Genomic DNA, 41,020 nt, shown 5'->3' on the forward strand with positions numbered 1-41,020 from the left:
AGCAGGAGGGCGCCGGCGCATGAGCCCTCTTCCCCGCGAGGTGGAGCGGCTCCTCGCGGCGATCGTGGCGCTGGAGGCGGGGCGTTCCTTCGACGGCAACGCCCCTGCCGCCACCCTCGGGCTGACCAGTCAGCTCATCGGGATCGAGGGCGAACCCGGGGACGGGCCGTGGCAGGTGCGGCTCGTCGCGCGGGGCGCCCCGCGGATCGAGTTGAGCGATGGTCCGCTGCTCGGACGCTATTGGGTCGGCGCGGAGCGCTCGGGCGAGATCGTCGTGCGGGTGCGGGACGGGTTGTTGGACTCGATGGAATACACATGGTCCGGCACCGAACCGGATCGCTGGCCCGAGCCGGGTGAGATCACCGTCAGCTGAGGGCACGGAGGCCGAGGCAGCGCCGCAGAACGGGGATCCACTCGCCGCTCTGAATCATGGCCCACGTGAAACGCAGGACGCGCCACCCGTGCTCGACGAGCCCATTCTGGCGGGCTCGATCGTGCTCGAACGCCGCACGGCTGTTGTGGAACTCAAAACCATCGATCTCGACGATCAGGTGGTGTTCCTCGAACAGCAAGTCGACTGGATAGACGGTGTCGCCAACAGGCACTGATGCGTTGGCGCGCCAGCCCATGATGCCGTGGTCGTGCAGTTGCCGGTGCGCCTGACGTTCCGCCTCCGACCAAGGCAGAGCGGTCGAGCTTTCCAGCAACCGGGCCCGAAGCTGATTGCCCGACCGCTGAGGGTGCGCCCGCAGAGCCGCCCACATGCGGTCGAGCGCCGCTTGGCCGACCGGATTGTTCTCCCGGAGGATCCGATCGATCAGGTCACCACCGTTTCGTGGGATCAGGTCGACTGCAGTGAGTTCACGGTTGGTGCATCTGAAAGCACCGACCTGCGTCACCCAGTCAGGGTCTGGCCGCCATCTGCTGACAGAGAATCCGTCGCGCCGAACCCGCAACTCCGTGCTGGCCTCGACCGAACAGGGCAGTTTGTCCGGAGTCCACAGCAGCGCGGCGGCGGTAGCGCCCGTGAAGATCGCATTGGGGTCGCACTTGTGCAGGGCAAGCATGCGGGTCCGGGGCTGGTCGGCGGCTGCCGGGTCGGCGAAGATGCCCGGCAGCACGCTCACCAGGATCCCTCGTTTCGCGGCCCGATAGAGCGCCGCTCTCACCAACCGATCCACCTCGCGCACCGCGATGATCCCGTCCGTTTCCAGGCGCTGCTGGATGTCTTCCTCATGCCTCATGTCGGGACCGTGCGAGGTCATGGCGGGATCGTGCCGCCCGGGCACCCGGACTGTGCGCAACTTTTCCTCCTCGACCTGACTTGTGGACAGTCGCGACAAGGGGAACGCCGAGCTCGACCGGAGGTCGGTGGCGTTTTGTCACGCGGCAGGTGACTCTCCGATCCGAGGGGACCCACCGCCGCCTCCGGTTTCGGGGTGATCTGACATATGTCATGTCCGGGCGGTGATGAGCGCATGCCAAAGCGTGCGGCCCGACACTGCCGACTCCCGTCATCAGCCGGGAGTCTGGAAACATGACAACGACGACAGCCCCCGACCTGCCGAGGATCGAACGGTCGACCGAGGATGCCCTGGTCCTGTCCGGTGTCCGCCGCAGCTATCCGATCACCACGAAACTCAACTGGCTGACCGGGCGACGGGAAGCCACGGCCAGCTTCGAGGCCGTCCGCGGCATTGACCTCCGGGTCGCCCGAGGCGAGTTGTTCGCGCTGCTGGGCACGAACGGCGCCGGCAAGACGTCCACGGTCGAGCTCATCGAGGGACTGGCCAGGCCATCCGGGGGCACGATCGAGGTGCTGGGGCACGACCCCTTTGCCGAGCGGAAGCAGGTGCGCCACCACACGGGCGTGGTCCTGCAGCAATCCGGGTTCCCGCCAACGCTGACCGTTCGCGAAATGGCCCAGATCTGGCAGGGCACCCTGACCCGCTCCCTGGCCGTCGATGAGACTCTTGCCGCGGTCGATCTGGCGGACAAGCTGGAGGTCGAGACCGCGAAGCTCTCCGGCGGTGAACGGCGACGGCTCGACATCGCCCTTGCCGTGCTTGGCAACCCGGAGCTCCTGGTCCTCGACGAGCCGACCACCGGGCTCGACCCGGAGAGCCGTCGGCACATCTGGTCCCTCATCCAAGGACTTGTGCAGCGCGGCTCCACGGTCCTGCTCACGACGCATTATCTGGAGGAGGCCGAGAACCTCGCCGATCGGATCGCGATCATGCACGACGGGCTGATCGCGCGCGAAGGCACGCTGGCCGACATCGTGGCCGAGGCGCCGGCGCGAATCAGCTTCCTCCGCCCTGAGTGCCTCGCCCTTGCCGATCTCTATCTGCCCGACACGACGATCACGCTGACTGATCGGATGGTGATCGAGACCCGCACCCTGCAGGACACGCTCGCTCGCGTCCTGGCCTGGGCCGGCACCACTCCCCTGCCCCAACTGGAGGCCCGATCGGCTTCTCTCGAGCAGGTCTTCCTGTCCATCGCCGACACCGAGGAACTCTGATGACCACGCGCACTCTTCCCGCCCTCCCGGCCACCATCGTCGCCGACCGCGGCTCGCGCGGCAGTCGGCTGCGCCGCTTCGGCACCCTTGTCCGGGCCGAGACGACGATTCTGCTCCGCAACAAGACGGCCGCGTTCACGGCGATCGTCCTGCCTCTGGTTATCGGCTTGGCGTTCGGCGGGGTCGGGATATTCGATCCGGCCAGCCTGGGCATCGCCCTGACCAGCGGACTTGTGTCGATGAGCCTGCTGTACGTCATCTATTTCACGATGGTCACCTCGCTCGTCGGTCGGCGCGAGCAGTTGGTCCTGAAACGCCTGAGCGCCGGGGAAGCCACCCCGCTCGAGATCGTCCTCGCCCCGGCCGTCCCCCTGTGGATCCTGCTCGTCCTCCAGTCGACGCTCGCGGTCGCCGGTGCGACCCTGGTGTTCAGCACCCCGGTCGCCCACCCGTGGGCCCTCGCGCTCGCCGTCATCGGCGGCGCAGGAACGTGGACGGGGCTCGCGATCTGGAGCGCGACCTGGACCAAGACCGTCGAGTCGGCCCAGCTCACGACCCTGCCGCTGATGCTGGTGGCAATCGTTCTGTCCGGGCTCATGTTTCCGTTGGAGTTCACGCCGCGGGCCGTGCAGCACATCGCCCACGTGTTGCCGATGACTCCGGTCGTCGATCTGATCCAGCTCGCCTATTCCGGTGTGGGCATCGACGGCACGACGGTCGGCGGCGTCTCGGACGCTCTTCTCGCCGCGGCCGGGATGGTCGTTCCGCTCGCGGTGTGGACCGCGTTCGGCATCTGGACTGGTCTCCGCGACTTCCGGTGGGATCCGCGTTCCTGACCAGACAGGGGCACACGAGCGGCCCGGCACGCCATGATCGGCACGCCGGGCCGCTCGCCTTGGTTGGGTCCGCTCCCCCGGATAAGCGCACTCAGGCCCTAACGCCCGAACGGTCAGCGTCCGTAGGCCGCGAAGCACGCGGCGGGGGTCGCCGCGGCGTATTGCGCGTTGCCCGCATAGCCAAGACGCAGTGCCGCCAGGCGCTCAGCGGCGGTGCCGTGACCGCCACCCTCATGCGGGTCCGCCACCGCCACCAGCGCGGCGGACGCCTCCTGGAGGTCGGTATCGGTGAGCAGACCCCTTTCGTCAGCTGCCCGCATCCAGACGCCGGCCATGCAGTCGGCGATGAGTTCATTGTTCTTGCCGGTCGGCCGGACGCCGGTGGCGGCACCGAGTTCATCGACGATGTGGTGCGCGAACTCGTGCGCAACGACAATGCCGGCCGCGAAGTCACCAGGGATCTGGGAACGTTTGTTGGCGACGTTGCCGACCCACATCTGCTGCATCGTGGTCACGGGCAGGATGATCATGCCGTAATGGGTCACGCCATCGATCACGACCGGGTCGGCCGAGCAATAGAAGGCGTTGGGTTCATTGTGGGTCACCAAGAGCGGCTGACCGCCTTCGTCGGTGCACCGGGACTGGAAGGGCTGGCCGGGCTCGACGATCACATAGCCGACAATCGGGGTGGAGTAGCCGTTCTGGCGGAACCATTCACTCCAGTCCTGGTCGAGTTCGTCGATGGTGAACTCGAGATACTCCTGGACCGAATAGCTGTAACCCGTCGAGGACGTCTCACCCCCGATGCTCCTGACCTGAGCGGCCGGAGGCGCGGCCGGGACGGCTTGGGCAGAAACGCCGAGACCGGCGAAGGCGGCGATGGAGGCGGTGGCCAGGGCGAGGGCAGACTTCAAACGCATGACGAAACTCCTGTGCTTCGAAAGGGTGGGGATCCAGACGGGCACCCAGTGGGCCAGCGGCTGGAGAAACGTTGTCCGTTACAACCCCTCAGAGCAGGGGCAGGAAGCGAATGTTCCCGACACATTCGTCAACTTTGATTGACGCAACACCCTGTGTCAACTAAAGTTGACGGCATGTCGAACGCCCACACCATCATCGACAGCGCCGGCGGCGCGGACATCGCCGAAGGCCTCCGGGCCACGCTCGCGCTGCGCCGCCTGGCGGACTCTCTGGAGGGCATGCAGGTCAGCCGCGCGCGTGCCGCGGGTTGGTCATGGGCCCAGATCGCACAGTCCCTGGACATCAGCAAGCAGGCGGCTCACAAGAAATACGCCCACCTCGACGCAAGGAAATGACATGTTGGAACGGTTCACCGAGGGCGCCACGTCGACAATTTCATTGGCCTCGGAGTCAGCCCGACAACTCGGCGCACTCGAGCTTTCCAGCCGCCATTTGCTGCTGGGTGTCCTGCGGCTTCAGAGAGATGCGGCCAACGTCCTCACAGAGCACGGACTCACGGAGCAGGCGCTCACGGCACTGGTCCGGGATTACACCTCCGACGAGACCCTGCCCGGCATGACGGCAGCCGACGCCGACGCCCTGCGTCGATTCGGCATCGACCTGAGCGAGGTCGCCGCAGCAGTGCGGCAGAACTTCGAGGGCACACCACCCTCCCGTCGACCACGGCGACGCCGGCTCCTGGACCGCTTCCGGGGAGACGCGATCTCCTTCAGCGACGAGGCCAAGCGAGCACTGGAGAATTCACTCGTCGTGACCGTGCGCGTCAACCACCGGGAGATCACTGACCTGCACATCCTGGCCGGGCTGCTGGAACCGGGTCAGCGCGAGTGCCCAGATCTCCTTCGCTCGTCCGGACTTGATCCCGCCACGATCCTGAACGCCGTCGAGATTCGCCTCCGCGGCGCTGCGTGAGCCGGCCGATTCAGCAAGGTCGACATCAGCCCTTGCGGCAGAACTCCACCAGCCGCCCGGCGTCCCAGGTGTTGATGATGCGGTCCAGCGGAATCTGGTGCTCCTCGGCGCGTTCGCACCCGTATGCGATCCAGTCCAGCTGACCGGGTGCGTGCGCATCGGTGTTGATCGAGAAATAGCAGCCCATGTCCACCGCGAGCTCCAGCAGGTCATCGGGGGGATCGCGTCGTTCCGGACGCGAGTTGATCTCCACCGCGACGTCGAACTGCTGACAGGCCGCGAAGACCACCTCGGGGTCGAAATCCGACTGGGGGCGCGTGCCCCGACCGCCGGTGATGAGCTGGTTCGTGCAATGGCCGAGGACGTTGGTGGCCGGGTTGGCAATGGCGGCGACCATGCGGTGCGTCATCGTCTCGGAGTCCATGCGCAGGTGCGAGTGCACCGACGAGACCACGATGTCGAGGCTGAGCAGGAGGTCCTGCTCCTGATCCAGGGAACCGTCCTCGAGGATGTCGACCTCGATCCCGGTCAGCACCCGGAAGCCCGGCATCGCATAGTTGAGATCGCCCACGAACTGCACCTGGTCCATCAACCGCTCGGCCGACAGCCCGCGCGCGATCTTCAGCCGCGGCGAGTGGTCGGTGATGGCCTGATAGTCGTATCCCATCGCCTGCGCCGACAGCATCATCTCCTCCAGCGGCGAACCGCCGTCGGACCACGTGGAGTGGCAGTGGAGGTCGCCCTTGAGCGCGGCCCTGACTTCCTTGCCGCCCTTCGCGAGCGGTTGCTGCTCTGTGCGGAGCTGGGCGAGATAGTCGGGCACCTGCCCGTTCAACGCCTGGGTGATCACGGTCGTGGTCTTGGGACCCAGACCGGGCAGCGTGCGCCAGTCCTGTTGTTTCTGATGCTCATCGCGGATCGCACAGGTCATGCCGGACAGTTGGTCCGCTGCCCGCCGATAGGCCCGAACCCGGTGCGTATCAGCCCGACCCCGCTCCAGCAGATAGGCGATCTCCCGCAATGCGTCTATCGGATCCACGATGCCCCTTCCCAGCTGCCGGGTCGAGACTGCCGTCCGGCGGAGTCCACCCTAACCCGCGTTCCAGCATTAGGCTGCGGCCCATGACCGCCGAGATCCGGGCCTCGCGCCCGCCGCAATTGTCGTCCCGGCAGCGGACGGCGATGGCGAAGCGGCTGCAGGGCCTGGCGGGCGCAATGGTGCAGGCGGCCACGACCGAGATGGAGTCCAAACACCCGTGGTTCACGGCCCTCGATGCGGACAATCGCTCCTGGGTCGCCGTGGTCGCGCGGGCGGGCATCGACGGCTTCGTCACGTGGTTCGCCGACCCTGAGGCCTCGGCGCAGGGCCTGGATATCTTCGGGTCCGCGCCCCGCGCGCTGGCCCGTCACGTGACCCTTCACCAGACGGTCGAGCTCGTGCGCACGACGATCGAAGTGGTCGAGTTGAAGCTCCAGGAACTCCTGCCGCGCGGTGACCGCCAGATCGCCCAGACCGCGATCCTCAGCTATTCGCGAGAGGTGGCGTTCGCGGCGGCGGAGGTGTACGCGCGGGCGGCCGAAACGCGAGGCGCGTGGGATGCGCGGCTCGAGGCGATGGTCGTGGACGCAGTGGTCCGCGGCGAGGCCGATGAGACCGTCCTCTCCCGGGCCTCCGCCCTCGGGTGGGTCTCCACCCAGTCGGTGTGCGTCGCCGTGGGGCCCGCACCCACCACCGACAACCCACGCCTCGGGGAGGATCTCCGCTCGCGGTTCGGCCCCACCGTGGACGTCCTCACCGGCGTCCAGGGCGACCGGCTGGTTCTGGTTCTCGGCGGCGAAAGCGTTTCCGAGCCCGGCGGCGCGCTCGTCCTGGTCGATCGGGTGCTCGATGTGTTCGGGACCGGCCCGGTGGTCGTCGGCCCGACGGTCGACCATCTCGTGGATGCCGTGGGGAGCGTCCGCGCGGCACTCTCCGGGCTGCGTGCCGCCGTCGCGTGGCCCGAAGCGCCCCGGCCGGTGGCCGCCGACGACCTGCTGCCGGAGCGGGCGCTCAACGGCGATGGCCATGCCCGCCGAGCCCTGGCACGGGACATCTTCCAGCCACTCAAGAACGCCGGCGGCGGCCTCCTCGACACCTTGGTGTGCTTCCTGGACCAGGGCTCCGCGATCGAAGGGGCGGCCCGCCTGTTGTTCGTCCACCCCAACACGGTCCGCTATCGTCTGAAACGGATCCACGAGGTCACGGGGTTCAACCCCTCATCGGCGCGAGACGCATACGTGCTGCGGTTAGCCCTCACCCTCGGTCGGCTCATCGGATCGTGACTCGCGGCGGGACCGCCGGAAACCCGTTCACCAGAGCGCCACCCGCGTGATCCCCAACCGACATGAGGACGTTCCCCAACGGTCACTTGGACACTTCGGACCAAGCTTCGTTTCGCCTGTCGGTCCGTTTGTAGGAACCCCACAACTTCGGCACGACACACTTTGGCCGGGTCAGTGGGGGCGCCGGCGGCCAGAAAGCGACAGAGTTGGTTTCGTGCTCGCAATCGTTGCGCCGGGACAAGGCGCCCAGACCCCCGGATTCCTCAGCCCGTGGCTGACCGAGTCCTCGTTCTCGCGACGGCTCAACTGGCTGTCGGCGGCTGCCGGACTGGACCTCGTCCATTACGGCACCGAGGCGGATGCGGAGACCATCCGGGACACCGCCGTCGCCCAGCCGCTGCTCGTCGTCGCGGGCCTGCTCGCCGCCGTCGAGTTGTTCCCCTCCCCCGCGGACGCCTTCCCGGTGATCGGGGTCGCTGCCGGGCATTCCGTGGGTGAGATCACCGCCGCTGCCGGCGCGGGCGTGCTGACCGCCGAGCAGGCGATGGTCCTCGTTCGGGAGCGCGGCAAGGCGATGGCCGAGGCCAGCGCAGCCACCCCGACTTCCATGACCGCCATGGTCGGCGGCAACCCCGAAGAAGTGCTCGCCGCCATCGAGCGCCACGGCCTCACGGCCGCCAACAACAACGGCACCGGCCAGATCGTCGCCGCCGGCACCGTCGAGCAGCTCGCCTCGCTCGCCGAGGACGCGCCCCGTCGCTGCCGCCTCATGCCGTTGAGCGTCGCCGGCGCGTTCCATACCCATCACATGGCCCCTGCCGTCGACCACCTCGCGGCCCTGGCGGCTTCGGTCTCGACGAGCGACCCGCGCGTACGCCTGCTGTCCAACGCCGACGGCCAAGTCGTGCAGAGCGGTGAGGAGGTCCTGCGCCGAATCGTCAACCAGGTCGCCAATCCGGTCCGGTGGGACCTCTGCATGGAGACCATGGCCGACCTCGGCGTGACGGGACTCCTGGAACTGCCGCCCGCCGGCACCCTCACCGGCATCGCCAAGCGCAACCTCAAGGGCGTCGACCTGTTCTCGCTGAACACCCCCGACGACCTGCCGGCAGCCCTCGATTTCGTCCGCAAGCACGGCGAACCCTCGACCCCCGCGGAGCTCTCGGCGACGCCGGCCTTCCGACTGGTGGTCTCGCCCGGCAAGGGCAGCTTCACCCGCACCGAAGGCGTCGAGGTCGACACGGTCCTCCCGCCACTCAGCACGATCGGGACCGTTGCTACATTGCGCGACGAGACTCCGGTGTCTGCCCCGCACGGCGGCGTGGTCACCGAGTGGCTCGTCGAGGACGGGGATCCGGTCAGCCCCGGCCAGCCTCTGTTGCGGCTCCACCCGACCATCGAGAACGATTCCGCCACGGAGGTCACACGTTGAGTGCCACGATCCAGTCCCCGCCAGGGGCGCCGTTCAGCCGCATCATGGGCATCGGCTCCTATCGCCCGGTCCGCGTGGTCGACAACGCCGAGATGTGCACGATGATCGAGTCCTCCGACGAGTGGATCGTTCAGCGCACCGGCATCAGCGAACGGCGCTGGGCCGGCGAGGACGAGACGATCCACTACATGTCCGTCCAGGCCGCCCGGCAGGCGATGGAACGCGGCGGTGTGACCGGCGAGGACATCGACTGCGTCATCGTCGCGACCGTCACGCACATGACCCAGTTCCCCGCGATCGCACCGCAGATCGCGCTGGAACTCGGGGCGCAGGGAGCTCCTGCGTACGATATTTCGGCCGCCTGTGCCGGCTTCTGCGTCGGGCTCGCCCAAGCGGACGCGCTGGTGCGCTCCGGTGCCGCCACGAACGTGCTAGTGATCGGCGTCGAGCGCCTCACCGACATCACGAACCTGACCGATCGCTCGACCGCGTTCCTGTTCGCCGATGGCGCGGGCGCGGCCGTGGTCGGTCCGAGCGACGAGCCGAAGATCGGACCGGTCGTCTGGGGCGCCGATGGTGCAGCAGCCGACGTGCTCAAGATGACGCGGATGTGGGACGACGAGACCAATGAGGAGAAGCCGACCGTCTATATGGAGGGTCAGGCCGTCTTCAAGTGGGCGTCGCAGACCGTCGCCCGCAAGACGACGGAAATGCTCGACAAGGCCGGGCTCAAGGTCGAGGACCTCGATCTGTTCGTGCCGCACCAGGCCAACAACCGCATCATCGACGCGATGATGCGAACCCTGCGCATGCCCGAGAGCGTGACGGTCGCCCGCGACATCAAGCGCCAGGGCAATACGTCGGCGGCGTCCATTCCCCTCGCGATCGAGACCCTCTATGAGGAAGGTCTCGCCAAGAGTGGGCAGACCGCCCTCATCGTGGGCTTCGGCGGCGGCCTGATCTTCGCCGGTCAGGTCATCGTCCTCCCCTGAGTCACCACCACCTGAGGCAACCCGCCTCCCCACAAGTTCCCAAGCCATTCACAACGAAGGAGAAACCAATGGCTACCACTGAAGAAATCCGCGCCGAACTCGCCGAGATCGTCCACGAGGTCTGCAACGTGCCGGTCGAGGACGTCCAGCTGGACAAGTCCTTCATCGACGACCTCGACGCCGACTCGCTGGCCATGAGCGAGATCATCTACGCCGCCGAGGACAAGTTCGGCGTTTCCATCCCCGACGAGGAGGCCAAGAACCTCAAGACCGTCGGTGACGCTGTCGCCTACATCGAGCGTTCCCAGGCCTGATTCCGAGTACGCCGGCCGAGCGCCGGCACCGGACCCGCTCCCGGCGGGATCCCTGCCCGACAGGGGCATCGGGGATTCCCGCCGGGGTCCGGGGGCTTCGCTGAACCGCGTTCTCGGTCAGCCCGCACTCCCTCCACTCCGCACTTCACCCGCACCCAACACGAGAGCAGGACATGAGCCGCACCGTTGTCATCACCGGCCTGGGCGCCACCACACCCCTGGGCGGGGACGTCGCCAGCACCTGGGAGGGTCTGCTGGCCGGGCGCTCCGGCGTTCACTCGATCACCGAGGACTGGGCGGCTGAGCTGCCGACCAAGTTCGCGGCACGCGTCGTGGTCCAACCCGACACCGTCATTCCGCGGGTCGAGGCCCGCCGCATGGACCGTTCCAGCCAACTCGCCGTTGCCGCCGCTCTCGAGGCGTGGGCCGACGCCGGCTTCAAGTTCGGCGAGGAGAACGACCTCGACCGAGAAAAGCTGGCGGTGTCCATCGGCACCGGCATCGGCGGCTTGCACACCATCCTCGAAAACTGGGACACCCTGAAGGAGCGCGGAGTGCGCCGGGTGTCTCCGTACACCATCCCCATGCTCATGGCCAACGCTCCGGCGTCCCAGGTCGGTTTGCGCATCGGCGCCAAGGCCGGCGTCCACACACCGGTGTCCGCGTGTGCCTCGTCCAACGAGGCGATCGCGCAAGGCCTCGACATCGTGCGTCACGGCCGTGCCGACGTGTGTGTCGTCGGCGGCACCGAGGGTGTCGTCCATCCCCTCCCGATCGCGGCCTTCGGCCAGATGCAGGCCCTGTCGCGTCGCAACGACGAACCCGAGCGCGCCTCGCGCCCGTGGGATGTCGACCGTGACGGCTTCGTTCTCGGCGAGGGCGCGGTCGTCCTTGTCCTGGAAACCCTCGAACACGCTCAGGCTCGCGGCGCGAAGATCTATGGCACCCTCGCCGGTGCGGGCGTCTCCGCCGACTCGCATGACATCGTCCAGCCCGATCCGACCGGCTCGGGTCAGGCGTCCGCCATGCGAAAGGCGCTGGCCGACAGCAACCTCAGCCCCAGCGACATCGACCACGTCAACGCTCATGCGACCTCGACTCCGCAGGGCGACATCACCGAGGCCGGCTCCATCCGCGCCGCGCTCGGCGATGACAACCGTGCGATCGTCACCGGCACCAAGTCGATGACCGGCCATCTGCTCGGGGCCGCAGGCGCGTTGGAGTCCCTCGCCACCGTGCTGGCGCTCCGTCACCGCATCGTCCCGCCGACCATCAACCTCGAGAACCCCGAGCCGGACCTGGGCATCGACATCGCGGCCAACACGGCCCGCGAGCTCGGTGCGGGAGATCTGGCGGCACTCAACAACTCGTTCGGTTTCGGTGGCCCCAACGTGGCCATCGCCTTCACGAACGCGAACGTCACGGAGGCCTGATCCGATTGACCGCCACCCAGCCCGCCCCGGTGGTTCCCGCCCCCGCCGCCGAGGCGTCCGCGCCTCCCGCGCCGGCGAAGAAGATCAAGTTGCCTCGCGACCAGGATCCCCGCAACCCGAACCATCGGCTCGCGGCCCTGCTCGACGAGGGTTCGATGCAGTTGATCACTCCGGACGATGGCTCCGGGATGCTGGCTGCGATCGGGACGATCCAGGGCTGCCGAGTGGTGGCGTTCTGCTCGGACGCCACCATCATGGGTGGCGCCATGGGCGTCGACGGCTGCGCCGCGGTCGTCAAGGCCTATGAGCGGGCCATGACCGACCGGGTGCCGATCCTCGGCATCTGGCACTCCGGCGGCGCTCGCCTGGCCGAAGGTGTGCTGTCCCTGGACGCCGTCGGTCAGATTTTCCACGCCATGACGCGTGCCTCGGGCAAGATCCCGCAGATCTCGATCGTGCTGGGCGCGGCGGCCGGGGGCGCGGCCTACGGTCCAGCGCTCACCGACATCGTCATCCTCGCGCCGGAGGGCCGCATCTTCGTGACCGGGCCGGACGTCGTCCGCTCGGTCACCGGTGAGGACGTCGACATGCTCCGCCTCGGTGGGCCCGACACGCACTCGCGCCGCTCCGGCGTCGTGCACGTGGTCGCCGACGACGAGGCCCAGGCCCTGGCCCAGGGGCGGCAACTCGTCGGGCTCCTCGCCGACCAGGGCGTGGTGGCGGACACCGTCGAGGACGAGGACTTGGCGGCGTACCTCCCCGCCTCCCCCAAACGCGCCTACGACGTCCACCCGCTCATCGAGGGCCTACTCGACGACGACTCCGTCATCGAGCTCCACTCCCGCTGGGCCCCCAACGTCACGATCGCGCTCGGCAAGCTCGCGGGCCGCACGGTCGGCGTCATCGCCAACAACCCGCTGCGCCTGGGCGGCTGCCTCGACTCGCTGTCGGCGGAGAAGGCGGCCCGGTTCGTGCGGATGTGCGACGCGTTCGGCATCCCGTTGGTCGTGCTCGTGGACGTGCCCGGCTATCTGCCGGGGGTGGGCCAGGAGTGGGACGGGGTGGTACGCCGCGGCGCCAAGCTCCTCCACGCCTTCGGCGAGGCCGTCGTGCCACGGGTGACGCTGGTGACGCGGAAGGCGTACGGCGGGGCGTACATCGCGATGAACGGCAAGTCGCTCGGCGCGACGCAGGTGTTCGCCTGGCCCGGTGCCGAGGTCGCGGTGATGGGCCCGGTCGCGGCGATCCGCATCCTGCACCGCCGCAAGCTCGCGGCGACCCCGGAGGACCTGCGTCCCCAGGTCGAGGCCGAGCTGGCCGCCGAGCACGAGCGCATCGCCGGCGGCGTCGAGAAGGCCGTCGAGATCGGCGTGGTGGACCAGATCGTCTCCCCCGCCGAGACCCGGTCGACCCTCGCGAAGGCCATCGCCCGCAACGATCGCGGGGATCGCGGGAACCACACGAACATCCCGCTCTGACGATCAGTTCTCGGGAGTGATCAGCTCCGCAGTGGGGCAGCAGGCGGGACCGGCCGGAGTCGGAGGAGCCTCGCGAGCGCTGATCTCGTCCGGCTTGCCCATCGTGCTCTGAGCCGGTGTCGCGCGATCAGGTCACACGACGTGGTGCAACCAGCGCACGGGGGCACCCTCGCCGGCGTACCGGAACGTCTCCAACTCGTCGTCCCAGGGCGTGCCGAGCAGGTCGGCGAGCGCTTCGCTCAAAGGAGTACGCCCCAGCGCGTCGTTCGCGATCGCCGACTTGAGCCGCTCCTCGGGGACGAGGATGTCGCCGTGGATGCCGGTGGTGGCATGGAAGATCCCCAGCCGCGGGGTATACGACCACCGGGTGCCCTCGGTCGCCGCCGTGGGCTCCTCGGTCACCTCGAAGCGGATGCGCTGCCAGCCCTTGAGAGCGGACGCCAGCTTGGCGCCCGTGCCCGGCGCACCGGTCCACGAGAGCTCGGTGCGATAGCTGTTGCGCTCAACCGCCTGCGCGGTCCACGTCATCTTGGTGGGCGCGCCAAGAACGCCGCCCACGGCCCACTCGATGTGAGGGCACAGCGCAGACGGCGCGGAGTGGACGTACAAAACGCCACGGGTCGTGCTCATCGGTCCTCCCAGGCTCGAGGGTTGCCTTCCCCGACATCCTCGACATGAGCGGACTCGACTCCTGTCCATTGTGCATCACCAGTCACAGCAATGCCAGTCGGCCGCGACCCCGTACCGCCAGCTGCCTTATTGACACCGCCAAGGAGTGAAATATTCTCATAAGGGGAACAGATGGCCTGTTTCGCCCCACGGAGTGCGGGATCGCACCCCGGGACAAGGACCACCAATGATCGGCATCATTCCGTTCCGGTTGAGCACTGACGCCCAGGCGCCGGTGTGGACGTCCACCGACTGGGCAGCATTCATGAACCCGAGTCAGGAATTCAGCCTTGCGCATTTCTGGCATCGAAGCACGTTCGGGCTCGCCGACCTCACCTACAAGCTCTTCGAGCCTGTCACCATTGTCGACCCCCGACCCGGCATGACGGAGGAGGAACTCAAGGCCGATCACGAGGGTCGGAGCAGACGCACCAAGGCAATCGTCCAGGCGGTCGACGATGCCTATCACCCGACCTGGGACGACTATGCGGTGCTGATGCTCTGGTGCGCCAGCCCGTTCGACCTGTGGGGATCCAGCGCCCAGGATCACGGGCACGGCACCTGCGGCGTGTTCACCTGCAGTGCGTTCAACTGGTTCGACGACCTGTGCCATGAACTCGGACATGCCCTCGGGTTCGGCCACCCCTTCGGCCGCGGCGGGGAATACGACTCGCCCTTCGACATCATGGGAGGCCATGACTCGGCGTGGTGGCGTGGGGTCGTCGCCGGCGTGCCGGCCGGTCACACGGCTCCGGCCGGCGGGACAGACCCGCTGCGCCATGTCGGACCGCTGCTGAGCGCCGCGCAACTCAGCATGAGCGGCTATGCGGCCCAACTTCCCGGTGTCCTCGTGGAACGAGCTCCCCTGTCCGACACCGAGACGACCACGGTCACGCTGCACGCGCTCGATCGCGCGATCGACAGTTGGCCGCAGCAAGCATTGCCCGCGGCGCTGTCGTTGACAACTCCGGATTGGCGTTATGTTCTCGAGCTGCGACGTGCGACCGGCTATGACGGTGGCGTGCGCTCCGCCGTTGTCGTCCACGCGTTCGACCCGCGGATCTGGCGGTTCGACTTTGTTGGCGCGCTGACCCTGGACGACGACCGGGGCGACCGTGATCTGCATGTCTTCTCGAGCGGCAAGGGGGGCGACTTCACCGTGCGCCTGCTCGAGGTCGGCGCCGGAGATGCCTGGGCCAGAATCCGCGTCGGTGGTCCGGACTACTGGCGGAACTTCGGGGTGGACCTCGCGATCTCGACCGTTCCGCGGGCCACGGACCATTCCGCGTGGCAGACGACCCTGGTGCGGCCCTGCCTGTTCGCTTCTCTCGATGACCACTCGTTCCGCTATGTGTCGACGCGGGAGTCCTTCCTGATCGAAGCGACCTCCTTCGGCTATGAACGCCCGCACTACGAGTGGCGCCTGGCCGGGCACACCTTGGCAACCAGCCTTTCCGGGCGAGTGACGGTCTCCGCATCCGTGTCGGTCCCGAATCCGTCAGGCCCTTGGGGTTCGGTGCAGCGCGACCTGGTGTTCACCTTCTTGGCGGTCGGTCCCCGCCTGGAACTCCTGCTCCGCGAAGACGACCTGCTCAGCATCGGGCGCTTCTCGGTGCCGCTCGAAGTGACCGTGGCGGAGACCTCTCCGGAAGTGGTCAAGAACGTCTATCCGGATCGAACCGTCGCGACGAGCCTGGCGTGGGAGGTCACGACGATCGAGTGGGACGCCGCCTATGAGGCCGGGCTGCGGCGGTGCCGACAGGTCGTGGATGAGGTGGAGCGAAAGCGCATCCCCATTCCCCTGCCGAGTCTTGGGCCGAAGGGGCTGGCGGTGGACCGCACGCTGCCGAGCGTCATGGACGTGCTCGATGGGCTCCTTGAATCCAATCCTGCCGCCGCGAATGCCATCATCGAACAGGTTGGCAAGTCCGGCGGCCCCTCGCCGCTGGAGCTCGTTGCTGAGCTTCAGAAGCGCCGACAGGCCTGAGGACGACTCATTCCCTGACGGCGCGTGAATCCCAGTACGCATTCGGGTCGAGGCGGTCACCGAAGATCGCCTCGCCCACGCGGACACAGGTCGCGCCGTGCGCGATCGCGAGCTCGAAGTCGCCGCTCATGCCCATGGACAACTCCTGATAGGAGCCCGCCGCCCGGTCGTTGTCGAGCAGTCGGCGTTGCAGCTCTGTCATCCGCACGAAGCACGGCTCGACCTCGGCCGGGTCGCGGGAGAACACCGCGAGCGTCATCAGACCGGTCACTTTGAGAGAACTGAACGGCCCCAGCTGCTCGGCGAACCCCTCGACCTCTTCCGGCGGCAGCCCGAACTTCTGGGGCTCTGCCGAGGAGTTGACCTGAATGAGGACGTCGAGCGAGCGGCCCTCGTTCTGCAGGCGCTTGTCGAGTTCCTTCGCGACCCGCAAAGAATCGAGGGCGTGGAACTCATGGGCGAATCGGGCGAGATTCTTCGCCTTGTTGGTCTGCAGGTGACCGATGACGGCCCAGCGGATGTCGGTGTCCGCGAGGTCCTCGGCTTTTGCTTCCGCCTCCTGGACGCGGTTCTCCCCGAAGGTGCGCTCCCCCGCTGCATGCACGGCGAGAATCTGATCGACCCCGTGCGTCTTCGACACCGGCAACAACCGGACCTCCTCCGGTCGCCGGCCGGCGGCCACGCAGGCGGCAGCGATGCGTTCACGCACCGAGGTCAGATTGGCAAGGAGATCAACGGAGCCGCTCATGGGGCCACCCTACGGCCACCGTGCCCCCAGCGAGACGATGCCAACCGCGGCGAGAAGGCCGAAGACCAGCCCTACGCCGACATAGCGCGAGGTGGCCTCCTGGAAGACCTTCTCGGTGCCGGCGCTGCGCCGGATCTCCGCGTACACCTCCCGCAACCGCTCCGCCGACGGCGCATAGAACCCCTGGCCGCCGCCCTCCCGGGCGATCTCGGCGAGCTGTTCCCGATTGACCCGCACCCACTCTCGGCGACCGGTGCGGCGGTCGATGATGTAGCCGCGATCGGTGCCGAATGCGATCGTGTTCACGGGCACGCCGGCCTCGTTGGCGGTGGCCGCCGCCGTGTACGGACTCCGACCCCGCTGGGACTCACCGTCACTGAGCACGACGATCGTGGCGGGCGGTGTCGCCTCGGGGTCGAGCGGATCGGGCGGGACCATCAGCAGCGCGTCGAGGGCGGCATAGATGCCCTCGCCGATCGCGGTCGACTCGCGCAGGCGCAGGTTGTCGATGGCCGCGTTGACGACCCCGCGGTCGGTCGTGGGCGGGACCGCGATCGACGCCGTGCCGGCGAACTCGACGAGCGACACGTTGAACCCCGGCGGCAGCGAGTTCGCGAACTCCTTCGCGGACTCCTTGGCTGCCTCGAGCCGGGTCGGTGGCACGTCGGCGGCCTCCATGGACAGCGAGACGTCCATGACGATCACGACCGTGGCCCGCTCGCGCGGCACCTCGATCGTCTGGCGCGGGGTCGCCCAGGCGACGGTGAGCAGCACCATGCTGGCCAGCGCGAGCACGACCGCGGTGTGCCGGACCCAGGTGCGGTCGGTGTTGATGGGCAGGCGATGCGTACGCCCCCCACCCCGCCGCAGCGTCAACAGACCCAGATAGACCAGCCCGAACGCCGGGATCAGCAACAGCGCCCAGAGACGGCCGGGGTGCTCGAAGTCGGGCGCCTCGAGCGCCAGGGGCAGCAACGACAGCAGGCCTGTCATGCGGGCCACCTCGCCGCCAGCGAGATCGCGCACAGGGCGGCGAGCGCCCCGAAGCCCAGGCCCCAGCCGGCCCATGCCGCAGTCGTCTCGCGTTCGGCCTTCTCGACACCGACCGAGGAGCCGATGTTCGCGTACACCTTCTTCAACTGCTCCGGACTCGCCGCCCGGAAGTGCTCACCGCCGGTCTCGCGGGCCACGCGCTCGAGTTGCGCGTGATTGACCGGCACCGGTTCGCGTTTGCCGTCGAGGTCGACGAAGCCGTTCTCGGTGCCATAACCGATCGTGAACACCGGCACCTTCTCCTCCGCGGCCACCTGGGCCCCCTGCTCGGCGGGCCTGCCGACCGTGTTCTGGCCGTCGGTGAGCAGGACGATCGCGCCCGGCGCGGGCTCGTCACCCGAGCCGGGTGGTTTGGGCGCCTGGCTGAGGGCCTGGAGTGCGACCACGATGGCCTCGCCGATCGCGGTCGAGTCCTGCAGGTCCCTGGTCTCGATGCCGCGGATCACCGCAGCCCGGTCCGTCGTCGGCGGAATCACGAGGGCCGGGTTGCCGGACAGGGTGACGAATGCGACGTTGAACTTCGGCGGCAGGCTCTTCACGAACTCGCTCGCCTCACTCTTCGCCACGCTGAACCGGTCGGGCCGCACATCGGTGGCCTGCATCGACTGCGAGATGTCGAGGACGACGACGATCGTCGCGCGCTCCCGCGGCACGTCGACCTGGGCGAACGGCTTGGCCCAGGCACCCGTCAGGGCGATCAGCGACAACAGCGACAGTGCGACCGTGAGGTGCCGCCGCCACTGGGACTGTTTGCGGACGACGGCGCCGAGCATGCCCGTGTTGGTGAACCGCATGCCCCGCTTATTGCGTTTGCGGCTGGCCCAGATGTAAAGGCCCACGAGGAGCGGGATGGCGAGCAGCCACAACAGGCGGGCGGGTTCGCTGAAGTTCGGCAGCCAGTCGGGCCACGTCATCGGCTCACCCCCTGTGGCGGCGCGTGGAGCATGCTGGCAACCCGGCGATAGGCCAGCACGAAGCGGGCGATGTCGGCCACCCAGTCCCGGTCGGTCCGGAGCTGGATGTGCCCCACCCCGGCGCGGCGCAGGGCGATCCGGATCCGTTCTCGCTGGGCGGCGCTGGCTGCGTCCATCCGCCGGCGGGCGGCGGCGTCTCCAGTATTCACATAGCGTTCAAAGTCCGTCTCCGGGTCGCGGATCAGGATCTCGCCGACGTCGGGGAACTCGAGCTCGAATTGGTCGACCACCTCGACGGCCAGCACTTGGTTGCGCACGGCAAGATGCCGCAATGGCCGTTCCCACGGGGGCGGAACGTTCGGGTCGAGCTCGTGGTCGCCCGGGGTGAGGAAGTCCGACACCACGACCCGCATGCCGCGACGACGCTGTGTGCGGATCAGTTGCTCGATGCCCGCCGGCAGGTCGAGATCGCCGCGGGCGTGGTCGGGCACGATCGGCGCCTCCAGCATGCGGCGCAGCAGCGCATAGAGCGCCATCCGGCCCGAGCGAGCGGGCAGCCGCGTCATGCCGTCGGGCCGCATGATCATGCCGCCGAACCGGTCGCCCATCTTCTGCGACAGGAACCCGATCGTGGCGATGGCCGCGATGCCGAGGTCGCGCTTGGTGACGCCGGCGGTCCCCCAGTTCATCGACGGGGTGACGTCGAGGAGCGCCCACACCTCGAGCTCGCGATCGGCCATGGTGTCCCGGACATGCGGCACGGTCGTGCGTGCGGTGACCGCCCAATCCATCTTGCGCACGTCGTCCTGCCCGGGCACGTATTCCCGCGCATCGTTCGTATCCGTCCCCGGCCCGGGCAGGAGGCCCATGTGGTCGCCGTGCAGGAACCCCTCGAGCCTGCGTACCACCGCCAACTCCAGCCGTCGCAACGCCGCCTCGGGGGCAAGTTTGTTGAGGGGCAGGGTGGCGTGGGTGGGGACGCCGAGCACGGAGGCGTACGCCGCAGAGGTCGCGTCGGCGGACGCCTGACGCCGGGCCTCCCGGGCGCTGGGGGGAGGCGCCCAATCCGGACCGCTCATCCCGGCTGGTTGTTCCAGACGGGAGTGGGCGGCGGGACCATGGCGACGATGCGCTCGATGACCTGGGTGGGCTGGATGTTGTCGGCCACGGCGTCGAAGCCGAGCACGAGCCGGTGGGCCATGACGTCGCGGGCGACTGCCTGGACATCGGTGGGCAGCACATAGTCCCGGCCGTGGATCAGGGCCAGGGCCCGCGCGGCGGCCACCAGGCCCAGCGTCGCGCGGGGCGAACAACCGATTTGGATGACCGAGGCGAGGTCGGGCATGCCGAACTCGGCGGGCGTGCGGGTGGCGAGGACGAGCCGCACGATGTACTCGGCCACCAGGTTATGGACGTGCACGTCCTCGGCTCGGTCCTGGAGCTGGCGCACGAGGTCCGGGTTGAGCACCGGGCGTGCCTCCGGCGGGCGGACGCTCATCCGGCGCAGGATCTCGAACTCCTCGTCGCCGCGCGGATAGGGCACGTCCACCTTGAGCAGGAATCGGTCGCGCTGGGCCTCGGGCAGCGGATAGACGCCCTCTGACTCGACCGGGTTCTGGGTGGCGATCACAATGAAAGGTTTGGGGGCCGCATAGGTCCGGCCCGCGATCGAGACCTGCTTTTCCGCCATCAGCTCCAGCATCGCCGACTGCACCTTGGCGGGCGCGCGGTTGATCTCGTCGGCAAGGACGAAGTTGACGAACACCGGGCCGAGCTCGACCTCGAACCGTTCCTGGGACGCCAGATAGATCCGGGTGCCGACGATGTCGGAGGGCACGAGGTCAGGAGTGAACTGGATGCGCGCGAAATCGCCGCCGACGACGGTCGCGAACGACCGCACGGCCAGCGTCTTGGCGACGCCCGGCACGCCCTCGAGCAGAATGTGGCCCTTGGCCAGCAGTCCGACCATCAACTGCTCCACCATGTGGTCCTGGCCGACGATCACCCGCTGCACCTGATTGATCGCTTCCCCGATCAGTCGGGCAGCGTCCGAGATGCTGACCTGGGTGTGCGTGCTCGGACTGCTCAACTCACCGTCTCCTGGGTGCCTGGGGTCGCGGGACCGGGCCAGCCTACCTGCCGGCCGAAACAGCAGAACGGTCGTCCGGGCCTCATGCGGCACAATGGACCCGATGTCCGATTCCCCACGCCCGAGCCCCGCCCCCGGCCCGTCCTGGCCCGGGCTGGACGTGACCCCGACGCTCCCGGAGGACCCGGCCAAGATCGGTGACTTCTGGCTGGACGGGCGCGCTGTGACGCGTCCCTCCGGAGTCGCCTGGCTGGCCCATTCGGGCACGGAGGACGGCACCGACGCACACCGCGTGATCCTGGTGCAGCTGGCCGAGGGGGCCGCGGCCGACAAGGCCGCCCGCGACCGTTTCTCCGGGCTGATCAACAAGCTGCACATCGACGACGTGCTCGTCCGCGGCGGCCAGGAGCAGGACGAAGGGCGTCTCGGTCGCCGGTTTCGCGACCGGGACGAGCCCGTGGATCCCGATGACCTGCACCCGATCGCGCCGTGGGTGGCGCTGGCGTACGCCGGGGACAACCGTGTCGTCGACGCCGCCGACGCCATGCTCGCCGATGTCGACCTGCTGGACCTGCCGCCCTCGGGCCAACCGTCGGGGCCGGATTTCCGGCTGCACTGGATCGACCGGGACGGCCCCGGCCACAACCGGACCTGGCCGCTGCCGTGGCCCGGGCGCCACGACCGTGCGGGCTGGCAGTCGATTCTCGCGTCGATGCTGCTGATGCTGATGCTGGCCGCCGTCGCGGTGCTGATCGCGATCCTGCTGTTCAAGGACTCGCCGCCGATCAGCCCGCCGCCGCAGTCCGGTCAGACGGAGCAACAGCAGTCCCCCCAGCCCAGCGACTCCCCGCAGAGTCCCGACACGGCGACTCCCTCGCCCACTCCGGGCCCGAGCGGCACACCCACCGCCGGCACCCCGACGCCCGATCCGACCGCCAGCGCCGAGGGCGGTTCCCCGACCCCGCCGTCCAGGTTGTGAGGCTCGTGCGGACGCCACGCCTGGTCGCGACCGACCTGGACGGGACCTTCCTGTCGCCCGACGGCACGGTCAGCGCCGAGAACGCCCGGGCCGTCGCCGATGCGGCAGCCGCCGGGCTGCCGGTCGTGTTCGTCACCGGACGCCCGCCGCGCTGGCTCGGTGTGATCGCCGATCTGCCCCTGGCCCATCCGACAGTGATCGCCAGCAACGGCGCCCTGGTGTGGGATCTGGCCGAGCGCCAGCCGCTGTGGGCCGAAACCATTGACGCCCAGACCGCCCGCGACGTGATCGCACTCGTGCGTGAGGAATTGCCGGGGGCGTCGTTCGGCGTGGAGCAGGGCTTGCGTTTCGGTTTCGATGACACCTATCGGCTCGGGCTGGATCGTGGGGAAGCGCTGCGTCGCCCGGAGTTCTTCACCGGCCGGGCGGAGGACATGGTCGGCGACCCGTTCGTGAAGCTGCTCATCCAGCACGAGGACATCGAGGCCGATGAGCTCAGCCGCCGCGTGAGTCGGGCCATCGGGTCCGCCCTGACGGTCACGCATTCCTCGTGGGGTTCCATGGGACTGCTCGAGTTGTCGGCCTCCGGGGTGACCAAGGCCGAGACCCTCGAGCGCTATGCCGCCGAGCTCGGGGTTGCCCGCGAGGACGTGGCCGCGTTCGGCGACATGCCGAACGACCGGACGATGCTCGCCTGGGCCGGCCAGCCGTTCGTCATGGCGGAGGCACATCCCAGCCTGCTCGACCTGCCGGGTGTCGTGCGGATCGGCTCGAACACCGAGTCGGCCGTCGGCCGCGCGATCCAGGAGTGGCTGTGACCCGCCGCATCGGCCAGTTCTTGGCCGTCTGTCTGCTGCCGACGATCGCTGCTCTGTGGATGACCGCGAACCTCCCGGGCGGGTCGATCTGGCCGTGGGAACCGCGCACCGAGGACCTCTGGGTCTATCGCGAGGCCGCTCTTTATCTGCTGGAAGGCCGCGACTTCTATCAACTGGAAGACGCCTTCCCCTATATCTATCCGCCGATCGCCGCCGTTCTGGCGATCCCGTTGGCGCTCGTGCCGTGGTGGACGGCCCAGTTGCTGTGGACCATGCTCAATGTCGCGATCATCGTGGCGGTGCTGCGGCACCTGCGCATCGGGGCGCCCTGGGTGGTGTCCTTCGGGGCCACGGTCACGATCCTGTTCGTCAGACCCGTCACGAGCACCCTCCACATGGGACAGCTGGGTGTGTTGCTGCTCGGTCTCGTGGTGCTCGATGCCGTCGACGGGCCGCGGCTGTTCCGCGGCGGGGATCGTCGGGTCGTGCCGGCCGGCGTACTCACCGGAATCGCCACCGGCCTCAAACTCACGCCCGCCGTCTTCATCGTCCACTACTTCCTGACCCGGCGGTTCCGGCAGGGCTTCGTGGCGCTGGGCACGTTCCTGGCCACCGTGGTCGTCGGGCTCATCGTGTCGCCCGCGTTCAGCCCCGGGTATTGGTTGCGACTCGCGGGTGGGGATTCGGGAGCGAACCCCGACGCGTACGGCTGGATCAACAACATCTCCGTCCTCTCCGCCGTCTATCGCTTCACCGATGTCACCACGGTCGGCACGATCGTCGGGCTGGGAACCTCTGCGCTGCTCGTGCTGGCGGCCCTCGTCGCTGCGTGGCTGTCCCGGCGGGCAGGACGGGACTTGCTGGGCATTTCCATTCTCGGCATGGTGTCGTGCGTGGCGAACCCCATCGCCTGGATGCACCACCTCACCTGGGTGGTGCCGCTGATTGTGGCGGGGGTACGCGACCGGTTGCCGGTCCTGGTGCGGTGGTCCGTGCTGATCGGCGCATTGTGGTGCATCCTGCAGCCGCAGTTCGCCCTGGGGGGCGCGCCGTGGGCGCAGCGGGAGATCCACGAGTACACCGTGGCGCAAAAGGTTCTGGCGGCCGGACCGGATATTGTCGTGGCGCTGATGGTGGTTTGCGTGCTGCTGACGCTGTGGCGCCCGGCGGACGCCGTGGCGCCCACGACAGCGCGGCACGCAGCAGACGATCGGGATGCAACTGAGGAGTTGCCGGAAGTTAGGCCCAAACGGGCCTGGACAGATGGGGTGGACCAGAAATGAGTGCGGTCAAACGGGTCGCCCTTGTGGTGCTGTACGCCATTCCCCCGCTGTTCGCCGCTCTCTATGCCGGCGCGACGGAGATCGCCGACGGCCAGTTCACGCCATGGCGACCTGTGATGATCGACCTCGACGTCTATATCCGGACCGCGGAACTCGTGCTGCAGGGCCAGGACTTCTACAACGTCGAGGGTGCATGGCTGCCGTGGCTGTATACCCCGTTCGCCGCTCTCCTCGCGATCCCGTTCGCCTTCATGGGAACGATCGGCGCCCAGATCTTCTGGCTGCTCGTCAACGGGCTCATGGTGATGGCGATCGTCTATCGGCTCGGTTTCAAGGGCTGGCGACTCAGCCTTGTCGCCACCGCCGCCATCTGGCTGGTCGAACCCATGCGGGTCACCCTCGGGTTCGGGCAGGTGAACCTGTTCCTGATGGCTCTCGTCGTGTTCGACCTGATGCCCGGAGAACGTGTTCTCGGCAACCGTAAACCGCTGCTCCCACAGGGCTGGCTCACCGGCATTGCCGCCGCGATCAAGTTGACCCCGGCGCTCTTCGCCGTCTATCTGTTCCTGTCGGGACGCGTGAAGACCGCGATCGTGACGTTCGTGTCGTTCGTCGTCGCGACCGTGATCGGATTCATCGTCCTGCCCGGGCCGTCGATCAACTATTGGGGCCGCCTCATCGGTGGTGACTCGGGGTTGAACACGGGGATGAAGTACTACACGAACCAATCCATCATCGGCTCCTATATCCGCTTCTCCCAGGAGAACCCGGACAGCATCCCGCTCGGCGGGCTGGTGCTGGCGATGCTGGTCATCGTCATCGGTGTGTTCGCGGCCGTTCTGTGGCACCGGCTCGGCCACATGGGCTTCGCCGTCGGCCTTGCCGCCATCACGGCACTGCTGGCCTCCCCCATTTCCTGGAGCCATCACTTCGTGTGGATCGTGCCGCTGGCGGTGGTCCTGATCACCGACAAGAAGCTGCCCGATCTCCTTCGGTTCGTCGGTCTGGGCTTCTCGCTGTGGGTCGTGTACGCACCCTTCATGCAGTTCAAGGACGGCGAGGACGAGTTCCTCTATCCGGTCAGCAAGAAGCTCATCGATGCCGGCTCCGTGATCCTCGGCCTTGTCTTCTTCGCCGTGGCGATCGGCTACGGTCTGCATGCTCGCCGGGCCCGCGGACTGCCGTGGCTGCCGTTGACCTTGCGGGAAAACGAGCGCCCTGTCGCACAGAGCGAGCAGTCCACCCCTTCCTAGGGGCGCAGGAGCGGAGCTCAGCGACATCCTGAGCGCCGGTTCGTCGGCATGGTGCGTCTCCGTGCTGGCGCGGAACGGTTCGTGCTCATCGACATCCTGGGCACCCGGTTCGGGGGCCGACGGCAGTCACGCCCCGGGCGAGCCGCCCTGAGATGTACCCACACACAGGATGCGAAGTCCCCCACCGCGATGGGCACCCGCTCACTGGGACATCTCAGGGACACACCATGACTGACTCGCCCGGAAAGAAGCGCCGAGGCGACGAGCACTCAGCACGAAGAAACACCGACAGACCGACACTGCTCGGGACGAACAGTGATGCCGATGAGTGGTGCGAGCTCGGCTAAGATCGACCAGCGCAGCACGCGGCGTTAGCTCAGCCGGTCAGAGCAGGAGACTCATAATCTCTGGGTCGCGGGTTCGAGCCCCGCACGCCGCACAAACCATTCCGGGCCCCCGGAGACGAACCCCGACATGCGACGTGCCCCTCGCTCAGTGCTTCGCTCCGGGCGATTCGGTCCCTTGCAGTCACGTCCCGGGCGAGTCGGTCGCCGACAGTCACACCCCGGGCGAGTCGATCGCCGACAGTCACACCCCGGGCGAGTCGATCGCCGACAGTCACACCCCGGGCGAGTCGCCCTGAGATGTACCCACACGAAGGGTGCGAAGTGCCCCACAGCAATGGGCACCCGCCCACTGGGACATCTCACGGCCGCACCCGGCGGTCCTAACGCGCGGGCTCTGCGTACTCGATCGTCACCCGCTCATAGCCCAACCGCTGGCACAACAACGTGAGGAACCGGGTGCCGTTGGTCTCGGCTGTCGCGCGGAGGTCCGACTCGGCAGCGGCCCTGGCGATTGCCGACACTGCAGCACGATCGAGCTCCTCCCTGACCGCCAGTGACCCATCGCCAAGTGCGTCCTCGACTCGGCGGACGACCCCGCGCTGGTGCGACACCACCCCGGACTTCTCGTGATCGATCCTCGGCTCGGACAGCCTCGGCGCCGGCACGCGCACGGTGATGGACCGCGACGCGGGGTCCGCCTCGATGCCTTCGGCGGTCAGTCCCCGCAGATCGATCGTGGCGTCCACATCTCCCTGATAGATCGCGACGATCTTTTCCCCGTCCAGAAACTCGGGCAGCCGTTGGCGAAGGCCTGTGCGAGGCGTGTCCATCGTCACGGGCACGGAGAACGTGCCCGACGCGGCTTTCAGTTCGGCGGCCTCTCGGATCTCGATCAACGTCACGTCCCCCGCGGCAGCGGCGGAGGTCTCCTCCGGAACGGCCGGGTCGAACCAGCCGAACGGATCGAAGCTCCGCACGAGCAGCGCAACGAGCAGGACCGCCGCGACCGCGACGGCCACCCGCAGCCGCACATCGGTCGAGGTCTCCGCAGCGGACGTGTCCGCAGGTCCCCTTGACCGGTTCGTGTTCCGCCCGAGGGTGTCTGGATTGCGCACGGTGGACCTCCAGCGTTGGTGCTGATCAGGAGTCAGCTGATCAGGGATTCAGTGCTGCTCGGCGAACTGGGTGCGATAGAGGTCGGCGTAGATCCCGTCCCGCTCGAGGAGATCGGCGTGCCGGCCGCGTTCCACGATACGTCCCCGCGCCAGCACGAGGATCTGGTCGGCATGGCGGATGGTGGAGAGGCGGTGGGCGATGACGATGGAGGTGCGCCCCTCCATCGCCGTGTCGAGCGCCCGTTGGACAGCCACCTCGGACTCCGAGTCGAGGTGCGCGGTCGCCTCGTCGAGCACCACGATCGGGGGCGCCTTGAGCAGCAACCGAGCGATCGCCAGCCGCTGCCGCTCGCCGCCGGAGAGGCGATAGCCGCGCTCCCCCACCACCGTGTCGAGGCCGTCCGGCAACTCCTCGACCAGCCGTCGGATCTGGGCCGCTTCGAGCACCTGCCACATGTGGTCGTCGGTGGCGTCCGCCCGCGCATAGGACAGGTTGGCCCGGATCGTGTCGTGGAACATGTGGGCGTCCTGGGTGACATAGCCGACGGCATCCTGCAGCGACCCCAACTGCAGGTCCCGCACGTCGTCGCCGCCGACCCGGACCACGCCGGTGGTCGGGTCATAGAGCCGCGCGATGAGGTGGGTCATCGTGGTCTTGCCGGAGCCGGAGTGGCCGACGAGCGCGACCGTCTGGCCCGGCTCGGCCAGGAAGGAGACGTCCCGCAGCACCGGCTCGTCGCTGCGGTGCTCGGGCAGCGCAAGCTCGAGCGAGGCGAGGCTGCCGCCACCCCCGTCGGGATAGGCGAACGTGACCCGGTCGAATTCGACCGAACCGGTACGCCGGACCGGGCGCGCATCGGGTTGGTCGGCGATGGCCGGTTGCAGGTCCAGGACCTCGAACACGCGCTCGAAGCTGACCAGCGCGGTCATGACGTCCACGCGGAGGTTGGTGAGTTGGGTCAGTGGCCCGTACAGCCGCGCCAACAGGCCGGCGAGGGCGGTCAACGTCCCGACGGTCAGGGTGCCGCCGATCGCGGCCCAGCCACCGAATCCATAGACCAGCGCGGTCGCCAACGCCGCCACCAATGTCATCGACGTCATGAAGAACCGGGTGTTCATCGCGATCTTCACCGAGACCTGCCGCACCGCGTCGGCCTTGGTCGCGAACAGATCATGTTCCCGCCGCGCGTCCCCGAACAGTTTGACCAGCAACGCCCCGGAGACACTGAACCGCTCGGTCATGGTGGCGGACATGTCGGCATTGTGGGTCATCTGCTGCCGGGTCAGCCCGGCCAATTTGGCACCGATGATCCGCGCCGGGATCAGGAAGACCGGCAGGAGCACGAGAGCGGCGAGCGTCAGTTGCCACGACAGGACGAGCATCGCGGCCAGCACCAGCGCGAGCGAGATGATGTTCGACACCGACGTCGACAGCATGGACGTGAACGCCTGCTGGGCACCGATCACATCCGAGTTGAGCCGCGACACCAGCTTGCCGGTCTGCGTCCGGGTGAAGAACGCGATCGGCATCGACTGGACATGGTCGAAGACCTGGGTCCGCAGATCGAAGATCAGTCCCTCGCCGATCCGGGCGGAGCACCAGCGCTGGATCAGCGAACTGATCGCATCAACGAACGCGAGCACGGCGATCAGCACGGCCAGCCAGACCACGAGCTGGAGATCGCCGCCGAGCACGCCCCGGTCGATGATCTCCTTGAACAACAGCGGCGGCACGACGCCGAGCACGGCGGAGATCACGATCAGCACGAGGAACAGCGAGATCATGCCGCGATACGCGCCTGCGTACCCCAAAATCCGCCCCACCAACCCCGGCTTCAACTTGTGGTGAACGACATCCCGGTCGCGGCGCATCCCGCTGAGGGGGCCCATGCCCATGCCCCCGCCGCCCATTCCCATGCTCACGGGGTCATCCTGCCGCGCCGGATCAAAAGTCGGTGTTGCAATAGGGCCTGCGGACACCGCCCAGCAGGTGGCCCAGGCGGTCGGCGGCCTCGTCGGAGGCCCCGATGCGGCGGGCGACGTGGAGCTGGCGGACGGGTACGCCGCCGAGGTAGATCGACCCCAACTCCTCGACGCCGACCGTCGCGTCGGGCTCATCGGCGGAGCGGGTGACCTCGGCCCGGCCGTCGGCGACGTCGATCCGATAGGTGCCGTTGGCCAGCCCCAGGTCGTCGGTCACGGCGAGGGTGAAGACTTGGTCGGGGCAGCTGTAGCGGCGCGCGGACAGCGCCGCGACCGGATCGAGGATGCGCAGCCAGAGGTGGTCCTTGATGCCGGTCACCTCGTACGCCCGCTGGTCGACGAGTGCCCACCGCAGTGGGTCCTCGATGGGCGCGAGGGGCCAATCGATCTGCTCGACCCGATCGATCCCGGCGAGGAACTCCCACAACCCCAGATAGGCGGGAGTGCCGACCGCGACGAGGTCCCGCACGGTCAGGACATAGTGACCGCCCTCTTCGCGCACGTCATAACAGACCAATCCGTCCGGGCGGCCGTCGTCATCGAAGTGCAGGGCGTTGCGGACGCTGCGGTTGCGGTCGGAGGCCCGCGGATCGAAGATGCCGGAGCGGTGCTCGGCGTACAGCACCCCGCGCCCGACCGCGCCCGGCGTGATGGCCTGGTGGCGTTCGAAGATCTCGGCGCCCACCCTGCCCATCTGGTCCTGGCTGGTGAGCTCGACGCGACCGGTGGAGGGGGTACGCAGACCGAAGCGCGTGGAGGTGTTGAGCCGCACGGACTGGACGAAGGTCGCGGGACCGAAGCCGAAGCGGCCATAGATCGTGGCCTCGGTGACAGTGAGGGCGGCGAGTGCGTGGCCCTTTTCGTGGGCCTCGGCGAGGTCGTCGACCATCATCCGGCGCAGTACGCCGCGGCGGCGGTGGCTCGGTCGCACGGTGACATCGGTGATCAGGTGGGCGGGAATCACCGCGCCCCCCACGTTGATGCTCTTGTCGAACGACACGAAGGTGCCGACCGGGTGCTCCGCGGACAACGCCTCGGCCGGGAGGCTGGTGTCATAGCAGCCGCGCTGCAGCCAGTTGTCGCCCACGCTCTCCCGCAACACCCATTCGACGGTCATCTCCTGGGGGCTGGGCGCGAGGAAGCCGAGCATGACCGATTCCCACCAGGCGACGAACTGGGGGTTGTCCTCCACGCGATCGGAAACAGCCCGGAACGTGCGCTGGGTCAGGTCCATCCGTCGAGCCTAGGGCAGCGGCGAGGAGCCGGAACAGGGGCCATCCACGCGCAGGGCCGGCGCACCCGACCCACCGTGCCGGACGGATCGAAAGCGCCGCTCGGCGCCTCCGCGATTGTCCAATCTTTGTGGAGTGCTTGGTACATTCCTCCGGTGGACTCTTCGACAGCCGCGCGCTACACGGTCAAGCAGGTCGCGGCCTTGACCGGCGTTCTCGAGACCACGCTGCGGGTGTGGGAACGCCGCTATGGCGTGGTGGATCCGCAGCGCTCACCCGGCGGCTATCGGCTCTATGACGATGCCCAGGTGGAGCGGCTGCGCAGGATGGCTGCGCTGGTGGCGGCCGGGGTTCCCGCCTCGGTGGCCGCGCGCACGGTCGGGACCACCCCCGCCAGTCCCGACCCGAGCTCCGGCCAGGAGTCCGGCCGAGCCGCCGAGCTGGATCGGCTGGACCTCGTCCGCGCCGCGGCCGCCCTCGACCCGGCCCTGCTCGACGGCGTCCTGACGGACGCACTGGCAGCGGCGCCGTTCGAGCGGGTCGCCGACGAGTGGCTGCTGCCCGAGCTCGCCAGGCTGGGTGATGCCTGGGCAGCCCGGGAACTGGGCGTCGCGCACGAGCACTTCACGTCCGCGGCGATCGCACGCTCCCTGGGCGCCGCCTTTGCCGATTCCCCGGCGCCGGACACCGGTCCCGTGCTGGTCGGGCTCCCGGAACGGGCGCACCACGAGCTGGGGCTGCTGGCCTTTGCCACCTGCCTGCGCCGCCAGCAGGTCGAGGTGGTCTATCTGGGCGCGGACGTGCCGGTCGCCGACTGGGTGGCGGCGGCCGTGACGCTGCGGCCGCGCGGGGCGGTCGTCGGGGCCCCGCTGTCGACCAGGGTTCCCCGTGCCCAGGACGTCGTCGATCAGTTGCACGGTCTCGCGCCACCGATCGCCGTCTGGGTGGGCGGCGGACTGGCCGGCCGGGTGCGGCGCGCCGTGCAACTGCCGGAAGGGGTCGCCGAGGCCGCCACTGCAGTGGCCACGTCACTTCGAGCCGGGGCAACCCCCTAACCCTGGACAAACTTTTTACAAACTAGCCTTCTCCCCCGTAGGCTCGGCATTGTGCGGCCCCTCAACCACCGCGCACTCGAGGAGCACCGATGAACCGCGATCTGCTGCGCCGACTCTGGGTCACTCTCAGCGCCGCCCTCTGCGTCTATGGCACCCTGCTGGGCTTCGGGGTGGTGGGCACGCCCGTTGAGGACTCGTCCTCCGGTGCGCTCTCGGCGGATGCCACGCTGCTCGCCCCCGGATCGCCGGCGTTCTCGATCTGGTCGGTGATCTATGTGGGACTGTTTGCCTACACGGTCTGGCAGTGGCTGCCCGCCAACCACACGGCCGAGCGGGCGCGCGCGACGGGCTGGCTCGCCGGCGCGTCGATGCTGCTCAACGCAGGGTGGCTTCTGGTCACTCAGGCCGGCCTGATCTGGCTCAGCGTCGCGGTCATCGCGGCGCTCGTGATCGTGCTCGGCGTCCTGGTGCAGAAGCTCACCGCGCTGCCGCCGAGGGGCGCGGCCGACACGATCATCGTCGACGGCACCTTCGGTGCCTATCTGGGCTGGGTCTGCATCGCGACCTGTGCCAACATCGCCGCCGCCGGGTCCGCATCCGGGTGGACGCTGGGTGCGTCGGGCGACCAACTGCTCGCGGTCGGCGTGCTCGCCGTGGCCGCGGCGCTCGGTGTCGTGCTCGCCCGACAGCTCGGCGGACGGCTCGCGCCGGCCATTGCGCTCGCGTGGGGCCTCGCCTGGATCGCGATCGCCCGGATCACCGACACTCCGGCCTCCCTGAGCGTGGGCGTCGCCGCGGTGGTCGCTGCCGTGATCGTCCTCGCCGCCGCTCTGCTCCTCCGCCGCCGCGCGGTCCCCGCCCTCGCCTGAGGACCCTGATGCTCGCGCCGTTCCCGACGGACGCCTGGTTGGCGTCCCTCCCGTTCGTCCTGTTCGCGCTCGCCGCGTTGATCGTCATCACGTGGCTGGTGGGCCGTCGCCTGCGGCGCTTCGCGATCATCGATGTTGTCTGGGGACTCGGGTTCGTCGTCGCCGCGATCGTCGCCTTCGTCGCGTCGGCGGGTCACGGCGATGAGGGTCGCCGGCTCCTGCTGTTGGTAATCACCGCGGTCTGGGGTCTGCGCCTCGCCGGCTATCTGGCCTGGCGGCAGCGGGACGGCGCGGAGGACCCGCGCTATGTCGATCTCCTTGAACGAGCTCCCGAAGGCAAGGGTGAGCTGCACATGCTGACGAAGGTCTATGCCTTTCAGTTGATCGTCATGTTTCTCGTGGCCATGGTGCAGATCGTCGGCATGTTCGCCACCGGCCCACTCACCTGGGTCGCCTGGGTGGGGGTCGGTGTGTGGGTGATCGGCATGTTCTTCGAGACCGTCGGCGACGCGCAACTCGCCGCGTTCAAGGCTGATCCGGCCAACCGCGGCGCGATCATGGACCGCGGCGTCTGGGCCTGGACCCGGCACCCCAACTATTTCGGTGACACGGCCGTGTGGTGGGGTCTCTTCCTCATCGCGGCGAGCTCGTGGCCGGGCGTGCTCACGATCCTGTCCCCCGTCCTGATGACGTGGGCACTCGCGTTCCGCACCGGCAAGCCCCTGACGGAGCAGCGAATGGCCGGGCGGCCGGGCTGGGCGGAGTATGCCCGGCGCACCAGCGGGTTCGTCCCGCTCCCGCCGAAGCGCCGTTGATCGGGACGGGGCGTTCCCGCGGGAACGCGCCACCGCTCACGCGAGCGAGATCAGCTCCGCATAGTCGGCGCTCCAGAGGTCCTCGACCCCGTCCGGCAGGATGAGCACTCGGTCCGGATCGAGCGCCTCCGCGGCGCCGTCGTCGTGGGTGACGAGGACGACGGCACCCGCATAGGTGCGGATGGCCTCCAGCACCTCCGCGCGTGACGCGGGATCGAGGTTGTTGGTGGGCTCGTCGAGGAGCAGGACGTTGGCGCCGGACACGACGAGCATCGCCAGCGACAGCCGGGTCTTCTCGCCGCCGGACAGGACCCGCGCGGGCTTGTCGACGTCGTCGCCGGTGAACAGGAACGAGCCGAGGATCTTGCGCACGTCGGTGTCGTTGAGGTTGGGCGAGGCGGAAACCATGTTGTCCAGGACCGTCCGGTCGGTGTCGATGGTGTCGTGCTCCTGGGCGAAATAGCCGATGCGCAACCCGTGCCCCGCGATCACCTCGCCGGTGTCCGGCTCCTCGACGCCGGCGAGGATGCGCAGCAGCGTGGTCTTACCGGCGCCGTTGAGCCCGATGACGATGACCTTCGAACCCTTGTCGACGGCAAGGTCGACGGCGGTGAAGACCTCCAGGGACCCATAGGACTTCGAGAGATCCGCCGCGGTGAGGGGCGTCTTGCCGCACGCCAGTGGTTCGGGAAAACGGATGCGCGCCACCTTGTCCTGCGCGCGTTCGCCCTCGACACCCGCCAGCAGCTTCTCCGCGCGGCGGGCCATGCTGTGCGCGGCGGCGGCCTTGGTCGCCTTCGCGCCCATCTTGGCGGCCTGGGTCAGCAGCTGGTCCGCCTTGCGCTCGGCGTTGACACGCTCGCGCTTGCGCCGCTTCTCGTCGGTCTCGCGCTGCTGGAGATAGCGCTTCCAGTTCATCGAATAGACGTCGAGCTCGGCGCGGTTGGCGTCGAGGTGGAAGACCTTGTTGACCGTCGCCTCGAGCAGGCCGGTGTCGTGGGAGATCATCACCACGGCCCCGGGATAGGTCTGCAGGAACCCGCGCAGCCACACGATCGAGTCGGCGTCGAGGTGGTTGGTCGGCTCGTCGAGCAGCAGCGAGTCGGCATCGGAGAACAGGATGCGGGCGAGCTCGACCCGGCGGCGCTGACCGCCGGAGAGCGTGTGCAGCGGCTGGCCGAGCACCCGGTCCGGGAGCCCGAGGTTGGCGGCGATGCGGGCGGCCTCGGCCTCTGCGGCGTACCCTCCCGCCGCGATCAGCTCCGCCTCCGCCCGCGCGTAGGAGGCCATCGCCTTGTCGTGCGTCTCCGCATCGGCCATCTGCGCGGAATAGGTCTCCAGGCGCCGCAGGATCCCGTCGAGCCCGCGGGCGGAGAGAATGCGATCACGCGCGAGTTGGTCGAGGTCGCCCGTCTTGGGGTCCTGCGGGAGATAGCCGATCTTGCCGGTACGCGTGACCTGACCGCCCGCCGGCTGTCCCTCCCCCGCCAGGATGCGAGTCATCGTGGTCTTGCCTGCGCCGTTGCGCCCGACGAGACCGACCTTGTCGCCCGGGGACACCTGGAACGACACGGGGGACAGCAACAGCCGCGCTCCCGCGCGTACCTCCAGCTCACGGACACTCAACACTTGGTTCATGCTCCCGCACGCGGCGGTCGACACCAAATCACGTGCTGTCGCTTCAGCCGACCAGCAGCCCGGCCAGCGTACGCATGCGCGCCGCGAACTCGGGTGGATCGATAACCGTCAGCTCGGCACCCAGGTCGAAGGCGGCCAGGGCGAGGTGGCGAGCGAGATCGTCGATGTTGTCGCTGCCGCACACCGCGATCGTTGCATCGTCGCCGTCGGCGGTGCAGGTGGCGTACTGCTCCGGGATGCGTGCCCGCACCTTCGCCAGGGGCGCTCCGAAACGCACGGTCGTGACGTGCGGCCACGGAGCACGCGGAAACGCCCGACGGACGTGCTCGACCGGATCTGGGGAAGGCTGGGGCTGGAACCGGAAGGTCGTGACGTGGAGGTCGCCGATCCGGTCGATCCGGAAGGTACGCCAGTCGTCGCGGTCGAGGTCGAAGCAGAAGAGGTACCAGAGCCGGCCCGTCGTCACGAGGCGATAGGGCTCGACGTGCCGGGAGGTGACCGCACCGTCCCGAGCGGTGTAGTCGAACCGGACCCGCACCGTTTCCTTGGTGGCGTGCGCGAGTCGCGTCAACAGACCGACGTCCGCGCGAGGCCCGCCGGCGGGCGGCAGCGCCGCGGTAGCGTCATCGATCGCGTGGACCTCGGCGCTCAGGCGGGCCGGGAGGACCTGGTCGAGTTTGGTGAGCGCGCGCAGCGCCTGCTCCTCGATGCCGGCCACCCCACCGCCGGCGCCCTGACGCAGACACAGCGCGACCGCGACGGCCTCCTCGTCATCGAGGACCAGCGGCGGCAGCCGGCGCCCTCGACCCAGCCGATAACCGCCCTCGCTCCCCTGCTCCCCGTGCACGGGATAGCCCAGCTCGCGCAACCGCTCGACGTCACGACGGATCGTCCGCGTCGTCACGCCGAGGCGTTCGGCGAGGTCGGGCCCCGACCAGGTCGGACGGGACTCCAGGAGACTGAGCAGCGTGAGCACGCGGCGGGTGGTTTCGGCCATGCCTCCACTCTCGCAGGCGCTGCGGACAGAAACTGTCCGCACGGGGAGCATCGCGGACCGAATCTGTCCTCTTGACCCGCCAGGCTGGACTCATCCGCACAACGGAATCGGAGAACACCATGCAGGCACCCACCCTTCCCGCCGCGCTCGAACAACTCGACTGGCACTGGACCAACCACCTGCGACCGAGACTCGACGGTCTGACCGATGACGAGTACACCTGGGAGCCCGTCCCCAACTCCTGGAACGTTCGCCCCAAGGGCACCGGCGCGAGTCCGATGGCCGCCGGGGCCGGCGACTTCGAGATCGACTGGGAGATGCCGGAACCGTCCCCGAGCCCGGTGACCACGATCGCCTGGCGACTCGGGCACGTCATCGTCGGCGTGCTCGCGATGCGCAACGCCGGTCATTTCGGCGGGCCGGAGACGGACTATTTCCAGTGGGAGTACGCCGGCACTGCACGCGAGGCGCTGGAGCAACTCGACACCGAGTACGCCGCCTGGATCGCCGGCGTCCGCAGCCTCGGCGAGGACGGTCTGGCCGCACCCTGCGGCGAGGCCGAGGGCCCGTGGTCCGACGAGCCCATGATCACGCTCGTCCTCCACATCAACCGCGAGCTCATCCACCACGGCGCCGAGATCGCACTTCTGCGCGACCTCTATGCCCACCGCTGACGCCGGCTGAGGAGCGCCGAAGGCGCGTCTCGAAGCCACACCCCCACGAATGGAGAACCCCATGTTTCCTGCCATCCTCACCGAGTCCCAGACGCTCACGGGCTATATCGACGAGATGCTCCAAGGCATCCGCAACTCCGCCCACGGGCTCACCGACGAGCAGGCGCGGTCCCGGCCGACCCGCTCCACGCTGTCCATCGCCGGGCTGATCAAGCACACGACCTGGGTCATGGGCCAGACCGTGCCGCGCGTCGAGGGCGACGGGCAGACAGCCGATCCCGACAGCGCCGATGGTGCGGCAGAGTTCTACGGCAGCTTCACCCCGACCGGCTCGGAGACGCTCAATGGCCTGCTGACCGCCTTCGACGCCACGCGCGAGCGCTATCGCGCCGCCATCACCGCGATGGACCCGGCCGCCGAGATCGAGGTCGGCCCGCAGCCCTGGGACGATCAGCCGAACACGGAGATCGCGTCCCAGCGGCTGCTGCTCGCGCACCACATCGACGAGTTCGCCCGGCATGCCGGGCACGCGGACATCATCCGTGAGCAACTCGACGGCGCGACCGCGATGGCACTCAAGTTCGCCGTCGAGGGGCGTCCGGGCAATGCGTTCGTCCAGCCCTGGTCCCCGGACAGCACACACTGACCCCTACTCCACCCGCGCAGAACCCCGCCCGCGCAGTTGCCTCACGGCCCGCGCCAGTCGCACCAAGGTCCAGATCAACACCACCGCGAGCAGGAGGCCGAATTGGCGGAGCTCCGCACCAGGCGAGCCCGGTACATCAGCGCAACCGCACTACCGGCCACGGTGTCCGCAGAGCATCTGGAGGATTTGGATGAGGACCGGCTACGAGCCGTCATCGAGACGGTCCTGGAGGCTGTCGTCGTCCAACCGGCATCGCGCCGCGGCGAACCATGGACGCCGGACCGGCTTTCATACGTTTGGCGGGCTGGCGGGTGACGATGGCGAGACAGCGTGACGTTGACCCTGTTGGTTCTGTTCTTGAGTTTCGTCGCCCTCGGCAGCCGTACGGCACCTCTGCCGACGGGGCCGATCGGCGTGGCCACCCAGGTGGTGGGACCGAGTGGCAGGCGGTGCTTCGGTGATTGAGTCCGGCTACAAGATCTTTGTCTACTGCAACGAACACCCATATAAGGAGGCAGTGACCAACTTCATCTTCGACGGCCGCGCGTGGGTCGAGCGCAAGACCAGAAAGGATCACCGACCCTCAAGACGTAAGGGCACCGAACTCCGCATCGTGTCTGCTAAAGGTCCCGATGGTGAGATCGCGAGTAGTGAGATCAGATCAAAGCGGGACTGGGACGGCTATCGGCTGGTTTGTTCTCGGTGCCGACGCCGGAAACCAGCCCAGCGTCGAAATCATGCCTACAGGCCGAAAACGCTGCACTCGGCCCTATTCGAGGTGGCCAAGAGGGGGCAGACCGAACTGACGCTGCTTGAACTCGACGCTATAGTAAAAGAGCAGGCGGACGCGACGTCTTCCGAACCTGACCGTTAGGTGCGATAACGTTACGCACCCTCCCGAAGCGCCTCGACGGGCGGAAGATTTTTTCCTGTCCGGAGGCCTTTGTGTCCCCTTCGTGGAAGTCCGAGCGCGCAAGAGTAGCCGTTCTATCCAAGACCCGACCTGCTGACGATCCCGAAATCGTCGCCGCCCGCCAGCGCATGAAAGCACTTCGTCTGGCTGAGCACGTTCAGCGGGCCATCGACCAAGCACCCCCACTCTCCCCGGAGCAGCTGGCGCAGATCGCTTCGTTGCTCCGCGCTGGGGGGTGAGTTGGGATGACACAGAGAAAAGGCCCCGGGCGGCGAACCCGGGGCGCGCAGAGGACCGACACGATCGACACTGCTGACCACAGTCTATCGCGATTCGATCAAATGATCGATGAAGTGCTGCGGTTGGTGGGGGCGGGTTTCCCGGTCCTTCCGTGCCGATGGGAGGGTCCGGACGCGAAGGCTCCGCTGATCTCGAACGGCTTCCACAACGCCACCACCGACCCGGAGAAGCTCCGCAAGTGGTGGGGGACGTGGCCGGACGCCATGATCGGCGTCGCCATACCCGAGGGCATCGTCGTCTTCGACATCGACCCCCGCAATCGTGGCTCCAGGGAGGCCCTGGAGGCCGTGGTGGGTCCCTTGCCGCCCACTCAGACCACGATCTCGGGCCGTGGTGACGGTGGGGAGCATCTGTGGTTCCGGGTGCCGCCCGGGACGCGTCTCCAACGGCACGATTTGCCGGCTGGTGTGGACTTGAAGGAAGGCACCAGGGGCTACGTGATTGTCGCTCCGTCGCTGCACCCGGACACGGGCGAGCCGTATCGGTGGGAAGGTCCAGAGGAGATCGCCGAGTTGCCGCCCCGGGCCGTGGACGTGCTCACGCGTGGTGTGGCGCAGGCCGTATTGAAGGCTCAGAGCGGCCCGGTCAGACCGGTGGGCGAGGGGGTGCATCCGTACGCTCGGAGGGCGATCGAGGAGGAGTTGGGACGCCTGTCAGGGGCAGTGCGCGGCAACCGGGATGTGACCTGTTTCGAGGTGGCGTGCAATCTCAACGAATTCGCCAACTCCGGTTGGGCCGGGTATAACGTGGACCAGGCCGAGCGGGACTTCCTCGAGCATGCCCCGGTCGAGGAGGATTTCCCTGGTGCTCAGGCAAAGAAGTGTTGGAGTCAAGCGCAGGCGCAGGTGGGCGACACCGCCAGGAAGGAACCTGGAACGTGGACTCCTCCAACGCCGATGACTCTGGCCGACGCCCACATGACATTCCGTCGATGGTTCGGTGACGGGTTCGACCTTGACGTCATCGATGCTGTTCTCGCGACTGCTGCCGCCCAGCATCTGGACGGGGAACCGGCGTGGTTGCTGGTTCTCTCCGGATCCGGCAACGCCAAGACAGAGGTCGTGCAGACCCTCGTGGGCGCCGGTGCCACGATCGTCTCGTCGATCGCGTCGGAGGGTGCCTTGCTCAGCGGGACGTCCCGCAAAGAACGTGCCGCTGACGCCACTGGTGGCTTGCTCCGTAAGATCGGATCCGGGACCTTGGTCATCAAGGACGTGACCACGATCTTGTCGATGGCACGCGAGAGTAGAACACAGGTGCTGGCAGCCCTCCGCGAGATCTATGACGGCCGGTGGAGCCGCAACATGGCCGTCGACGGCGGCCAGACCCTCGAATGGAAAGGCCGCATCACGATCATCGGGGCGGTGACCAGCGTCTGGGACACCCACCACTCGGTGATCGCCGCCATGGGGGATCGGTTCGTGGTTATCCGATCCGACTCCACCGTGAATCGGATTGAGGCCGCCCGACAGGCTATCCTCAACACCGGCAGCGAGCAGCAGATGCGCCAAGAACTGTCCCTGGTGTCCGGTGGAGTCATCGCCGGAAGGGGAAGCCCGGCGGACCTGACCGACGATATCGAGGACCGTCTGATGGCAGCGGCTGACCTGGTGACCCGCGCCCGGACCGCTGTCGAGCGGGACTACCAAGGCAACGTGGTCGATGCCCAAGCACCGGAGATGCCGACCCGGTTCGTCAAGCAGCTCACCCAACTCTTCCGGGGCGGCACCGCCATAGGCCTGACGCGAGGCGAGGCGATGCGGTTGGCGATCCGGTGCGCGAGGGATTCAGTTCCGCCCTTGCGACTCGCCATCATCGACGATCTCGCCAGTCATCCGCAGAGTTCGACCACCGAGGTCCGCAAGCGACTCGGCAAGCCTCACAACACGATTGATCGGGAACTGCAGGCGCTGCAGATGCTCGGCATTCTCGACTGCGATGAGGTTGCCCCAACCACTGGGCAGGGGCGGAGGTTGTGGAGGTTCAGCCTCGCCGACGATATAGAGCCGGATGCGATCAAGCCTGTTTCCAGAAAAGTAAGTACTCCCCCCCCCGAAGAGAAAGTTCAGAGTGAAGCGCTCCGTGCTAGGAGATTCGTTTCCAGAAAAGTAAGTAATCCCCCTCCCCCCCTGAAAAGGGGGGAGGACCGGGTACTCACGTTCTCTTCTGACAAACCTGGAAACAGGGTCGTCACCCCCACCACCACAACAGGAGGGAGTGGTTAGTAGCCCACAAACCTCAGGAAACTGAGGCACCTTTTCCGCGTCAAGTAGTTGGCAGGGCTTCCTTTCCTTGGAATGTCGGGGTGGTGGGGTCGGCCAGGCCACGTGCACCTGTTTGGGCCGGTTCCAGGCAATGGCCTCGTGCGGCCGGAGCTCGTTGTACTCGATCCGGTAGTCCTCGGCCCCGCTCAGTGAGCATGAACGCGTCGTCGATCTCCTCGAGGTAGAGCCGCTCGTACTTCAGCGTGCCGAAAACCACGCTCCCGGGACCCGTTCTGTCCCGGGGTCCTCACCCGGGTGCGCACGTGAAGCAGCTCGGGATGGGCGGCGATAAAGGACTCGAACCGAAAGGACGAAAAGGGCCGCCATTGTCGGTCACAATGGTCACCACCGGCGCCAGCTCACCAGTTCTCCGAATCGACCGGGCAGGCCTCGACCAGGGGTCTGCTGCACGGATAGGTGACAACCAATCTGCCTAACCCTCGCGTTGGGCTGGAAGGATGTTCACCGTGTCCAAGCCGTACCCCAAGGAGTTCCGCGACGATGTCGTGCGTGTCGCTCGGAACCGTGAGCCCGGTGTCGAGCTCTCCCAGATCGCCAAAGACTTCGGGATCCACTTCACGACGCTGTACTCATGGCTGAAGACGGCCGACATTGAAGACGCCGAACGGCCCGGTACCACCTCGACTCAGTCGGCTGAGCTACGCGAGGCCAAGCGGCGGATCCGGACCTTGGAACAAGAAGTCGAGGTCCTGCGACGGGCCGCGGCCTACTTCTCCCAGGCTCATCTGCCGGGAAAATGAGCTACCCGCTCGTCCGTGACCTCGCCGCTGACGGAATCCCCGTGACGGTGACGTGCCGGGTGCTCAAGATCGCCCGTCAGCCCTACTACCGCTGGCTCGCGGATCCGGTCACGAACGCCGAACTCGACGAGGCCTACCGTGCCAACGCTCTTTTCGACGCTCACACCGACGACCCCGAGTTCGGCTACCGGTACCTGCTCGACGAGGCCCGCGATGCCGGCGTGGCGATGACAGCCAGGACGGCGTGGCGCATCTGCTCAGACAACCGGTGGTGGTCCGCATTCGGTAAGAAGCGCGGCAAGAACGGTAAAAAGCCCGGCCCACCAGTCCACGACGACCTCTGCGCGATCACGGATGACCAGGGCAGGGTCTGGCACGAGTTCACCGCCGACAC

The 41,020-nt window shown here is 68.0% G+C and carries 37 protein-coding genes, 1 tRNA gene and 2 pseudogenes (1 of these 40 only partly in view); 26 read left to right on the top strand and 14 right to left on the bottom strand.

What is annotated here, in order from left to right:
• On the top strand, positions 1-23 hold the final stretch of the coding sequence (aceE, locus tag ACQ260_RS16385; RefSeq protein ID WP_432560535.1) for a pyruvate dehydrogenase (acetyl-transferring), homodimeric type. The gene continues 2,746 nt to the left of window position 1, outside the view; only the last 23 of its 2,769 coding nucleotides appear in the window; the start codon falls outside the window, past its left edge; its stop codon occupies positions 21-23.
• Entirely contained in the window at positions 20-373 is a 354-nt protein-coding gene (locus tag ACQ260_RS16390; protein ID WP_432560536.1) for a hypothetical protein, read from the top strand. The genes aceE and ACQ260_RS16390 overlap by 4 nt, the downstream gene beginning before the upstream one ends.
• Here the strand turns inward: ACQ260_RS16390 and ACQ260_RS16395 are convergent.
• Positions 366-1,244: a DUF559 domain-containing protein gene (locus tag ACQ260_RS16395; protein ID WP_432560537.1), complete on the bottom strand. Its 879-nt coding sequence runs from the start codon at positions 1,242-1,244 to the stop codon at positions 366-368. The genes ACQ260_RS16390 and ACQ260_RS16395 overlap by 8 nt on opposite strands.
• 293 nt (positions 1,245-1,537) lie before the next feature.
• Between ACQ260_RS16395 and ACQ260_RS16400 the strand changes: the two genes are divergently transcribed.
• Both ACQ260_RS16400 and ACQ260_RS16405 read left to right on the top strand, forming a co-directional pair.
• Positions 1,538-2,524 (top strand): ABC transporter ATP-binding protein, encoded by a 987-nt coding sequence (locus tag ACQ260_RS16400; RefSeq protein ID WP_432560538.1) that lies wholly within the window; start codon positions 1,538-1,540, stop codon positions 2,522-2,524.
• Positions 2,524-3,360, top strand: coding sequence for an ABC transporter permease (locus tag ACQ260_RS16405; protein ID WP_432560539.1), 837 nt, complete (start codon positions 2,524-2,526; stop codon positions 3,358-3,360). Before ACQ260_RS16400 ends, ACQ260_RS16405 begins: the two co-directional genes overlap by 1 nt.
• 113 nt (positions 3,361-3,473) lie before the next feature.
• On the opposite strand, the gene ACQ260_RS16410 is transcribed toward ACQ260_RS16405, so the two are convergent.
• On the bottom strand, positions 3,474-4,280 hold the full coding sequence (locus ACQ260_RS16410; RefSeq protein WP_432560540.1) for a neutral zinc metallopeptidase: 807 nt from the start codon (positions 4,278-4,280) through the stop codon (positions 3,474-3,476).
• Between the two features lie 174 nt (positions 4,281-4,454).
• Here ACQ260_RS16410 and ACQ260_RS16415 point away from each other — a divergent pair, with 174 nt between their 5' ends.
• Together ACQ260_RS16415 and ACQ260_RS16420 are read left to right on the top strand one after the other, a co-directional pair.
• A complete protein-coding gene (locus ACQ260_RS16415) occupies positions 4,455-4,676 on the top strand; it encodes an RNA polymerase subunit sigma-70 (RefSeq protein ID WP_432560541.1) in 222 nt (73 codons plus the stop codon).
• A 1-nt stretch (position 4,677) separates the two neighbouring features.
• Positions 4,678-5,253, top strand: a complete 576-nt coding sequence (locus ACQ260_RS16420) for a Clp protease N-terminal domain-containing protein (protein WP_432560542.1) — start codon at positions 4,678-4,680, stop codon at positions 5,251-5,253.
• Positions 5,254-5,278: 25 nt separating this feature from the next.
• Here the strand turns inward: ACQ260_RS16420 and ACQ260_RS16425 are convergent, their stop codons facing one another.
• Positions 5,279-6,292, bottom strand: coding sequence for a PHP domain-containing protein (locus ACQ260_RS16425; RefSeq protein WP_432560543.1), 1,014 nt, complete (start codon positions 6,290-6,292; stop codon positions 5,279-5,281).
• 143 nt (positions 6,293-6,435) lie between these two features.
• Between ACQ260_RS16425 and ACQ260_RS16430 the strand changes: the two genes are divergently transcribed.
• The 6 genes from ACQ260_RS16430 (at position 6,436) to ACQ260_RS16455 (ending at position 13,224) form a co-directional block, all read left to right on the top strand.
• Positions 6,436-7,575: a PucR family transcriptional regulator gene (locus tag ACQ260_RS16430; RefSeq protein WP_432560577.1), complete on the top strand. Its 1,140-nt coding sequence runs from the start codon at positions 6,436-6,438 to the stop codon at positions 7,573-7,575.
• A 214-nt stretch (positions 7,576-7,789) separates the two neighbouring features.
• The gene (locus ACQ260_RS16435; protein WP_432560544.1) at positions 7,790-9,007 is read left to right on the top strand and encodes an acyltransferase domain-containing protein; all 1,218 of its coding nucleotides are present in this window, start codon (positions 7,790-7,792) and stop codon (positions 9,005-9,007) included.
• Complete coding sequence (locus ACQ260_RS16440) at positions 9,004-9,999, top strand: beta-ketoacyl-ACP synthase III (protein ID WP_432560545.1); 996 nt, start codon at positions 9,004-9,006, stop codon at positions 9,997-9,999. The genes ACQ260_RS16435 and ACQ260_RS16440 overlap by 4 nt, the downstream gene beginning before the upstream one ends.
• A 68-nt stretch (positions 10,000-10,067) precedes the next feature.
• The gene (locus tag ACQ260_RS16445; RefSeq protein ID WP_432560546.1) at positions 10,068-10,313 is read left to right on the top strand and encodes an acyl carrier protein; all 246 of its coding nucleotides are present in this window, start codon (positions 10,068-10,070) and stop codon (positions 10,311-10,313) included.
• A gap of 173 nt (positions 10,314-10,486) precedes the next feature.
• Positions 10,487-11,746: a beta-ketoacyl-ACP synthase II gene (gene fabF, locus ACQ260_RS16450; RefSeq protein WP_432560547.1), complete on the top strand. Its 1,260-nt coding sequence runs from the start codon at positions 10,487-10,489 to the stop codon at positions 11,744-11,746.
• Positions 11,747-11,751: 5 nt separating this feature from the next.
• Positions 11,752-13,224: an acyl-CoA carboxylase subunit beta gene (locus ACQ260_RS16455; protein ID WP_432560548.1), complete on the top strand. Its 1,473-nt coding sequence runs from the start codon at positions 11,752-11,754 to the stop codon at positions 13,222-13,224.
• A 132-nt stretch (positions 13,225-13,356) separates the two neighbouring features.
• Here ACQ260_RS16455 and ACQ260_RS16460 read toward each other — a convergent pair whose 3' ends face one another.
• Positions 13,357-13,854 (bottom strand): DUF3145 domain-containing protein, encoded by a 498-nt coding sequence (locus ACQ260_RS16460; protein ID WP_432560549.1) that lies wholly within the window; start codon positions 13,852-13,854, stop codon positions 13,357-13,359.
• A gap of 226 nt (positions 13,855-14,080) precedes the next feature.
• On the opposite strand from ACQ260_RS16460, the gene ACQ260_RS16465 reads away from it, so the two are divergent.
• The gene (locus ACQ260_RS16465) at positions 14,081-15,880 is read left to right on the top strand and encodes a hypothetical protein (RefSeq protein WP_432560550.1); all 1,800 of its coding nucleotides are present in this window, start codon (positions 14,081-14,083) and stop codon (positions 15,878-15,880) included.
• A 7-nt stretch (positions 15,881-15,887) separates the two neighbouring features.
• On the opposite strand, the gene ACQ260_RS16470 is transcribed toward ACQ260_RS16465, so the two are convergent.
• The 5 genes and pseudogenes from ACQ260_RS16470 to ACQ260_RS16490 form a co-directional block, all read right to left on the bottom strand.
• Positions 15,888-16,628, bottom strand: coding sequence for a YggS family pyridoxal phosphate-dependent enzyme (locus tag ACQ260_RS16470; RefSeq protein ID WP_432560551.1), 741 nt, complete (start codon positions 16,626-16,628; stop codon positions 15,888-15,890).
• A 9-nt stretch (positions 16,629-16,637) separates the two neighbouring features.
• The gene (locus ACQ260_RS16475; RefSeq protein ID WP_432560552.1) at positions 16,638-17,621 is read right to left on the bottom strand and encodes a VWA domain-containing protein; all 984 of its coding nucleotides are present in this window, start codon (positions 17,619-17,621) and stop codon (positions 16,638-16,640) included.
• Entirely contained in the window at positions 17,618-18,595 is a 978-nt protein-coding gene (locus tag ACQ260_RS16480; RefSeq protein WP_432560553.1) for a VWA domain-containing protein, read from the bottom strand. The genes ACQ260_RS16475 and ACQ260_RS16480 overlap by 4 nt, the downstream gene beginning before the upstream one ends.
• A complete protein-coding gene (locus ACQ260_RS16485; RefSeq protein ID WP_432560554.1) occupies positions 18,592-19,674 on the bottom strand; it encodes a DUF58 domain-containing protein in 1,083 nt (360 codons plus the stop codon). The genes ACQ260_RS16480 and ACQ260_RS16485 overlap by 4 nt, the downstream gene beginning before the upstream one ends.
• Positions 19,671-20,648 (bottom strand): annotated as a pseudogene (locus tag ACQ260_RS16490) (AAA family ATPase); the annotation flags it as partial. The gene ACQ260_RS16485 and the pseudogene ACQ260_RS16490, both read right to left, overlap by 4 nt.
• 139 nt (positions 20,649-20,787) lie before the next feature.
• On the opposite strand from ACQ260_RS16490, the gene ACQ260_RS16495 reads away from it, so the two are divergent.
• The 5 genes from ACQ260_RS16495 to ACQ260_RS16515 all read left to right on the top strand — a co-directional run bounded on the left by ACQ260_RS16495 (position 20,788) and on the right by ACQ260_RS16515 (position 25,456).
• Entirely contained in the window at positions 20,788-21,663 is an 876-nt protein-coding gene (locus ACQ260_RS16495) for a hypothetical protein (protein ID WP_432560555.1), read from the top strand.
• Between the two features lie 5 nt (positions 21,664-21,668).
• Entirely contained in the window at positions 21,669-22,481 is an 813-nt protein-coding gene (locus ACQ260_RS16500; protein WP_432560556.1) for an HAD family hydrolase, read from the top strand.
• Positions 22,478-23,764 (top strand): glycosyltransferase family 87 protein, encoded by a 1,287-nt coding sequence (locus ACQ260_RS16505; RefSeq protein WP_432560557.1) that lies wholly within the window; start codon positions 22,478-22,480, stop codon positions 23,762-23,764. The genes ACQ260_RS16500 and ACQ260_RS16505 overlap by 4 nt, the downstream gene beginning before the upstream one ends.
• Positions 23,761-25,017, top strand: a complete 1,257-nt coding sequence (locus ACQ260_RS16510) for a glycosyltransferase family 87 protein (protein WP_432560558.1) — start codon at positions 23,761-23,763, stop codon at positions 25,015-25,017. Before ACQ260_RS16505 ends, ACQ260_RS16510 begins: the two co-directional genes overlap by 4 nt.
• Positions 25,018-25,382: 365 nt before the next feature.
• Positions 25,383-25,456 (top strand) — tRNA-Ile (locus tag ACQ260_RS16515).
• Positions 25,457-25,744: 288 nt separating this feature from the next.
• On the opposite strand, the gene ACQ260_RS16520 is transcribed toward ACQ260_RS16515, so the two are convergent.
• The 3 genes from ACQ260_RS16520 to ACQ260_RS16530 are packed head-to-tail and all read right to left on the bottom strand — an operon-like array spanning position 25,745 to position 29,696.
• A complete protein-coding gene (locus ACQ260_RS16520; protein WP_432560559.1) occupies positions 25,745-26,479 on the bottom strand; it encodes a DUF4230 domain-containing protein in 735 nt (244 codons plus the stop codon).
• A 48-nt stretch (positions 26,480-26,527) separates the two neighbouring features.
• Positions 26,528-28,396, bottom strand: a complete 1,869-nt coding sequence (locus ACQ260_RS16525) for an ABC transporter ATP-binding protein (RefSeq protein WP_432560578.1) — start codon at positions 28,394-28,396, stop codon at positions 26,528-26,530.
• 28 nt (positions 28,397-28,424) lie between these two features.
• On the bottom strand, positions 28,425-29,696 hold the full coding sequence (locus ACQ260_RS16530; protein WP_432560560.1) for a GNAT family N-acetyltransferase: 1,272 nt from the start codon (positions 29,694-29,696) through the stop codon (positions 28,425-28,427).
• Between the two features lie 153 nt (positions 29,697-29,849).
• On the opposite strand from ACQ260_RS16530, the gene ACQ260_RS16535 reads away from it, so the two are divergent.
• From ACQ260_RS16535 to ACQ260_RS16545, 3 genes are all read left to right on the top strand, one after another.
• The gene (locus ACQ260_RS16535) at positions 29,850-30,749 is read left to right on the top strand and encodes a MerR family transcriptional regulator (protein ID WP_432560561.1); all 900 of its coding nucleotides are present in this window, start codon (positions 29,850-29,852) and stop codon (positions 30,747-30,749) included.
• 89 nt (positions 30,750-30,838) lie between these two features.
• Positions 30,839-31,618: a TspO/MBR family protein gene (locus ACQ260_RS16540; RefSeq protein WP_432560562.1), complete on the top strand. Its 780-nt coding sequence runs from the start codon at positions 30,839-30,841 to the stop codon at positions 31,616-31,618.
• Between the two features lie 8 nt (positions 31,619-31,626).
• Entirely contained in the window at positions 31,627-32,433 is an 807-nt protein-coding gene (locus ACQ260_RS16545; protein ID WP_432560563.1) for a DUF1295 domain-containing protein, read from the top strand.
• A 36-nt stretch (positions 32,434-32,469) separates the two neighbouring features.
• Here ACQ260_RS16545 and ACQ260_RS16550 read toward each other — a convergent pair whose 3' ends face one another.
• Positions 32,470-34,062, bottom strand: coding sequence for an ABC-F family ATP-binding cassette domain-containing protein (locus ACQ260_RS16550; RefSeq protein WP_432560579.1), 1,593 nt, complete (start codon positions 34,060-34,062; stop codon positions 32,470-32,472).
• Positions 34,063-34,114: 52 nt separating this feature from the next.
• Positions 34,115-35,068 carry a helix-turn-helix transcriptional regulator gene (locus tag ACQ260_RS16555; RefSeq protein ID WP_432560564.1) on the bottom strand — a complete coding sequence of 318 codons (954 nt, stop codon included), beginning with the start codon at positions 35,066-35,068 and terminating at the stop codon, positions 34,115-34,117.
• Between the two features lie 119 nt (positions 35,069-35,187).
• Here ACQ260_RS16555 and ACQ260_RS16560 point away from each other — a divergent pair, with 119 nt between their 5' ends.
• From ACQ260_RS16560 to ACQ260_RS16580, 5 genes and pseudogenes are all read left to right on the top strand, one after another.
• A complete protein-coding gene (locus tag ACQ260_RS16560) occupies positions 35,188-35,742 on the top strand; it encodes a DinB family protein (RefSeq protein WP_432560565.1) in 555 nt (184 codons plus the stop codon).
• A gap of 61 nt (positions 35,743-35,803) precedes the next feature.
• A complete protein-coding gene (locus tag ACQ260_RS16565; protein ID WP_432560566.1) occupies positions 35,804-36,388 on the top strand; it encodes a DinB family protein in 585 nt (194 codons plus the stop codon).
• Positions 36,389-37,642: 1,254 nt separating this feature from the next.
• A complete protein-coding gene (locus ACQ260_RS16570; RefSeq protein ID WP_432560567.1) occupies positions 37,643-39,826 on the top strand; it encodes a bifunctional DNA primase/polymerase in 2,184 nt (727 codons plus the stop codon).
• A 497-nt stretch (positions 39,827-40,323) separates the two neighbouring features.
• On the top strand, positions 40,324-40,626 hold the full coding sequence (locus ACQ260_RS16575) for a transposase (protein WP_432560568.1): 303 nt from the start codon (positions 40,324-40,326) through the stop codon (positions 40,624-40,626).
• Positions 40,623-41,020: pseudogene (locus ACQ260_RS16580) on the top strand (hypothetical protein); the annotation flags it as partial. The gene ACQ260_RS16575 and the pseudogene ACQ260_RS16580, both read left to right, overlap by 4 nt.

Source organism: Ammonicoccus luteus, from assembly GCF_050880385.1.
GTDB lineage: Bacteria > Actinomycetota > Actinomycetes > Propionibacteriales > Propionibacteriaceae > Enemella.

What these genes read in the sequence shown, in the direction of transcription:
- ACQ260_RS16390 (WP_432560536.1), top strand. Translation starts at nt 20, where the DNA reads ATGAGCCCTCTTCCCCGCGAGGTGGAGCGGCTCCTCGCGGCGATCGTG.
- ACQ260_RS16395 (WP_432560537.1), bottom strand. Translation starts at nt 1,244, where the DNA reads ATGAGGCATGAGGAAGACATCCAGCAGCGCCTGGAAACGGACGGGATC.
- ACQ260_RS16400 (WP_432560538.1), top strand. Translation starts at nt 1,538, where the DNA reads ATGACAACGACGACAGCCCCCGACCTGCCGAGGATCGAACGGTCGACC.
- ACQ260_RS16405 (WP_432560539.1), top strand. Translation starts at nt 2,524, where the DNA reads ATGACCACGCGCACTCTTCCCGCCCTCCCGGCCACCATCGTCGCCGAC.
- ACQ260_RS16410 (WP_432560540.1), bottom strand. Translation starts at nt 4,280, where the DNA reads ATGCGTTTGAAGTCTGCCCTCGCCCTGGCCACCGCCTCCATCGCCGCC.
- ACQ260_RS16415 (WP_432560541.1), top strand. Translation starts at nt 4,455, where the DNA reads ATGTCGAACGCCCACACCATCATCGACAGCGCCGGCGGCGCGGACATC.
- ACQ260_RS16420 (WP_432560542.1), top strand. Translation starts at nt 4,678, where the DNA reads ATGTTGGAACGGTTCACCGAGGGCGCCACGTCGACAATTTCATTGGCC.
- ACQ260_RS16430 (WP_432560577.1), top strand. Translation starts at nt 6,436, where the DNA reads ATGGCGAAGCGGCTGCAGGGCCTGGCGGGCGCAATGGTGCAGGCGGCC.
- ACQ260_RS16445 (WP_432560546.1), top strand. Translation starts at nt 10,068, where the DNA reads ATGGCTACCACTGAAGAAATCCGCGCCGAACTCGCCGAGATCGTCCAC.
- fabF (WP_432560547.1), top strand. Translation starts at nt 10,487, where the DNA reads ATGAGCCGCACCGTTGTCATCACCGGCCTGGGCGCCACCACACCCCTG.
- ACQ260_RS16460 (WP_432560549.1), bottom strand. Translation starts at nt 13,854, where the DNA reads ATGAGCACGACCCGTGGCGTTTTGTACGTCCACTCCGCGCCGTCTGCG.
- ACQ260_RS16465 (WP_432560550.1), top strand. Translation starts at nt 14,081, where the DNA reads ATGATCGGCATCATTCCGTTCCGGTTGAGCACTGACGCCCAGGCGCCG.
- ACQ260_RS16470 (WP_432560551.1), bottom strand. Translation starts at nt 16,628, where the DNA reads ATGAGCGGCTCCGTTGATCTCCTTGCCAATCTGACCTCGGTGCGTGAA.
- ACQ260_RS16475 (WP_432560552.1), bottom strand. Translation starts at nt 17,621, where the DNA reads ATGACAGGCCTGCTGTCGTTGCTGCCCCTGGCGCTCGAGGCGCCCGAC.
- ACQ260_RS16480 (WP_432560553.1), bottom strand. Translation starts at nt 18,595, where the DNA reads ATGACGTGGCCCGACTGGCTGCCGAACTTCAGCGAACCCGCCCGCCTG.
- ACQ260_RS16485 (WP_432560554.1), bottom strand. Translation starts at nt 19,674, where the DNA reads ATGAGCGGTCCGGATTGGGCGCCTCCCCCCAGCGCCCGGGAGGCCCGG.
- ACQ260_RS16495 (WP_432560555.1), top strand. Translation starts at nt 20,788, where the DNA reads ATGTCCGATTCCCCACGCCCGAGCCCCGCCCCCGGCCCGTCCTGGCCC.
- ACQ260_RS16510 (WP_432560558.1), top strand. Translation starts at nt 23,761, where the DNA reads ATGAGTGCGGTCAAACGGGTCGCCCTTGTGGTGCTGTACGCCATTCCC.
- ACQ260_RS16525 (WP_432560578.1), bottom strand. Translation starts at nt 28,396, where the DNA reads ATGGGAATGGGCGGCGGGGGCATGGGCATGGGCCCCCTCAGCGGGATG.
- ACQ260_RS16530 (WP_432560560.1), bottom strand. Translation starts at nt 29,696, where the DNA reads ATGGACCTGACCCAGCGCACGTTCCGGGCTGTTTCCGATCGCGTGGAG.
- ACQ260_RS16540 (WP_432560562.1), top strand. Translation starts at nt 30,839, where the DNA reads ATGAACCGCGATCTGCTGCGCCGACTCTGGGTCACTCTCAGCGCCGCC.
- ACQ260_RS16545 (WP_432560563.1), top strand. Translation starts at nt 31,627, where the DNA reads ATGCTCGCGCCGTTCCCGACGGACGCCTGGTTGGCGTCCCTCCCGTTC.
- ACQ260_RS16555 (WP_432560564.1), bottom strand. Translation starts at nt 35,068, where the DNA reads ATGGCCGAAACCACCCGCCGCGTGCTCACGCTGCTCAGTCTCCTGGAG.
- ACQ260_RS16560 (WP_432560565.1), top strand. Translation starts at nt 35,188, where the DNA reads ATGCAGGCACCCACCCTTCCCGCCGCGCTCGAACAACTCGACTGGCAC.
- ACQ260_RS16565 (WP_432560566.1), top strand. Translation starts at nt 35,804, where the DNA reads ATGTTTCCTGCCATCCTCACCGAGTCCCAGACGCTCACGGGCTATATC.
- ACQ260_RS16570 (WP_432560567.1), top strand. Translation starts at nt 37,643, where the DNA reads ATGATCGATGAAGTGCTGCGGTTGGTGGGGGCGGGTTTCCCGGTCCTT.
- ACQ260_RS16575 (WP_432560568.1), top strand. Translation starts at nt 40,324, where the DNA reads ATGTTCACCGTGTCCAAGCCGTACCCCAAGGAGTTCCGCGACGATGTC.